Consider the following 57,671-nt stretch of genomic DNA (forward strand, 5'->3'; position numbering starts at 1 on the left):
CTTGTGAAATTCTAATCGATATTGGAGTCTCCAAGGTTTTTATTTTGTGTAAAAAAGAGGCTAATTTTTAAGAACAAGCATTGAAATTGATTTAAAATGTTTAAAAAAGCGAACGATAAATTTTGCTTACAAATCAATGTTCGTAAATCCATTGACTATTTTAGTAGCAAACGGTACAATGTATAGTGGAAAATGAAGGGGCTGTGAGAAAGTCATAGCTATCAAAGACCAATTAAATGAGGTGTTTAAATGTCTTCAGTTGTTGTAGTAGGAACACAGTGGGGCGATGAAGGAAAAGGGAAGATTACAGATTTTCTTTCCGAGAATGCAGAAGCGATTGCTAGATATCAAGGCGGAAACAATGCGGGTCATACCATTAAATTTGATGGCGAAACGTATAAATTACACTTAATTCCATCTGGTATTTTTTACAAAGAAAAAATTAGTGTGATTGGTAACGGTATGGTTGTTGATCCAAAGGCTTTAGTGGAGGAGTTAAAATATCTTCATGATAAAGGCGTGGATACTTCTAATTTGCGTATTTCTAACCGTGCGCATATTATTTTACCGTATCACATTCGCATTGATGAAGCTGATGAAGAACGCAAAGGCGCTAATAAAATCGGTACAACGAAAAAAGGAATCGGTCCAGCATATATGGATAAGGCAGCTCGTGTTGGGATTCGAATTATTGATTTATTAGATAAAGAAACTTTTAAAGAAAAATTAGAGCATAACCTTGGTGAAAAAAATCGTTTATTAGAACGTTTTTATGAACTAAAAGGCTTTAAATTAGAAGATATTTTGGAAGAGTACTACGAATATGGTCAACAATTTAAAGACTATGTTTGCGATACGTCTGTCGTTTTAAATGATGCACTTGATGATGGGAAACGTGTCTTATTTGAAGGTGCGCAAGGAGTTATGCTTGATATCGACCAAGGAACCTATCCATTTGTAACTTCAAGTAACCCAATCGCCGGTGGTGTTACAATTGGTAGTGGAGTAGGTCCATCGAAAATTAACCATGTAGTTGGTGTAGCAAAAGCTTATACAACTCGTGTTGGTGATGGTCCATTCCCAACTGAATTATTTGATGCGGTTGGTGATAATATTCGTGAAGTTGGTCGTGAATACGGAACAACTACTGGTCGTCCGCGTCGTGTTGGTTGGTTTGATAGTGTTGTTGTTCGTCACGCCCGTCGTGTGAGTGGCTTAACTGATTTATCACTGACACTATTAGATGTGCTTACAGGAATTGAAACACTTAAAATCTGTGTTGCATACAAATTAGACGGAAAAACAATAACAGAATTTCCAGCAAGCTTAAAAGATTTGGCTCGTTGTGAACCTGTTTATGAAGAATTACCAGGTTGGACAGAAGATATTACAGGTGTTAGCTCTTTGGATGAACTACCAGCGAACTGCCGCCATTATATGGAGCGTATTGCGCAACTTACTGGTGTACAAGTTTCAATGTTTTCTGTAGGTCCAGATCGCTCTCAAACACATGTTGTAAATAGCGTGTGGCGTTTAGCTTAAAATAGAATTAATAGAACTCCTTGGGGATATTCCTCAAGGAGTTTTTTGATAAGTTAACGGAAAAAAGTGCTATAAAAAACAGACTTTTAAAATATGTATTTTTTATCGTTTTATATAACAAAAAGATAAAAAACAAAGTATCGTAAATAAATATGTGAAAAAAACCTCTTTTTGATAAATGGAGCCCTATATAAATATACAGATTTACAAGGAAAATAAGGCGTTTTATTCATTTTATTGTCACATTTTAGATTGTGAATTTATGATATAATTTGATAGTGATATCTAATTCACAATAGATAATAGAGGAGATGAAGTGAATGTCAGGTCAAATTCGTATGAGTCCAAGCGAGCTACGTGATCGTGCTAAGACTTATGGTCAAAGTGGTAGAGACATTGAAGATATTTTAAGCCGTTTGAGCCAATTACAAGAGCAACTTCGAAGCGAATGGGAAGGTCAAGCTTTTGCTCGTTTTGATGAGCAGTTTGAACAATTAAGACCAAAAGTAACGGAATTTGCGAACCTAATGGATCAAATTAATGCTCAACTTGAGAAAACAGCTAATGCAGTTGAAGAGCATGATCAACAACTTTCTCAAAACTTTGGATTCTAAAATCAACAAGAGTAGAGCATACATACAAAATAGTTTGATGCTTTACGAAAAGCCATGCAGTTTTTTGCATGGCTTTTTCTAAAATAGAAAGCAGATACCTCCAATGGTATTTATATAAAAATAGCACAGCGGGAGTGGGACATGAATGAAGAAAGTAAAATGGAGTATTTTACTCTTTTTAGTCTTGGCGATTTTTTTATCGGCGGGGATTACCTATTTAGCCTTAAATCAAGGGACAAAAAAAGAGGCAGATGAAGATGGAGTAGAAAAAGCACATAAGATGACGATTGCCCTTGTGAATGAGGACCAAGGTGACAAGTTCCAAGGAAAACAAGTAGAATTTGGAAATCAATTTGTTAAAAGTATTGAAAAAGATGATCAACATGAATGGTACGTTGTAAGTCGCGGAGTTGCAGAAAGTGGCTTAAAACGAGATGTATACAATATGATGATTGTTATTCCAAGTGACTTTTCTGAAAAAGCATTATCAATGACGTCCGATAACCCAGAAAAAGTGACAATTAGCTACAAAGTAAATGATGTAGGGAATAGCGATTTGAAAGCAGAGGCTGAGAAAACAGCAGCTAATGTATTGGAAGATTTCAACAAACGTATAATTGATGTTTATTTTGCGAGCATTCTAACAACCTTACAAGAAGCGCAGGATAATATTGGTACGTTAGTTAAAGCAGAAAAAGAATATAATGGTGTTTATGATGAAGACGTAAATAACCCGCTATCGAATTATACAAAGCAATTTAAAACCGTACAGGACTACACTGGGACATCCAAAGAGAGCTTCCAAGGTTTCCAGGATATTATGAAAGAATTTGAAGAAAGCTTAAATAATTCTAAAAAAGAAAATGCAGAATATATGAAGAATATGGACGCTTTCGTAAAAACTCAAGAAGACAATGTTCCGTTTGCAGAAAGTTTTACAGAAGACTTGCACAAATTTGATGGTTCACTTTCGGCGGATGATATTAGAAATCAGACAGCAGCATTAGAACAAGCAAACGATCAAATGACAACGGAATTTCAAGTCTTAAATGATAGCAATACACTTTTGTCCCAAACACAAGGTTTACAAAACTATATTGCAGATGTAAATGCGAGAATTGATGCGCTGGATGCGGAAATTAACGGAACGCTAAATGACGATTTTCGAACAGCCGTTTATAATGACTTATTGCGGATTTTACAAACAAATGAGTACTCAGAAGAATTAAATGAAATAGATTTAAAAGATTTGACTGGAGAAGATATAAATGATGGTTTTAACAAACGACTTGTAAAAGCCATCAAAGCTTTACCAACCTATAACTCGCAGCAATTAGCGGAACTTGGATTAGATGAAGCGATGTACAAAAATGTAATAGAGCTATCTAAAGAATATTACTATGGCCATCGAAGCGCATTTGGTGAAGATTTCCAGTTTAAAACAGACGAAAAACCGCTACCGACAGACACGATTAAAAGTAACACAATCAATAATCTGAAAAATAACGGAATAGCATTAGAAAGTACAGCATACACTTTACCAGCGAGTGAGTATACATCGGAAATATTCCTTACTTTAGATGAGAGATTTTCATTTAGTAATGTTGTTTGTACGATAAGCGCAGAAGGACAATCGGAGTTAGTTACGCAGGAGCCGTATGGAGCTAATGGAATAAAATTAACTTTACCAGCCTCAACGAACCCGGTGGACATCAAAATAACTGGACTCGCGAAACTAAATGAGGGTCAAACAGTTCCTCTTTCTGGAGCTGTGAACTGGAATGCGACCTTACAACAATACGAAAAACAAGATTCGAATGAGCTTCCAGTAATTCCAACCGAAGATACTGAAACAGGTGATGGTACTAATCCAGACGACGGTACTAATCCAGATGATGGTACTGATCCGGATTCCGGGACTGAAACGCCAGATGAAGATACTAAAGTTAGAAAAGAAGTTGAGCCTATTAATGTAATTGAGCCAACATATCTTAGCGAAACTCAGTCATCAGTGAAAGCAATAGCTAATACGGTAAAAGATTACTACAAATTACAAGTACTGTTTGATTTGTTTTACGGAATAGATGCGAATAATTCAGAGAGAATGCCAGATTTCAGTCAATCAGGTGTTACGTTGGAAAATGTTGCTAAGACTACTTCCTATTACTACATTTTTAATAAAGAAGATATTATAGGTAGTTTTGTTAATCTAACAACAGATCGCTTTGTAGCAGATTACACGAAAGAGATAAAAGCTTTTGAACAGCGAATTACAGATTATAAATCAGTGATGGCCGAGGCGGCAAATAGATCAGAAGACGTTACTGCAAGGCTAACGGAGACAAGTCAGGAAGCTGTCAACTTAAATACAAACTTAGCGCTAACGCTTGAAAACCTTGAATCATGGAGAACCGCAAGCAATGAATTAATCGATCAAAATGATGTTGTTGTAGAGAAATCAAACGAAGAAGGAACGATTGCACTGCAACTAGACTCTGAGTTTGCTAGTTTGCTTGCAGAAAGTGAGTCGCTAGCAGGAACTTCGGAAGGTAATTTGAAATCTGCGGAAGTGGTTTATAAAACTTTTGATGCGATTGATAATGAGGCAAAGGGTATCCAAAAAAGTGGAGAAACGCTCGTATCAGAAGCAGCAAATTTATCAGATGACTTAGAAGAAAAACTAAAAGATGATCAAACTTTCCAAAAGAACTTTGCAAAAGTCATGGACAATAGTCGAGTTGGCGATAGACAGAACGAAAATCTATATAGTTTCTTAAGTAATCCAGTGGATAAAATGAATGCTGGGACTATTGTTGCGGGAGACAAATCAATACCATACTTTATTATCTTGATTTGTACTATCTTGGCAATTTTCACTAGTTATGTTATATCGCATCAAGAGAAGAAACGAGTGCAATTAAATGATTTTGAAAAAGAAATGTCCATTGTCTTTAAAAACATTCCAATTACATTCCTAACAGCCGGTGTAGCGCTTATTGAAGGATTAATTGTTGGCGCTGTTTCAGGATATATAATCGAAATTGGAAATATCGGTATGTTCTTATGGATAGGGTTATGTGTATTAATTATGTTGACACTAGTATTAGGATTTTCCTATCTTTTACGTCAATTGAATATGATCGGTATGTCGATTATCTTGTTGATTTTAAGTCTATATTTATTCTTAACAGATGCAGTTGGACTTAACATTGATAATGAGTCTGTTTTTGCGACATTTAGAAATTATTCCCCATTACAATATATGGAGCAGCTGCTGAATGGTGTTATAAGTATGGAGCAAGACTACATCGTAATTGTGTATAGTTTAATCGGTGCAGCTGTCTTGTTTACAGCACTTAACTTATTTGTATGGCATCGTTCTAAAAATGAAGAAGAGGAGGAGCAATCAGATGAAATTTAAAGTAGCAGTTTTACTTCTTTTAGTTTGTTTCGCATTTGCTCCAGGAGCGCTTGCAGCAGAATCGGATAGCTATCTCGAAAACAACGGAAAATTAGACATTAAAACCGATCGACTACAAAAAACAGCAGAAGAAAAAAAGAAAGAACTAAAAGATACACAAGAAACGGAGCTTGATAAAAGCGGGCTACCACTTTTTACAGATGAAATGGATAAGAAAATAAAGAAACAAAAAGCAACAGAAAAAGCGGAGTATGAAAAAATTAAGGACTCACTTTTTGAAGAAGAGCCTGCTGCTGGGAAAACTGTTCAAACAACAAAAGAAAAACTATTTACGGATAATTATTCAACCGCAGCAGATGAGACGGCTGATGTAAAAGTAATGAATTCAGCAGAAGAAACACAAAAAACAAAGCAGAAAACGGTTGGCGGAGCGATTGCAGGAACACTGATAGCATTAGCAGGTGGAATTTATGTGGCTGCGCGAAATGTGTTCGAATAGAAAGCGGGGAAATGAGAATGGCTAAAGATACACATATGAATGTAACAGTTGACTTTACGAATTGGGGCGCAGGTAAATATGACCTGCGAATCCCCGTCCATCAACCAATTAAAGCACTCATTATTAATTTGGCGGAAACACTAAAGATTGAGTATAAAGATGTATCGAAATGCACCATAAAAACGACAAACAAAGCAATACTACTAAGCGATGATGATAAACTAACTAATTTTCAAATTGCTGACGGCGATATTTTAGAAATTTTATAGAAAAAAAGGAGAATGAAATTGATGAATAAAACAACTGAAATGGACGGAACAACATACGATTTTACTTATGAGGATTTAGTTTGGAGCGTTACTTTTCCAATATCCAAAACACATGCCAAAGAAGTGGGACAACTGGAACTATTAGAAAAACCAGCTGCTCATTTCGTACCTGCCAAGATTACAAGTGATAGTGACTCTTACACCATTTCTTATGATATTGATAAGCATACATATGGGTTTGAGCAAATTAAAAAGATGGAACGGGAAGACAAATTACGCGCACTAAAAAATATTGCAGATTTAAGTGAGTTGCTAAATACGCGCTATACTTTCTTTTTGCACCCGGATAATATTATTTTTGATATAAATTTAGTCCCGAAGATAGTTCACAGAGGTATTAAAAATATTTTACCGCCGTACGAACTAAGTGAAGAAACACTCTTTAAACAGTATCAATGTTTTGTAATTGCCATGTTTTCTAAAAAATATAGCTTTGATAATTTGTATAATGGTTCGTTAAACAGTGCGCGTGGCTCTCATTTTGAAAAAAGTATTTTGGATGCGAAATCGATTCAAGATATTGCTGCGATTTTAGAAGAAGCTTATGTAAAAGAAAGTAAATCCGTTCAAAAAAATATGGCACGTGTACCAAAGAAAAAATACGGAACATTCAGAGGCTTGGCTGTTGGGTTTATTATTGTTGCTGTACTATTAGCAATTCCTGTAAGCTACTTTGCATTTGTTAAAGTACCCCTTCAAAATGATTTGCTTACAGCTAATGAGAATTTCCTGAAAACCGACTACGATAAAGTTATTACTGGCTTAGAAGATGTAGAACCAGATAAAATGCCACAATCTGTCCAGTACGAATTAGCATATTCCTACGTAAATGGCGAAAAAATGAGTGACAAAAAGAAAGAAAATATTATGCGTACAATTAGCTTGAAATCAGATGAAAAGAATTTACTTTACTGGATTTATAATGGTCGTGGTGAATTTAACCAATCACTAGATACTGCCAAACTTCTTGATGATCCGACACTTGCGATGTACAGCTTGACGAAACAAATCGAACAAGTGCAAAGTGATACAAAAATGAGTGGCGATGAAAAAGTTGATAAACTGAAAAAACTAGATGATAGTTTGAAAGAATATAGTGACCAACTGAACGAACAAGCAAGTGAAACAGACGCATCAACAAATACAGAAGCAAAATAAGGGAGAATGAATCATGAATAGAGAGGCTTTATTAATTGTTAGTAACGGGCAACAATGCCATAAACAACGCTTGTCCCCTGAAAAAATAGTAACAATCGGCAATACCATGGAACACGAAATTACTTATCCGGAACTAGCGGAATCTATCGAAGTTAAATATAATGAAGAATCTTGGAATGCCGGGTCGACTGCGCTCAAAGTGAATGAAGCAGTTAATGTAGATAAATTAGCATTTTACCTTTGCCAAGACTTGTCTACACAAGTTTATGATGTCGTATCTAATCTTTCTATCACATTTGGAGCGGGGACAGAGAATGATGTCACAATAGATGATACTAAATCAGATTTCTTACTACTACGTGATGAAAAGTCAGCGCTTTTTGAGTTACAAGTTTTGACGGGAGAAATTTATCATAATTTTGCATTGGTGACAGGGAAGTGCACATTAGAACCGGGTGATCAGCTTTATACGGACGGTGTGACGATTACCATTGGAAAAGACGATATTATTGTGTTGGCTGCAAAAAATCGCGTGACAAGCAAATTAGCGCCATTATTTGCTGCGGATAATTCATTTGGAGAAGACTATCCAGATTATCACCGCTCGCCGCGGATTATTTACCGTGCTCCGGAAGAAAAAATTAGCATGGCAAAACCGTCCAGCAAACCTTCCAAACCGACAGACGGCTTAATTAAAATTATTTTGCCACCGCTTATTATGGTTGCAATTACTGTTTTAATATCCATTTTCCAGCCTCGCGGATTATATATCATCATGACCATTGCGATGTCAGCAGTAACTATTACAATGGCAATTATCAACTATATAAAATCACGTAAAAAATATAAAGTCGACACTAAACAAAGAATTGAAAGCTATGACCTTTATTTAAAACGCAAAACAAAGGAACTCCATGAAACAAGTGAAAAACAACGTCATGCGCTAACTTACCATTATCCTGATGTAACAGAACTAGAAAAAATGGCATTGCGTGTTGATTCGCGAATTTATGAAAAAACCATGTTCCATCATGACTTCTTAACATTCCGTGTTGGTCGTGGCGGGGAATCAAGTAGTTTTCAAGTAGATTTTCAACAAGAAGAATTTAGTCAAGATAAAGACGAACTTATTGAAGAAGCTGTAAAAATTAAAGGACAATATTTATCTATTGACGATGTTCCTGTAGCGACAGACCTAATGCATGGTCCAGTCGGCTATATCGGGCCACGTCGTTTAGTGCTGGAACAACTACAAATGTTAGTGATGCAAACATCGCTTTTCCATAGTTATTATGATTTACAATTTATTACGATTTTTCCAGAAGAAGAAAAAGCAGATTGGGACTGGATGCGCTGGTTGCCACATGCCAACATGCGTGATGTGAATGTTCGTGGCTTTGTTTATCATGAGCGCTCTCGTGACCAAGTACTTAATTCCCTTTATCAAATTTTAAAAGAGCGTAAACAAGCGCTAGCAGAACAATCAAGTAAACAAGAACAATTATACTTTAGCCCGCATTATGTGGTGTTAATTACTGATGAAAAGTTAATTTTAGATCATACAGTCATGGAATTTTTCAATGAAGATCCAAGCGAATTAGGTGTTTCGTTAGTTTTCGTACAAGACGTCATGGAAAGCCTGCCAGAACACGTGAAAACTGTCGTGGATATTCGTGATGCCAAAAGCGGAAACATTATTTTGGAGCAAGGCGATTTAGTCAATCGTGCATTCGTACCAGACCATTTGCCTGCTGATTTTGACAAAGAAGTCATTAGCCGAGCTTTGGCGCCACTCAACCATTTACAAAACTTGAAAAACTCGATTCCAGAGTCCGTTACTTTCCTTGAAATGTACGGGGTAGAACGCGTGGAGGAATTAAATATTGCTGGACGCTGGGCAAAAAATGAAACTTATAAGAGCCTTGCTGTACCACTAGGTCTTCGCGGAAAAGACGATATCGTGCAGCTTAATTTACATGAAAAAGCACACGGACCGCATGGCTTGGTAGCTGGGACGACTGGTTCTGGTAAATCAGAAATTATTCAATCCTATATTATTTCACTTGGCGTCAATTTCCACCCCTATGAAGTCGCATTCCTGCTTATTGACTACAAAGGTGGCGGAATGGCGAACTTATTTAAAGATATGCCGCATTTACTTGGAACCATCACGAACTTAGACGGCGCGCAGTCCATGCGTGCACTTGCTTCCATCAAAGCCGAATTGCAGAAAAGGCAACGGTTATTTGGTGAGCACGATGTAAACCATATCAACCAATACCAAAAACTATACAAACAAGGCAAGGCGAGCGAGCCAATGCCACATTTATTCCTTATTTCTGATGAGTTTGCTGAATTAAAATCCGAACAACCAGAATTTATGAAAGAACTCGTTTCGACCGCACGTATTGGTCGTTCGCTTGGTATCCACTTAATCTTAGCAACCCAAAAACCAAGCGGCGTAGTAGATGATCAAATCTGGTCCAACTCGAAATTTAAACTCGCCTTGAAAGTACAAAATGCGAGCGACTCCAACGAAATCTTAAAAACACCAGATGCAGCAGAAATCACGTTGCCAGGACGTTCGTATTTACAAGTCGGTAATAACGAAATTTACGAGCTATTCCAAAGTGCGTGGAGTGGTGCGGATTATGTGCCGGATAAAGAAAGTACAGATTATATAGATACAACGATTTATGCGATCAATGATTTAGGTCAGTACGACATTTTGACAGAAGACTTGAGTGGATTGGATAAGAAAGATGATCTGACGAAACTACCGAGCGAGCTGGATGCGGTAATTGATCATATTCATGCGTATACGGAAGCTGCGGGAATTGAGGCATTGCCGAGACCTTGGTTGCCACCTTTGGAAGAACGGATACCTTTAGAAGATATTAGTTCTATTGACTTTGAAAAGAATTGGTTGAAAGAAGAGAAAGATTTAGAATTAGTTCTAGGGGTACTTGATCAACCTCAGCTACAAGCACAAAACACGCTTAAATGGAACTTGGAGAAGAATGGTCATTTAGCTGTATATGCTAGTCCTGGCTTCGGGAAATCTACTTTTATGCAAACAGTAATTTTTGATTTAGCTAGAAAAAATACGCCAGAAAATTTGCATACGTATTTACTAGATTTTGGTACTAACGGTTTACTTTCACTAAAAGGATTACCACATGTAGCGGATACATTCTCCATTGATGAGATGGAGAAAACATTAAAACTAGTGAGATTACTGAGCAGAGAAATTAAAGAGCGAAAACAATTATTAAGTAAATTTAGCGTGGCTAGTTTAAAAATGTATGAAGAGATTAGTAACGACAAAAAACCCATCATTCTACTAGTTATTGATAATTATGATGCAATAAGAGAAGTAGATGAATTCGTGGTACATCTCGAACCTGTGATTACACAGGTTGCGAGAGAAGGAGCTAGCTTAGGAATTCATTTGATGATTACAGCTAATAACCAAAATGCCATGCGATTACAATTACTTTCCAATATTAAAACACAAATCGCTTTACATTTGAATGATAAAAATGCGATAAGCAGTATTGTTGGTAGAAGTGACTACACAATTGAGGAAATCCCAGGTAGAGGATTAATCAAAGTGGAAGAGCCGACCTTATTCCAAATGGCACTTCCGAACACGGGGAAAGAAGCAATCGAGATAATCAAGAATAATCAGGATGAAGCCGAAAGAATGATGAAAGCTTGGACAGGAGTAGGACCACAAAGCATTCCGATGGTTCCAGAAACACTAAGCTTCACGCATTTTACCAATCATATAGAAACACAAAAAATGCTTGAAAAGAAAGCTATTCTTCCAATCGGACTAGAGTATGAATTTGCGAGTCCGGTAGGTGCTTCATTAGAACAACATAATTTAGCAGTGATCATGCCAACTAATGAGATGGTACATCAAATTATCGCAAATAGTAGTCAAATGCTTGTCAAAAAAGATTTAAGAGAATTAGTTGTTTTGGATACTCCATCTATGGATTTAATGAAGCTAAAAGAACTGTCGCTCACATATATTACCAATAGTGAACGAGTAGAAAGTAAAATCGGTTTGCTTTATGAATCATTTAAAGTTTCAGAACAAGCATACCTAGCTGAATTACGGTCCAATAATACACTAACAAAAGAAAAATATTTTGAAAATGTACCATCCACGGTTGTTATAATCTATGCGACCGTCCAGCTGTATAATCAATTATCGACAGACACGCAGAAACAACTACTAGAGCTGTTGAAAACAGATGGTAAAATGGGTATACAATTCATTATAGGAAATGACTTGGGAAGTATGGCAAAAGAATATAGCCCAATTGGTGATGCCATTCGTGGTTCAAAACAAGTACTACTAGGTGCGAGATTTGCAGATCAAGCAATTTACAGCCCAACAATTAGAATGACACAAGAAAAACCACTAGCACCACAAGAGCTATATATACTGTTAGAAGGAGCCGCAGAAAAACTCAAGATTCCAAAAGAATAAAAAAAGAAGCAGATGGGAGAACCGATGAAGAAAATACTGATAGGTTTGATAGGAAGTTTACTAATACTAGGAGGTTGTTTCAATATGAATGAGAAAACAGAGCAAGAAAAAGCACAAGAAGGAACCACACCCGTACAAGATTACGTGGGTCAAGGCTTTTCGTTTGTGGACGGAGACAAGTCAGCTGAACGAGTGAAAAAACATGAGGAAGAAATTAAACAAGAAGCAATCAATTATATGAAAACAACCTATAAAACAGATGTGAAAGTGAATAATGTGGTTCCAGCGAGAAATGCGGCAGTGGTGATGGTAGAGTGCGAGGAACCTATTCAATTCCATACTTCTGTAGTAGTGAGCCTAGTTCTTAATAAAGACGATGTTGGAAGCGCAAGAAGTGAAGAAGGAGAAGTAGAAAAAGCGATTGTAGGCGGATTATACGCAAAAGCATATGAGGCAGAATTTCAGCATTTGGATGCATTTGCTGAAAAAATAGCGAAGGAATATGATTTGCTGGGGATGAGAGATGAAGCTATCGATAAAACCGCATCCGAAGGTTATACAAGTAATTACTATTTTCTTTCAATATTCGCTTCAGATTACCCAACTGTTTATAATGCTTATTTAGAAAATCAAGATATTTCAGCAGAGGAATTAAAGATACTGTTTGCAAAGGATGATCCCACAAGCAAAAATATATTAATACCAATGAAGTTTTTTTCTAAAGAAAATAAACTTCCTAAACAAAAGGTAGCAGATAATTTGGCTAGAGAGACCAGAAAAGAAGAAGGATTGCCTAAAGGAAATTATGTAACTTCCATATTTAAGAATCATATTATAAATCGTGTGGGCTTATCGGATGGAAAGCATGTAGACGTAGAGGATATCATTAAATAAAAGGAAGTGCAGAAAACATATGATAAAAACACCAGATATAGATTTAATTGAAATGAGTGGAAAATGGGTATACAAACATCCAGATGTGAATACTTCTTTGAAGGTTAATGGTACAAGTTATAGAGTCAAAGAAGGCGAATACAACACCGCATCCGGTCTCGACTACATGGTCGTAGAAAATACACAAACGGGCGAGCTTAGCATGGTATTTGAAGGCACACAGGGAGGAAAAGACATCATCACGGACGGAACACTCCCTGGGTCCGTTCCAAGTGCCCAACTAAAAGCAGCAAACCAAGCATACAAAAAAGAAAGCCAAAAATACGATATTAAAAATGTCTCCGGTAATTCTTTAGGTGGTGGTTTAGCTAATTATGTAGCTTCTAACAATGATGATATAAGAAGTGTTACGTATAACCCTGCTATCCTACCTGAGGGAGACTACGATAAAAACAATCCTCGAATTACTAATTATTTAAGTGAGTATGACCCGTTAACTTTGGGCGAGCGAGGAATGGGTTATGGAGACCGTCTTCCAGGAGAATCTCGCATTCTTCAAAATAATGTACCATGGATGGATCAGATGATTTCTAATCATGTGGGTTATAGTGATAATACAATTACTGTTAATGGTAAAGAAATTACAATTGAAGCGGATGCCTATTTACCTGTGGGTGTTTGGAGTGGACAGATTCTGGCGGGTCAAAAAGGGCAGAAAATAGATATAAATCCAGAAAATGTCAATATTTTGGCGAATAGTTTACGAACAAATATGATAGAACAAATTCATACAGGTCAATTTTATTTAGATACTGCGGTTGACGAGGTGGAGACAGAAGGAGCGAATTTAGATAATCGGACAACCAGTTTACAAAAAACTTTTGATGATTTACTAGGAGAAGGGGAATTTGGTAAAATCATGACTTCCTTGTCTAATTATTCAGAACTCCGTGATCAACTTGAAAAAGCGAGTCCAGTGTGTTTTGCGGCACTAGATGTTGTCCAGAAAGTTAGAACTTCACCAATTTTAGGGGAAATATTAGATGTAGTTTCAGGTAGTTTCTTTAATATTGGAGGTTTCTTGTTAGATATACCGCTCCTAGTTTGGGATCTTGGAATAAGAATGGAAGAGGCTATGGATCAAGTATCGAAAATCAAACTTCAAGCAGTGCCAGAATTATTTGAAGGAATTGATAGTCAGTTTTTTAGCGATGCTATGGTAGCTGAGTTAAAAGAACATTATAAAGTATTGGATTCTAATAAAGATATTGTAGTTAAGCAAGTCTTGACTTTCAGCTCTCAAGTTTCCTATGTATCTGAGGAATTAAAAAAAGCAGATAAACTACTGACTGCAACGCAAAAAGTTCAAAGTGTAGGAGCTCCACCGGCAACGGAATCTTATGTTTTGGAGGAATCTAAAGCATTGAAAGATGGCATGGGGAAAAAACAAAAAATGTTGGATAAGAATTTTAAAGATTTTTCTACAAAAACAACACAATTATTAACCCCAGCCTTAGACTCTATTCACAGTGTAGCTAATCAATTGGTGGAAGTAATTAAATCAGCTATCAAATGCCTAAAAGATATTCAGGTTGGTTTTTCGTTAGTTCGTATCCCTTTCACGGATATAGATAATCAAGCACGAGAAGATCTTAAAGAAAGTATCAAAAACCTCCAAGAATTGAAAATCATGGTAAAAGGGGTGGGAAGTGCAGTTAATGATATGAAATCTAATGTACCAAATGTTTTAACGGCCTATCGTCCATATATTGATACAGCTCTATTTGATGGAACAAAATTTCAAAATGTTATTCTGTTAAATAAGGCAGCTTTTAATATATTTAATAGTGCAGAAATAATTTTTGGAGATATAAAGTATCAATTAAGTGGCAATAAGTCAGCTGCTATATCTACGCTAGATAAGTTAGCTATGAAAGTTGTAGAGAATATGAATGTTTTATTAGAGCAAATTAAACGAGGGAGCATAATTGTTTAATGGGTTTTATTAAAAAATAGTCAGTGGAATTTAGATATATTTTAGAAATAAGTAATTTGTAGGTTGATTAGTGAAATAATCAGCCTACGTTATAATAAGGAAGTAGTATAAGTGTTTTTAACATGAAGAACAGTAGGTATAGTGAGGTACAGGAGTATAAAATATATCCCTATCTCGTTTTTATCAAATAAGTGATACTGGTTTGAAAAAATTAGCTTATGGGCAAGCGAAATATCGAGATAAGTTTATCATGGCTAATGGGTTTTTCTATGATTTATTCCAAGGACAAGTGTTTGCAGCGTTTGACAATAACATAGCCAAGCAAATGGTGTTAACCTCTGATGGTGACGCTTATTTTACGGGACACCAAGACCTTAGTAATCCCAAGAAAAAACCTAACAAAGACAAACTTTATTTAACCAAAATAAACAAAAAATCGCTACCTGCGTTTATCAAAGAATTGAATGAAAAAAACAAGTAGTATTCCGTGCTCATAAATAATTTTGATACAGATATTCTTTTCGAAATAAAGCTGAAGAATATAAGGAGTATCAAAAAGTCCATAAAATTAGCTCTATGACAAAGCTGTAATGGGGCGTATAAAAAAACCAGATGAGCTCTATTTTCATATGAAACAATAGGAAAGATGGACAGTTGCAGATAGAAAATATGTTTTTGGGGAAAGTGGAAGATTAATTTATTCGTCAGCCAGACATAAAGAAATATGCTTTTAAACAGCAAGATAATGGCTCACAGTGATACTACTATAAAAATAGAAAGAGGCAGAGAAGATGAAAATTGGTGTAAAAAGAAATACGGGAGCAATGGGAGCAGCAAGTAAAATATCGTTAAAACTAGATAAACAAAAAGTAAAATCGTTAAAACACAAGGAAGAGATAGCACTAGAAATACAGGGGGATTCCGCTGAAATAAGTGCGAATCAGTGGTTTTTTGGAAGCAAGACAGTGAAAGTAAATGCTGGAGAAACCGTAGAAATCCAAACCAATCCTAAGTCTATCTTATCCTTTATTGGCGTAATCTTTTTACTAGTTTTATCATTCTTTTTAAATAATCCAATTGTGAGTGTTATAGCATTAGTAGGGATTTTAGGTGTGATTGTATATTTTATCCAAAATTACTATGTGATAAAACCAATTTCTACAAGTGGAAAAAATAGCACGACAAATTAAATGTCCTAAATATTAGAAGTATTAGCGAGCGCCATTTTCATTGAATGGTTCCATGTACTCGAGGGACTTTCAATGAAAATGGCATAAAATAGTTTTAAGAAGACCGAATGAAGAACAGAAGCTATACATAGAAAAATCTAGATAAGAGGAAATAATCTGAGGGGAAAGAATGACTCTCAGATTGTTTTTAGTGGATGGAAAAGTAGCTAAAATGAGTAAAATCTTCCTTGTTTTCATCCCAAAAAACATACCAACCTAATAATACTTTGAATGAAAAGAGTTTAGTATCATAATCCTCGCATAAAACCAAGCAACCTAAAAAATTCGTGCTAGGTTATTACTAAAGGTTAGAGAGGAAGTTAAAATGCCTCCTGAAGTAGATTATATAAATGACGAAACTTTGAAAGTGTATGAGCAAGATAATAAATATGATAATACAAATCAACTAATTTTAGATAACTCAGTCCCCTTACTACTGGGCGATTATTGATTTTATGATACTACATTAGATGAATTAGACTGTTCAAATGAAGAGAAGCGGATAAAAATCAATCCAGAAGATGTTGCTATTCATTTGAAAAATATTAAGTACACCATTGTAGAATAGGCAACAAAAGATGGGGGAAATTCAAAAAAGTAGAAAAAATGTAACGGAATATATTGACATGTGAAAAAAACAACAAAAAGATAGGAGAACCGATGAAAAAAATATTGATAGGCTCGTTCGCAATCTTATTGTTACTAGGAGGTTGTTTCAATAAAACGGCAGAAGAAAAAGCACAAGAAGGAACCACACCCGTACAAGATTACGTGGGGCAAGGGTTTTCATTTGTGGACGGAGACAAGTCAGCTGAACGAGTGAAAAAACATGAGGAAGAAATTAAACAAGAAGCGATCAATTATATGAAAACAACCTATAAAACAGATGTGAAAGTGAATAACGTGGTTCCAGCGAGAAATGCGGCAGTTGTGATGGTGGAGTGTGAGGAATCTATTCAATTTCATACCTCTGTAATAGTGAGCCTAGTTCTTAATAAAGACGATGTTGGAAGCGCAAGAAGTGAAGAAGGAGAAGTAGAAAAAGCGATTGTAGGCGGATTATACGCAAAAGCATATGAGGCAGAATTTCAGCATTTGGATGCATTTGCTGAAAACATAGCGAAGGAAAATGATTTGCTGGGGATGAGAGATGAGGCTATCGATAAAACCGCATCAGTGGGTTATGCAGAAGAATATTATTTTATTGCTATAGGCGCCTTGGATTATCCCAATGTTTATAATGCCTATATAGAAAATCCAGAAATTCCAGTAGATGAGCTGAAAAATTTATTTTTAAAGGATGACCCATTAAATGAAAAAATGGAAATTGCAATGGAATTTTATTCTAAAGAAAATAAACTACCTAAACAAAAGGTAGCAGATGATTTAGCTGAAGAAATCAGACAAGAGACAGGGTTGCCTAAAGGGAATTATGTGGTGACACTCTATAAGAATTTAATTGTGAATCGCGTCGGTTTACCCGATGGAGAAAACGTAGATGTGGAAGAAATTATTAAATAAAAGGGAGACCAGACTATGCAAGGAAAACTAAAAACACCAGATACAGACTTAATCGAGTTAAGTGGAAAATGGGTCTATACGCATCCTAAAAAGCGCAACAGTATAAAAGTAAATGGAACTATTTATAAAGTCAAAGAAGGCGAATACAACACCGCATCCGGTCTCGACTACATGGTCGTAGAAAATACACAAACAAGCGATCTTAGCATGGTATTTGAAGGTGCACAGAGAAGAGTGGAATAAGAAGCAAACGATGGTAACAAAAATTCGAAAATGTAGAAAAAAACGTAATGAAGCATATAAAAACACGAAAAAAATAAAAGATAGGAGAACCGATGAAAAAAATATTGATAGGCTTGTTCGCAATCTTATTGTTACTAGGAGGTTGTTTCAATAAAACGGCAGAAGAAAAAGCACAAGAAGGAACCACACCCGTACAAGATTATGTGGGTCAAGGGTTTTCATTTGTGGACGGAGACAAGTCAGCCGAACGAGTGAAAAAACATGAGGAAGAAATTAAACAAGAAGCGATCAATTATATGAAAACAACCTATAAAACAGATGTGAAAGTGAATAACGTGGTTCAAGCGAGAAATGCGGCAGTGGTGATGGTGGAGTGCGAGGAACCTATTCAATTCCATACTTCTGTAATAGTGAGCCTAGTTCTTAATAAAGACGATGTTGGAAGCGCAAGAAGTGAAGAAGGAGAAGTAGAAAAAGCGATTGTAGGCGGATTATACGCAAAAGCATATGAAACAGAATTTCAGCATTTGGATGCATTTGCTGAAAAAATAGCGAAGGAAAATGATTTGCTGGGGATGAGAGAGGAAGCAATTGATAAAACCGCATCTGAGGGTTATACAAGTAATTACTATTTTCTTTCAATATTCGCTTCAGATTACCCAACTGTTTATAATGCTTATTTAGAAAATCAAGATATTTCAGCAGAGGAATTAAAGAAACTGTTTGCAAAAGATGATTTTACGAGCAAAGATATGTCGATACCAATGGAGTTTTATTCTAAAAAGGGTAAATTACCTAACCAAGAAGTTGCAGACAATTTAGCAGAAAAAATTCAACAAGAAGAAGGAATCCCCAGTGGGATATATGCAGTTACAGTTTATAAAAATTTTATTGTTAATCGAGTGGGATTGCCAGATGGTGAAAATATAGATGTAGAAGAAATAAATAAGGAGGGTGCTTAAGTATATGACAACAAAGCTAAAAACTCCAGATACAGATTTAATTGAGCTGAGCAGAAAATGGGCTTATAAAACATCCAGAAAGAGGAAGAAATTTAACAATTAATAATACCATCATAGAATTAACCAGGAAGTGGATTTACTGGTAGGTTCATAAATCATATTAACTAGGAGTGAGTGTAAAAGATGAGTGAAAATGTAAAAAATAAACTCGGAAAACATATTACAGGTAGGTTATTATGGGAAGCATCGCCTTTCATGGCTTTGTTGGTAGTGGGAATAAGTGTATTTATTATGCTATTTTGTTTTTCAGAACAGCTGATAGAATTTTCGGCGGAGTACCCTACGATGTCAGATATAATGCTATATACCCCGATGCTGTTGTGCCTTTTGTTCAGTTGGATAATCAATGTGAAATGGCTGTGGAAAGATCGAAATGAAATAAAATTATTAGTGAAAACACCATATGATAACAAATTAGTGAATTTATATACAATTGCTTCTATTTTCTATGTATGTGTTGCATTTGTTCCGTTTGCGATTATTTTAAGAGGATCTTTGCGGCGTATCATACTAGATAAGATTAAGCCCAATACGTTGTCGGCATTTATAAATGAAAAATATTTAAAAGGGTGGGAGTAAAATGACCTTTTTACAAGAGAAATATTGGCTTGTTCTGTTACTTAACTTATTTGTGAACGCAGCCATTTTTTATACAGGGGTTCTAGGAGTAGGGACTATTTATTTGTTTATTATGGTGCTAACCGTTGTTTTTCAGGTGAAGGCAACTTTAAAGATTAATAATCCTAAATTAGCAGTCCATAAATCACAAAATAAACTGATGTATTTTGTGCTTAGTGCACTAGTGATTATTGTTTTTGGTACGACTGTATTTGTGTACCCATATATTAATCAATGGTTTAGTGGTTTGACAGGTTATGCCCATTTCCTATATACATACCGTTTCTTTCTAATTCCGTTGGGGACAATAATTTTTATATTGTCAGTTGTAGTAATAATCCTCAAAATAAACGCGGTCAACAAACTATATTTTAAAAAGGTAGGTAATCAAAAAAATGAATCATTTTAAAATAGAAAAAATACTAACTATCACAGGAGCTATTTTATTTATGTTGATGGGGCTAGGGATTTTATTAATTGGGAGCTTTACCCCTATCCAGTTTAATATTAATGGGGATTATTTTACAGCCACCTACTGGGAAGTAGCGAGTATTAGTATGGGTGGTTTCTGGCTTTGGACAGTCTTTTTTGGGGTCCCACTTATGATAGGAATAATGGGATTAGTTTGTTGGATTTTTATGAAAAAGCAACCTAAAAAAGGCTGGGGAATTGTACTAATTATTATGGGAGTTATTAGCTTTTTCTCTTTAGTAGGAGTTCTTTATTTAGTGGCAGGGATTATGCTTCTTAATAACAAATATTGGCGTGAGAGTAACCAACAGAATAAAAATGGGATGGAAAAATAAGGAGATACAAATGAAAAAAATAATAGTGATGATTTTGCTTATATCCGTAGGTCTTTTTGCTTGTGGAAATAATACAAAAACTAATGATTACAACGATGTTAATAAAGAGGCGGTAGAAAAAGAGAAAACATTTTTTCTGCAAATTCCCGAGTTCTATCAGGATGATGCTGATTTTGTGAAGAGCTCTGAGACAGCTTATGCAGATCTAAAAGCAAAAGGAGAGATAGAGAGGGTATTCGGGAAATCGAATTTAGAAGTAGAAGCAGTTCTACTGAATGGTCATTTTTTTAGAAAGGATCAAGTAATTGGAGTAGGTCTATTTGTGGCTAACAACAGTGGGAAAGATATTGATAGCTTTACTATGGATATGGAGCTACAAATAGATGGTTATCCGGAAGCCATAATCATGAGTAAAGATGTAGATTTTGAGCATAATATTCTTGGTACAATGAAGCCAAATAGTATTATCCCACTAAAAGTTCTACTGCCTTGCCAAAATTTCAATCCAAGCAAAGACGAATTCCCATCAAACGAGATGGATATGACAGTAAAAAATATAACAGTTAATTATCATTAAGTATTTAGTAAGACTAATCAAGGCGAATATAATCTGAGAGAAAAGAAAGCCTCTCAGATATTTTATCAGTCCCATGCAGAACTACAAAAACGGATAGATACTTGTAATTCAGAATCAACTACCATGTCAGTAATACGCCACTTTTCGGACCACTTGAAACGAATATGAACGAGCTTAATACTCATTTGCTAGAAGTGAAAAAATTAAAGCAGAAATTAAAATGGAGAACTTAAAGTCAACAGCGGAAACATTTAAAATGATAATAAGTATACAAACAATTCATCGGGAAAGCTAGATTATGTAGACATGTATAAACGATTCCAAGATGCAAAATCCCCCCGAAATGTTAGCCACTATATTACAGAAGGGAACAAGTAAAATGAAAAAAATAATTTTCTGCCTCATAGTAGCTAGTTGTCTTCTTGTTGGTTGTACACAAAAATCTCCTGAAGCACATCAACCGCACTCTTTCGAATATGGGAAGTCAGTAGAAATAGATGAAGATGGGTTCTTACAAATCATGGGAGGTGACAAGCTTTATCTAGTTTCAAGAATGTACTCCAAAGAAGGAATTGAACAACTGGCTCAAGTAAGCTTCACCAAGATTACTCCTGACTTAAAACCCAATCAGAGTCAAATACTATCAATAACAAATTTAGAGAGTCGTGATTTTACGACACCTCCATTCTCATACAATTCTAATCCATCCGGAGAACTCAGCATATTTAACGTAACAAAAGAAAGAGGGATTGTCGTAGGACCGGAAAAATATATTCCCATCTCATCGAATATAAACAAAGAAAAAGGGGACTATGTTGGAACAGGTACTTTTACCAATGGTGAAAATACGATACTGTTTTCTAAGAGAAATGACAAGGACTACACGCTAACTCGGTGGAGTAAAAATGGGAAAATAAACAAAGAAAAGCCTTTATCCGATATTATCAAAGATACAGCATTTTCTGCGAATCGAATGACGGTTTTTCAAGATACTATTTATATTTATTCTTATAAAAGTCAAAAAGTATATGTTATTTCCCAAGATTTAGATTTACTACATGCCTGGGATATAGGAGAAGAATTAAAAAAAGTCGCCCTTGAAGATTGGGGAAGTCCAGTCCGATTTGCCCAACAAAGGGAGCTGGGAGAACTATTTTTATATAATAGTCAAAAACCAGAACAAGGTTTTTATCAAATAAGTGATACTGGTTTGAAAAAATTAGCTTATGGGCAAGCGAAATATCAAGATAAGTTTATCTTGGCTGATGGGTCTTTCTGTGATTTATTTCAAGGACAAGTGTTTCTGGGATATGATGAAAACATAGCCGAAAAAATGGTATTAACATCTAATGGTGATGTCTATTTTACAGGACACAAAGATTTCAGTAATCCCGAGAAAAAAATTGACAAAGATAAACTTTATTTAACCAAAATAAACAAAAAATCGCTACCTGCATTTATCAAAGAATTGAATGAAAAAAACAAGTAGTATTCCGTTAACAAATTTAGAAAGGGATGATTTAAAGTTAGCCACTTTCTCGTCTTCTTGGTGTAGTAGGCCCTGCTAAGCGATATAGGAAAGGACCCTGACTGCGACGCATAAATCGATTACACGATAACTTAAACAGAAAAGATAGTGACTTTTCCACTACGCTTATTTTTCTAAAACTTATTTTACGAGGAGCTATAAAATGAAAATGACTCGAACGAAAAGACTCTGGTTAATGCTGTTACTACTGGTTTTAATGTATCTGTTCATGCACATGTTTCAAAACGATAATGAATCCAGTCATAACCACGATGCTACAAAGACCGTCACCAAATCCCAAACCACCACGACAGGAGATAACGGAACAGTAACCAAACAAACTATCACGAATGACGATTCGGAAGAGGAGGAAAAAATAGAACGTTCTTATTACGATACAATAGAGGATGCGGTGAAAGGCAGCGATTTTGCAATTGACGAAGAAGGGGTTTCTTACACCAACAAAAAAGTAATCAAAGAAAAAGTACTTTTCTTAGAAAGTGAAACCGACGCGCTATTATTTTTTATTGGTAATTTGTTGGAGGGGAAAGATTATAGCGATGCTTTAGTGGTATATAAATTCAAAGTCAAAAAAGAGGGAAATCAAATAAAATACTCCACACCAACAAATGCAACACAGATTGCAGCAGAAAACGAAAAGGACATTTATGAAGAAGAGGGGAGGAAGTTTGAGATTGAAATTAACTTAAACTTAAACAATGCCTATCAAAGCTTCAATCTCTACCCAGAAACCACCCAGCTCCAATGGGGCATGTCCTACGACAAAAATGCGCCTAATCTAACCGTCAATGGAAAACACCCCACAAAAGTGATTCCGATAGAACTAGACGGAGACGACTGTTATTTCTGGTACTATGAAGACCTAAAATATGATAGTTCCAAAAAAGCAAAAATCAGTTTTAAAAAGACAAGTGAAGAGTAAAAATAAGCAAACTTAAAAAAGTAGTCAAAATAAGCAAGATTTTCCTTAGTTTAACCCAAGTAAAGCATACCAATCTGATAATATTTTGAATGAAAAAGATTTATAGTACCAGAAGACTTATATAAAAACTAAAAAAGCAAAAAAATTCAAGCTAAGTTATTAAATGAAGAAGTTTGGAGCGACTATAAGGAAGGTTACGTTTTTGAAGGGAAGCGAAGTTGATGAAAAAATTAATTCTAATGATTATCTGTATGTTTTGTATTTTAGTTGCTTGTAGTGAGAAAGATATTGAAAAAGATACTCCATTCGGTTTAGAAAAGATAAAAGGTAATTTTGCCTATGGAGAAGTCTATAAAATAAATAAAAAGAAATCTGAAAGTGCGATTTTACGGATATCTGAAGATAAACTTTTGTTCGGGATTCAGGACAAAACTACACAAGATATTTCTTTCTACTGGATGGGGATGGATCAGAAAGTACAAAAAACAAAAAGTACAACAATTTCTGAAAAATCAGGAGAGAAAGATGCTAAATTAAAACTAGCGGTACAAGGTAGTAAAGAATTTGACCTAAGAAATGAAGATACAATTGATTCAGAAGGGATTTTTAATTTTTCTGGAGTATATTTTGATTTATACCAGAATGAGCTTTCTAAGTATACTGTAGTATCCGCTGAATTATCAGATGGCAATCAAGTAATGGGATTTAGAGATGATCACACAATAGAAAACAGACTATTAGCAACGTGGGATAAGGAAGGCAAAATAAAAAATAAGCTTTCGGTTACAGAGGTTCTTGAAAACTCACAAGCAAGTTGCGATAGTATAGGCACCTTTGGAGATTATATTTATGTTTTTTCCAAAGAAACAAAGACCATCTACCAATTAACTAATGAACTGCAAGTAGTAAAAAAATATGATTTAAGCGCCTATTTGTCGAAGGATAAACTAGGAGAATGGAATACTGGAGAATTTATCTATCAGAATGAACTAAAAAAATGTATATTTTATCTTAAAGAAGAAAATGGGGAAAGTCATTATTTTGATGTAACAACGGATAATATAACTCCATGGGATTTCTCGAATCCAGATTACAAAGATAAATACGCAATACATGGTCCAAATCTTATAAATCTAAATGATGAAAATGCAGATTATAATTTGAAAACAGCAAGGTTAAGTCGAGCTGCTGGAGAGGGTATTACTGCAAATGGAGATTATTACTTTCTATCTAGTAAAAATTTAACAGAAGAAAAACCAAAAGAAGAAGCTTTATACACAAGATATTTGATAAAAGTGGAAAAAGACAAGTTAAAAAGTTTTCTCGAAGAATATGGAAAGAAGAGAAATTAATTTACAAAGCATTTTAAAAAAATTGATTCTAACGTTTTCGTAAAAGGATTAGAACAAGAAAATAAGACAATATAAAGATTAATATCGAGATGACAAACGTCTAATGAACTTTTCAATTAAACATTATGGCAATGAATACAAGATTGCTTGTGATATGGGAGATGATGTAGTAAAAGATTTAAATGAAAAAATAGAGTCTAATAATGCTAATTGGGCTATTCCGATTGTAACTTTTGCGGTGGGCTCATTGCCCATAATAGGAATGCCGATATCAGTGATGACTACTGCTGGAGATGTAGGGGAGGCAGTCACGGAAGATGACAAAATTAAAGCAGAAATTAGACGGGAAAACTTAAAATCAACTGCTGCTACATTTAAAATGACATTAAGTATACAAACAATTCATCAGGAGAGCCCGCTGGACGATATCGTAACCATAGATATCCAGCCAACTGAGGAAACTAGAAATATTTTAGCAAGGTGGAAAAAAGAATCTAATAAAAAATTAGGAACAAAATTTGGAGAAGGTAGCTTTCCTGAAGCAGAAATCCACTCTGGAAAGCTAGACTATGTAGACCTGTATCTACGATTCCAAGATGCAGGATTTAAACAAATTAATAAAAATTCAATTACAGAAGGGAAAAAGTAAAATGAAAAAACTTATTTTCTACCTTTTAGTAGCCAGCTGTCTTCTCGTTGGTTGCACACAAAAATCTCCTGAAGCACATCAACCGCACTCTTTCGAATATGGGAAGTCAGTAGAAATAGATGAAGATGGGTTATTACAAATCATGGAAGATGATAAGCTCTACCTAGTTTCAGATATGTATTCTGAAGGTGCGAGCGACTTAGGAGATCAAGTAAGTTTTAAAAAGATTCCTTCCAATTTAAAATTAACTCAAAGTCAAATGCTCTCAATAACAAATTTAGAAAGTGATGATTTAAAGTTAGCTGCTTTCTCATCTAGTTCTAATCCATCTGGAGAAATGAGCGTATTTAACGTAACAAAAGAAAAAGGAATTGTCGTAGGACCGGAAAAATATATTCCCATTTCATCGAATATAAGAAAAGAAAAAGGGGATTATATTGGAACGGGCACTTTTACCAATAGCGAAAATGCGATACTGTTTTCTAAGAGAAATGGCAAGGACTACACGCTAACTCGGTGGAGCACAGAAGGGAAAATCAACAAAGAAAAGCCTTTAACCGATATTATCAAAGATACACCATTTTCGACAGATCAAATGACGGTTTTTCAAGATACTATTTATATTTATTCTTATAAAAGTCAAAAAGTATATGTTATTTCTCGAGATTTAGATTTACTACATGCATGGGATGTAGGGGAAGAATTAAAAAAAGTTCCCTTCGGAGATTGGAGTACTCCGGTCCAATTTGTCCAACAAAGGGAGCTGGGAGAATTATTTTTATACAACAGCGAAAAACCAGAACAAGGTTTTTATCAAATAAGTGATACTGGCGTGAAAAAATTAGCGCGTGGCCAAGCGAAATATCGAGATATGTTTATCGTGGTCAATGGTTCTATTTTTGATTTATTCCAAGGGAAAGAGTTTTCATCAGATTACAAAAATATAATCAATCAAATGGTATTAACATCTAATGGTGATGCCTATTTTACGGGACACCAAGACCTTAGTAATCCCAAGAAAAAACCTAACAAAGACAAACTCTATTTAACCAAAATAAACAAAAAATCGCTACCTGCATTTATAAAAGAAATGAATGAAAAAAACAAGTAGTATTCCGTGCTCATAAATAGTTTTGATACAGATATTCTTTTCGAAATAAAGCTGAAGAATATAAAGAGTATCAGAAAGTCCATAAAATTAGCCCCTATGACAAAGCTGTAATGGGGCTTATAAAAAACCAGATGAGCTCTATTTTTATATGAAACAATAGGAAAGATGATAGATGCAGAGTACATAAAAATTGGTGTAAAAAGAAATACGGGAGCAATGGGAGCAGCAAGTAAAATATCGTTAAAACTAGATAAACAAAAAGTAAAATCGTTAAAACACAAGGAAGAGGTAGCACTAGAAATACAGGGGGATTCCGCTGAAATAAGTGCGAATCAGTGGTTTTTTGGAAGCAAGACAGTGAAAGTAAATGCTGGAGAAACCGTAGAAATCCAAACCAATCCTAAGTCTATCTTATCCTTTATTGGCGTAATTTTTTTACTAGTTTTATCATTCTTTTTAAATAATCCAATTGTGAGTGTAATAGCATTAATACTTAGCCTGCTGAGCGAAATAGGAAGGGACTCTAATTGGGCCTTATAAATCGACTATACGGTAATTTAAAAAGAAAAAATAGTGACTTTTCAGATTCACTTATTTTTCTAAAACTTATGAAGAAATAGACAAAATGGCGGCGGATACAATTGGTAATGGTGTTTAATGAATAGAAGAGAGTGGGTTAAAAGATGCGCGGTTTAAGTTTAATGAAATTCATTGGTATGACAATGGTTGTATTGGCTTTAGTACTAGCTGGATGCGGAAATGAAGAAACTACAAAGACAGAAACAAAGAAACAACCAAAAAGTATTGAGAAACAGGAGAAAAAAGTAAAGATTGAAAGCAATGAAGGGAAACCGCAGCATGAACAACTTATTACGGTGAAATTGCCTCCTGAAGCAGATTATATAAATGAAGACACATTGAAACTATATAATCAAGCTAAAAAGAAGTATAACAATACAACTCAACTAATTATAGATAACTCAGTCACACTCTTACTGGGTGATTATTGTTTTTATGATACTACATTAGATGAATTAGAATGTTCGGCTGTAATAATAAACGGCACAAATGCTACCATTAAAGATATTAGTTTTGAAGTTAATTTAGAAATTAAGAATCAAAATGATATGATTTTTAAGGATAATGGGACTTATAGTTTTACAAAAAAAGATGTTGGAGAAGTTCAGTCAAATGAAGGGTTTTCCACGGGGGTAGCTTTTGCAACAGAGTCTTCAGAAGTAAATGAAGAGAAGCGGATAAAAATCAATCCAGAAGATGTTGTTATTCATTTGAAAAATATTAAGTATACCATTGTAGAATGGGCAACAAAAGATGGGGAAAATTCAAAAATGTAGAAAAAAACGTAATGAAGCATATAGAAACATGAAAAAAATAACAGATAGGAGAACCGATGAAAAAAATACTGATAGGCTTGTTCGCAATCTTATTGTTACTAGGAGGTTGTTTCAATAAAACGGCAGAAGAAAAAGCACAAGAAGGAACCACACCCGTACAAGATTATGTGGGTCAAGGGTTTTCGTTTGTGGACGGGAACAAGTCAGCTGAACGAGTAAAAAAACATGAGGAAGAAATTAAACAAGAAGCGATCAATTATATGAAAACAACCTATAAAACAGATGTGAAAGTGAATAACGTGGTTCCAGCGAGAAATGCGGCAGTAGTGATGGTGGAGTGCGAGGAACCTATTCAATTCCATACCTCTGTAATAGTGAGCCTAGTTCTTAATAAAGACGATGTTGGAAGCGCAAGAAGTGAAGAAGGAGAAGTAGAAAAAGCGATTGTAGGCGGATTATACGCAAAAGCATATGAGGCAGAATTTCAGCATTTGGATGCATTTGCTGAAAAAATAGCGAAGGAAAATGATTTGCTGGGGATGAGAGATGAGGCTATCGATAAAACCGCATCAGTGGGTTATGCAGAAAAATATTATTTTATTGCTATAGGCGCCTTGGATTATCCCAATGTTTATAATGCCTATATAGAAAATCCAGAAATTCCAGTAGATGAGCTGAAAAATTTATTTTTAAAGGATGACCCATTAAATGAAAAAATGGAAATTGCAATGAATTTTTTCTCTGCGGAGGAGAGTTTACCTAAGCAAGAATTGGTAGATAACTTAGCAAGTGAGATACTGCAAGAATCAAGATTGCCCAAAGGGACTTACGAGACTTCGGTGTATAAAAATCTTATTGTCAATAGGGTAGGTTTACCTGATGGAGAAAACATAGAGGCAGACGTAACAATTAATTGATAAAGATGTCGTTTTGGTTGCTGATGCAGCGGGATTTTTAGATAGAAGAGAGTGGGTTAAAAGATGCAAGGTAGAAATTTAATGAAAGTACTTAGTATGATAGTAATTGCAACTATTTTAGTACTAATGGGGTGCGACAATGAAGAAATGAAAAAAACAGATACAGAGAAACAAACTAAAACCGTTAAAAAACAGGATAAAAAAGTGACGATTGCAAGCAATGAAGGAAAACCACAACATGAACAACTTATTACGGTGAAATTGCCTCCTGAAGCAGATTATATAAATGATGAAACTTTGAAAGTATATGAGCAGGATTTAAAGAAATATAACAATACAAGGCAATTGATAGCGGATAACTCAATCACACTCTTGATAGGAGATTATTGTTATTATGACCCAGTATGGGATGCTCTAGAATGTTCTGTTGTAATTGTGAATGGAACAGATACAAGAATTGAAGATCTTAGTTTTCAAGTGAGTATTGAAAATAAAGCAATGTCGGAAATGAAATTTTTAGATAATGGGGTTCCGGAGCTTACAAAATCCCAAATTGGAAACTTCCAACCTAACACCGCCGTACCGATGGTTTTGGCTTTTGCAGAGGAGAATCCTAAGGACAAAGAAGAAAATGGTATAGAAATTGATACAAAAAATATAACGATTAAATTAAAGAATATCCAATACAAGATGGTAGAATAGGAGGACAAAAGATGGGAAAAGAAATTAAAATCAATCCAGATTTTTTTTAAAAAGCAGAAAAAATGTAACGGAGTATATTGACATGTGAAAAAAATAACAAAAAGATAGGAGAACCGATGAAAAAAATATTGATAGGCTTGTTCGCAATCTTATTGTTACTAGGAGGTTGTTTCAATAAAACGGCAGAAGAAAAAGCACAAGAAGGAACCACACCCGTACAAGATTATGTGGGGCAAGGGTTTTCGTTTGTGGACGGAGACAAGTCAGCTGAACGAGTAAAAAAACATGAGGAAGAAATTAAACAAGAAGCAATCAATTATATGAAAACAACCTATAAAACAGATGTGAAAGTGAATAACGTGGTTCCAGCGAGAAATGCGGCAGTGGTGATGGTAGAGTGCGAGGAACCTATTCAATTTCATACCTCTGTAATAGTGAGCCTAGTTCTTAATAAAGACGATGTTGGAAGCGCAAGAAGTGAAGAAGGAGAAGTAGAAAAAGCGATTGTAGGCGGATTATACGCAAAAGCATATGAGGCAGAATTTCAGCATTTGGATGCATTTGCTGAAAAAATAGCGAAGGAAAATGATTTGCTGGGGATGAGAGATGAGGCTATCGATAAAACCGCATCCGAAGGTTATACAAGTAATCATTATTTTATTGCTTCATCGTCTTTGAGTTTTCCTAGTGTGTATCAGGCATACTTAGAAAATCAGAAAATTACTGTAAGTGAATTAAAAATATTATTTGCAAAAGATGACCCAACGAATACAATTTTATCTATTCCAATGGAATTTTATTCTAAAGAAAATAAACTTCCTAAACAAAAGGTAGCAGATGACTTAGCAAAAGAGCTTCAACAAGAGGTAGGCTTGCCTAAAGGAAATTATATGGTTACGATTTATAAGAATTTTATTGTAAATCGTGTGGGTCTTCCTGACGGAGAAAACATATCTGTAGAAGATATAATTAAATAAGCATGGAGCGAAAATGTATGGTAACAAAGCTTAAAACACCAGATATGGATTTAAAAGAATTGAGTGATAAATGGGTCTATAAGTGTCCTAAAAGAGGTACTCCGTTAGATGTAAATAATACCACGTACCAAGTCAAAGCAGATGAATACAACACCGTATCTGGTCTCGACTACATGGTCGTAGAAAATACACAAACAAGCGAGTTTAGCATGGTATTTGAATGTACGCAGGGAAAAAGGTTAGAACAAGAGATGGCTTATTTGAAGTATTTGATAGAAAATCGAGATTTTACTGATAATGAAAAAGAAAGAAGTCAATTAACGGCATTTTATCATTTGTTTTTTCATTTGCAAGTTAGTAAAAGCAAAGTAAGTGGTGTAATTAATGAAGAAAATTTTCAAGTAAACCAGATTGAAGTTGTTAAAATTGATCGTTTCTATACAGAATTAAATGTTTCTTGCCAATTTATGGATGTAACAGAATTCGAAAGCTACTATTGATTAAGTTTGTACCCTAGAAATTAATTGGTTTTTGATGGGAGACCTAATGGATTTCGCGATACCAAAACGAACAGGACTTTGATAATTCAAGGTTCCTTGAAAGCGAATATGATTCCACCTACTGACGTAATCAAAAATAATAAACACATTTCTATAAAAATGCCCACATAAAAACGGAGGATTTTCATTGAAAATAGACCTAGAACAAGTATATACACTAAACTTCACGATGAGATTAAGGGCAGATCCCTTGGAAAATAAGAGGTTTTTAAAATGGAGTTTCTTAATAATTTTCTTTTTGAATTTAGGACAACAAGTCTTATTGGAAGATGTATCAGGTAATTTTGGTTCGCCTAAAATAACTTCTAGCATGCTTGCTGTTGCGATAGCATCATATTTTCTGCTATCTCCAAAGAATTTGACCGTAAAATACCAAGCAACTCAGTATTTACTAACTGCTTTTTGTTTACAAGGGGTCATATTTATATTGGCAAAACTCTTCTATACGTCATTCTTTTATGTACTTCAAAATGAAATAACCCTTGATATGAGAATTCTGTATTTTGCCAACGTTATTTTTTTAACGATATGGCTGATAATTTTTATACTTTCTTGCTTTTATTTTAAGAAGAGATTACTACGAGGAGATTTTCGGGAAGGCTCAATGACACAAAAGAAACGTAGTAATAATGACGGACTGAATTTAAGTATAAAGAGTTTAATATTTATAATTGTTATTTCCTGTTTACTACTTGTAATGCGTATAGTTGGGGAAGATATAAATAATATATTGTTGGCGGTAATACTTCTTATCATGATGTTTATCACCTTAGGAGGAATAACGCTATTTCCAGAATACTTACTAACTGCTTACTGTAAATATAAATTCCCAGAGTTTTTTGTAGAAGTTTATGGGAAAATAGAGGAAGAAGGATTATACTTTGAACATTGTTTGACATACCAAACCAGAAGTAAATTAGACGATTGGCATTTTCCGCTTGAGGATTTAGAAGAAATAGTTATTAAAAATAATATCAATCAAACTGGGCCAGTGTTCTTTTTCATAAAAAAACCATTTAAGAAAAAAACCTATTATGAATTTAAATATTATTTACCAACAAATCAAAAAGTAGAATTAAATAATGATTTATTTGGGTATGAATCCATCGAAGTCGCAGATGCTCTTAAAACACGTGATACGAACAATGTGGATTTAAAGTATATGCGAAAGCGAATGAAGCGCTACGCTAGAGAAAGAAAATGGAAAATAAAAGCGGATGAATTATATGGGGTTATTTTAAATAATTCAGATGAAGTCATATTTGATTTTTATATTCCATTGATAAAAACGATTAACCAACGTAAAAAGTTTTAAGAAAAATCAAGTTTGTCAGCAGACTTGATTTTTTACATTGGTGTTAATTTTACTGGTATACTTCGATCAAAATTCCATTATAGTAAGTCTATCTTAACAAATGGAGTTGAAAACAATGATAAAAAACGAAGAAAAATTAAAAATGCTACACCAAAAAAAGGAACCGCTAATTTTATATAATTGTTGGGATGTTTCTTCTGCTCGAGCGATACAAGCAGGCGGGGCAAAAGCCATGGCAACAAGCAGTTACGCAATCGCAGAAAATCTTGGAGTGGCAGACGGAGAGCGACTAACTTTTGACGAAATGTTCCAAGTTCTATCACGAATTGCGGCAAATACACCACTCCCGCTAACTGTAGACATCGAGAGTGGTTATGCTGAAAATCTTAATAAACTTGCCAAAAACACTGAACGCCTACTTGAAATTGGAATAGCTGGTATAAATATAGAAGATCAACTCATGGGTGCTACCAATCCCGCATTATGCAGCACGGAGGAATATTGTGATAAAATCAAGGCAATAAAACAAACGGTAGCTAAAAGAAATGCGAATATATTTATAAATGCACGAACGGACATCTTTTTCCAGGGACGAAAAGAGACAGAAGCGCTAGTAAATGAAGCAATCAAACGAACAAAAGCATATGCCAAAGCAGGTGCAGATTCGATTTTTATTCCAGGGTTACTATCGCCGCAATTAATCCGTACTTTTGTCCAGAAATCTCCATTACCAGTCAATGTTATGCTAATGGACGGAATGGTTTCCACCGCTGAACTAACAGAAATCGGCGTAAAAAGAATAAGTTACGGGCCAAATAGTTATTTTCAGGCTAATTTAGCGATTCAACAAGCAGCGGAAAAGATTTTCGGAGGAGTTGAAAATGTATGATTACTAACTCGCGAGATATTGATAAATATTATGAAATGTTAGTAGAGAAAAACTCGAATTACGAAGGAGTATTTTTTGTTGGGGTGAAGACAACCGGGATACTTTGTAGACCAACTTGTCCGGCGAAAAAGCCACTAAAAGCAAATTGTGAATTTTTTAGTACAGCTAAAGAAGCACTTTTGGCATCTTATCGACCTTGTAAACGTTGTGAACCACTTTCAAATCCAACAAAAATGTCGCCAGCTGTGAAGTTGCTTGTTGATGCTATTGAAAAAAATCCGGAGAAGAAGTGGACGGATAAAGATTTTGATGATTTGTCAATTAGTGCAAATACGGCACGACGCCAGTTTCAGAAGCGATTTGGAATGACATTTATTGAATATGCTCGGTCGCGTCGCTTGGGGCTTGCCTTTAAACACATTCGAAATGGTGAATCAATCATCAATGCGCAGATGGATAGTGGTTATGAGTCAGGAAATGGATTTCGCGATGCTTTTTCAAAAACGATGGGAGATGTTCCTCATAAATCAAAGGACATCACCATTTTATACTCCGCCTGGCTTGAGACGAAACTTGGCTCGATGTTGGCAATTTCAGATGAGGACCACTTGCTACTTTTAGAATTTGTTGATCGAAAAGGTTTGGAAACAGAAATAAAAAAATTGCGCACACGATTAAAAGCAGGAATTTCACCTGAAAAAACAGATGTTATCAAGCAAGTGGAAGCAGAATTGGCGCTATATTTCGATGGGAAGATTGTGGACTTTAAAACACCAATTCGCTACATTGGTTCCGCTTTTCAGCAAAGTGTTTGGAACGAATTGAGGCGGATTCCAATTGGTGAGACGATTTCGTATAAAGCACTTGCGGAGAAGCTTGGAAAACCTACTGCAAGTCGCGCTGTCGCAAGAGCAAATGGGGCGAATCAACTATCGCTAATTGTTCCGTGTCATCGAGTAATCAATAGTAATGGTGCATTAGGAGGCTATGGTGGCGGACTTGCTCGGAAAGAATGGCTTATCAATCATGAAAAGATGGTTCCGGAATGAAAGGGAGCCATCTTTTTTATCATTTTATGTGAATTCCAAATAGTGGCATTAAAGCCGGGGCATGAGAATAACTAATGTTTACCCCTTTTAAATCTTGTGGTAGGGCAGTGATAGACTCAAAAATGCAAGAGCTAATATCAATTCCACTCAGCGTACAATTTAAAAACTGTGCTTTATTTAAATCAAGACCTTCTAAATATGTATCAACTAATTGCGCACCACTAAAATCACTATTTGTATAAGCGCCAGATTCAAACAAAACCCATTTTAAATTAGCATAGCGAAAGGCGATATAATCCGCATAACAATCATCAAAAACACAATTTCTAAGTGTCGCATCGCTGAAATTCACCCCAATTAATTTGCAATTTTCAAATCGAACGCGGTGGATGACAGCTCCCATCAAATCTAAATTCGACAAGTCGCAATTTCTAAAAATCACATCTGTTAAATTCGCACTTACAAGAGAGACGGAATCAAACACACAGCCTTCAAAGATAATTGTTTCTAATTGAAAATGTTCGAAAATTTCTCCTGTAAGCAAAGTTCTTTTAAAGATTTTCTCACTCACTTCCCCAATATCTTCAAGCACGTATGTATCGTCTGGATAGACCGTCAAATCTCCATCCGGAATCCGCGGCGCAGTAATTTTTTTCATTTTTCTTACCTCACTTTCACTTCTATTATAGCTTATATTGTTTGGAATTGGGCTGAAAAATCATTTACCTTTCCTAAAAAACGGCTTACAATGAGTTTAGATGAAAAATGGGATTGGAGGATTGAACGAAATGACTGCAAGCGTATTAGTAACGGGAAAATTACTACCAGAAACAATGAAAGCACTAGAAAAATGGAAAATTGAAACACTTTTAGGCGATGATTTAACAGAAACTGAACTAATCAAAAAGGTGGCGGAGGTAGATGCAATTATTTGCCCGCTTTCCACACAAATAACCGCAAAAGTTTTAGAAGCCGCAAAAAATCTTAAAATCGTTGCGAATATTGGTGCAGGATTTGATAATATTGCTGTGAATAAGGCGAAAGAATTAGGGGTTGTGGTAACTAATACCCCGGATGTATCAACAGAAGCAACTGCTGAATTAACATTGGGGCTTATTTTGGACGTAGCCCGGAGAATTTCTGAAGGAGACCGTCTATGTCGTGAAGCACCTGAGAAATTTACAGGCTGGGCACCGACGTTCTTTTTAGGCACGGAATTAAGTGGAAAAACCCTTGGAATTATTGGCTTAGGTAGGATAGGACAGGCAGTTGCAAAACGAGCAGCCGCTTTTGGAATGAAAATTATTTATTCTGGGCATAATCCGAAAGACTACAACGCCGAATTTGTTAGCCAAACCGAATTGTTAAAACAGAGTGATGTAGTAACAATTCACGCGGCCTACAATCCTGATTTAAAGCATTTAATCAATGAAAAAACGCTCCAAATGATGAAACCCAGCGCATTTTTGATCAATGCAGCTCGTGGGCCGGTTGTCGAGGAAGTTGCACTCGTAAATGCATTGAAAAGTGGAGAGATAGCTGGGACGGCGCTAGATGTTTTTGAATTTGAACCTAAAATTGGCGCAGCGTTACGAGCCTTAGATAATGTAGTTTTGACCCCGCATATTGGTAATGCAACTGTCGAAACTCGCACAGAAATGGGACGAATGGCGATTTCAAATGTCGAAGCTGTATTAGCCGGAAAAGCTCCCATTCATCCGGTTTATTAGAACAGTAAAAATAGCCGTGGTTAGACGCTGCGGCTATGTAATTTTGCTAAATTATGATATAATATTTTTTGTCGGAATACGACGGGTTGTTAGCTCAGTTGGTAGAGCAGCTGACTCTTAATCAGCGGGTCGTGGGTTCGAACCCCTCACAACCCATCATGGAAAACCGTTTAGGCTGTTGAGCTTAGGCGGTTTTTTTATCTGAATTAGTTTACATTAAAATTGATGCTAATGAATGGATAGAAGGATATAAGTGGTATGAAGCTATAATAATCAATTAGAGTGTTTTGATATTAATAAAATCAGTCAAACCTTAATGAAAGATAAATTAGAAGAAGTAGTAAAAAAGATTATTTCATTTTTGAAAAATAATTGTTTAAACAAAATTTATATTGAGTATGAATAACAAAACAAGTATGAAGATGAAATAAAAGAAGCAGAAAATCAATAAAAAGAAAACTTAAAGTTGGATTATTTCTGTTAACTTAGGAAAAAACCTGCTACAATTGTGTTGTGAATACACACACATAGATACAAAGATGAGGTGCAGAAATGAGTGAAATAAAAGTACGAGAAGCAAGTTTGCAAAAATATGCCACGAAACTGGGAGAGAAAGGAAATGAAGTCGACTATTTACCTATGAAAGATGGCAATATGGCCTATAGTCGAGCGAATTCCATTAACCATTTTAGAACGGCGATGTTTGATTTGGTAGAAGCGGTTGATGTTTTTCGGGGTGTGGTAGAGACGGATGCTACCAGATTAAAACAATTAGGCTTATCCTTCACCAATAAAGACCGGGAACTAGAACGAACCATGGGCTTAGAGGTGAAGTAAGTGGACACAAACAGCTACGAATTAGAACAACAGTTACAGGTACTCCAAAAACAACAACGAGCGGCAGAAGACACGCTACTACTGCTCAAACGGGAACAAAATGAGCAGGAATGGTTGGAAGAAGATTTTGCGCGTCATTGTCAATTAGAAATGGAAACGATGGCGTCGTTACGAGAGTTTTGGCAAGGGGATGAAGCTCGGAATTTTGCGTATTATTTAGAAGATATTCATGAAGAGGAAAAGAAAAACTGGCGTAAAAACATGGTATCCAAAAGAGAAAAACAGCAAGAAAAAATAAATAGTTGTCAAAAAAATTTGTATCAAATAGAGAGAGAGCAGCAAAGTATACAAAAGGAGCTAACAAGATGAGCAGAATCGATATCGGAGAAGTACAAACATTCTTAACAAAACTCCGAACCTCGAATGAAGATGGGGAAAAAGCTATTCAAAGTATTCAAAAAGTCGTGATACAATATACAGATGATGATAGCTTAAAAGGAAAAGCCATTGATGCATCCAAACAATACTATCAAACAACCTATATTGCCCTTTGCGATGCGATTAAAGAAGCTATGTCTGAAAGTGAAGACCGTTTATCTCAGTATATCCAAGATTTTCATGCGCAAGTGGACAGCTCAGCTAACGCAAAAATAGACGCAGCAGGCTTATACGAATTAGAACTAAAGATTGATAAAATCGAACGAAATAAAGAAGATCTTGCACAACGAATGAATTCTGGAACAGAAGGGCAAATGCAAAATTATCGTTCGCAATTAAGTGCTGCCTATAAAAAGGAAAATATTTTAGAAAAATATTTATCATTTGAACAAAGCCATGAAAATTTTTTTGAAAATTTAACGGTTTTAGTCCAGAGTATTCAGCAGACAGTGCGCGAATTACAAAATAATATTCAGTTTAACAGTCAAACAGGTACCTATGATATGAGTAAACTAGACATCCAACCGCTAGAATGAATGCGGAAAGCCTTAGATAAAGCCAAAAGCAATGAAGTGACCATTAACTTTGACGACTACCAAAAAGATTACCGAGGTGGCAAGTGGATCTTACAAAAAGATGGTAAAGTAGATGTAGAAGCCACGAATGCATACAATGAAGCCGTTTTAAATGGAACCTTACCAAAAAAAGCCAATGCAGCAACCCAAGAGGCAGAACTATTAAAAGGCATTCTGGCATCGCTAAAAAACAAGAAAGATCCTATTACTGGGGCAGATATAAGCAGTGTGCAAGTATTATCTATCCTTAGCGGGCTCGCTTTCTCCTATAGAGCAGGAAGATATCGAGGAAAGAAACTGACGATTCCAAACCCTGACAAGAGAAAGAGGAAAGAGAAGAAAAAGAAGAAGGAAACCAATGGAACTGATTTTGAAGATATTATTAAAAAAGGCGAAAAAATGCCCGATCATGAAGTTGTGGAAAAGGGAAGTTTACCAAAGGCTGGAAAACCAAATTCTTCAGCAGATATTCTTAATGCTGATGGAAGTGTAAAACAAAGAAGGTATTACGATGAAAAAGGAAGAGCAAAAGAAGATATAGATTTTAATCATTCAGATGATGGAACACATGAATTTCCGCATAGGCACAAATGGGATTGGACAAATCCTGAAAAACCAAAAAGATTGAAGTGAGGAGAGATAATTAATGGAATGGGAAAAAATAGAAACTCAAGCAGATATTGATAACTTGATGCATTTGATTAATAATTTTCATGATAGTTGTATAAACGGTTTGACATATTCAAGTGGCACCTATGTTGATGAGGAATATTCGATGATAATGAATACAGAGCCAGTAGTGAATTTATTGATACAAAGACAATCGGAGTTTATGACAAATATAGAATTATGTTTAAGTGGAGTCAGTAAATTTCATATAAACAACGATTTAGGTTTGACTTTAGATATATTAGGTGCACATTTTATTAAACAAGAAGAAGATTTTTATTGGTATAGTAGTGAAGATATTGAAGATGACACTGTAACAAGGTTTGTATGTAAAGAAATTAAATGGAGAAGCATATCTTCATAATTAAGACTGAATTAGAGACAGTGCAAAATCATCCACTTCACTTAATTAAGGCGGAGCAGTCAGCTTTGAAAGTGTAGATTGTTGAACCGTATCAAAGGAAACCATACTTATAAATTTTCACTTTATTTTTGTTTAGCACATGTTTTGATAATAAGTGGGGAAATACTCTTATAGAGCCGTTTAACATGCTAGCTATTCTTAGTTTATTAGTAGTGTGGAATACTCTTGATCAGCGGGTCGTGGGTTCGAACCCCTCACAACCCATCTTAGAGTGTTAGAGTTTTCGCTATATGCGGAGGCTCTTTTTTGTTTGTGAAACTACAAAAAAGCTAGAATAGATTATTTATTATTAGATTGGCACTTTTATTTACATTTAATTTTTGTGATTATATTAAGAAGTAATAAAAAATGAGATAAATCAAAACTTAGAGGAAGGTTCAATCATTCCGATTTATGAAAATGAAGGATATGACGATCAAACTAATACGACCTATCACATAGCTGGTTATGAAAAAATGGAAGACGATGAAACTTATATGTTGTTTCTGTCTTATGATCCAGAAGATGCCTATTATGTTCCTTTAGGCGTTAACTATGGAAAAATAAATATTGACAGTGACAAAGAAACAGAATTATATGGTCAAGACAATATTGAAATAGAAAAAGAAATCAATGAAGTTCAATCGGAAGCGTTAGATGCATATGAAGATGAAATAAAAGAAGCAGAAAATCAATAAAAAGAAAATACAATATATAGCAATATTTATTATCGCTATTATCTTTTGGAGTGACTCGTAATCAGCGGATTGTGGCTCACAACCCATACCGAAAAACTGTCTAGGCTGTCGAGCTTAAACAGTTTTTATTTATAGAAACTTTAAAAAATCTAGCATAACGCAAAAAAACCAAGTGAATGATCACTTGGTTTTTTCTCCATTATGTGTAAATACGCTCGATCATGTAATTCCCTTCACGTTGTCTCGTTCTTCTCTGTAACTCTATATCAAATTGTATAGAGTTTTTCTATTATATTTTTCTCTGTAATTAATGGCTTATTCCCGAAATGAAACCATTTTTAAACCCACCAATGACCGAAAAGTAAGGCTAATGAACTTGTGACATAGCTAAACATCGCATTCAACCCCCAACTAATTTTATTATATTACCATTAGGTTATCATGGTATACTAAAGAAAAAGTCAAATTGGGTATTATATTACTCAAAAATAGAAAAGAGGCCTTTGCAACATGAATAAAACTATAGGGGATACAGTTAAATTTATTAGAAAAGCCAAAAATATTAATCAAAAAAAGGTGTGTCTAAATAATATATCTAGAAGCACACTTGTGAAAATTGAAGGTAATCAAACAAATCCGACAGTAGATACGTTTGAACATATTTTAAAGCAATTAGGTGTAAGATATGATGAATTTTCTCTTATACTTAATAATTTTCAGCTTAGTGAAAGGCAAAAATTATTAGAAAAATTCAATAATATCAATACGAGTATTCGGCTTAAACAGTGGTCAGCTTTAGAAAAAGAAATGAGGCAATATCTTCTCACGGAGCCAGATCCAATTATTCAAGAATATTTACTTATAGTAAGAGCGCTAATCATCATTGAAAGTGAGGATGATTATGCAAAAGCCGCACAATGCGTATTACCAATTTGGGAGCGTATTTCTAAAAATGATGTCTGGTTTATGGACGATATACAGCTGTTAACATGCATATTTTTTATGTTTGATAGTCAAGTTGCTCTAACCATTAGTCAGCGTTTAATTAAACAAACAGAGAAATATCAACATGTAACTAATATTAAACGTATTCGAACTAATACACTAATGAATATTAGTACCTTACTTTTAAATCAACAAGATTATTCCAATGCTTTGGATTATATAAATCTAACCATTCAGAATGCAAAAGAAAATGAATACTACACCCTGTGGCTTTTCAGTAAAGGTACAAAAGGCATTTTACTATGTCTTCTTCATCAACGTTCTGAAGGCATCCCTCTAATTGAAGAATCGATTAAACTTTTGAATGGGCTAGAGCAGAATGATATAGCAGAAGCATTAAAAAAGGATGTAAAAAATTATATTAATATCTAAAATCGCCCCCAAAGCAAGTTTTTTCCAGCTTTGGGGGTGTTTTTATTGGTCAAGGTAAGTTTATCAAAGTTAGCAAGCATTTACCTGAGGATTTATTAGTAATGTAGGCGGATTATTGGCGTTAAAACTTATTTAAGGAAGTAGCTTCGGATGTTGAAGTATACCAAATTGGTACCTTTAAGGGAAACTTTTTCTCAGATACACTACTTTTTTAGCTTGAAATTTCTGTATTAATCGCTGATACACTAACTATATCGTTAAATATCCAATTTTTATAAACGTTGGTATTAAGGCGTTTTTAGGACAAAACACTAGACTTGGCACAAATCTTGCTTTATATAAAGCGGGTAGCAAAATAAATGAATTATTATAGGAGGGAAAAAGATGGTAGGAATTATCCTCGCAACTCACGGTGAATTCGCTGAAGGCATTTTGCAATCTGGAACAATGATTTTCGGAGAGCAAGAAAATGTTAAAGCAATCACTTTGATGCCAAGCGAAGGTCCTGAAGATATCAAAGCTAAAATGGAAGCTGCAATTGCATCATTTGATAGCCAAGATGAAGTTTTATTCTTAGTGGATCTTTGGGGAGGCACACCATTTAACCAAGCAAATGGCCTTTATGAATTACATAAAGATAAGTGGGCAATCGTAGCAGGGCTTAATTTGCCAATGTTAATCGAAGCTTTCTCATCACGTTTTACAATGGAAACTGCGCATGAAATCGCAGCTAATATCCTTGCGCCAGCTAAAGAAGGCGTTCGTGTCAAACCAGAAGAACTAGAGCCACAAGAAGCGACTACTGAACAACCACAAGCAGAAATTGCAGCTGTTGGCGATGGCAAAATTGAATTTGTTTTAGCTCGTGTTGATTCTCGTTTGCTGCATGGTCAAGTAGCCACTGCATGGACAAAAGCAACACATCCAACAAGAATCATTGTTGTATCAGATGCTGTTGCTAAAGATGATCTTCGTAAAAAATTAATCGAACAAGCTGCACCACCAGGAGTAAAAGCTAATGTTATCCCAGTCAGCAAAATGATTGAGATTGCAAAAGATCCACGTTTCGGCAATACAAAAGCACTTTTATTATTTGAAAATCCTCAAGATGTTTTACGCGCAATTGACGGCGGCGTAGAAATCACTCAAGTAAATGTTGGATCAATGGCTCACTCAGTAGGTAAAGTGGTAGTTAGCAAGGTGCTTTCCATGGGTCAAGACGATGTGGAAGCTTTCGAAGAGTTAAAATCAAAAGGGGTAAAATTCGATGTTCGTAAAGTTCCAAATGACTCAAGTGCGAACATGGAAGAAATTCTTAAAAAAGCAAAAAATGAATTAAAGGCACAATAAAAAATTAAAATAGGAGGTTTATTATGTCTGTCATATCAATAATTTTAGTAGTACTTATTGCATTTTTAGCAGGTATTGAAGGGATTTTAGATGAATTTCAATTCCACCAGCCGCTAATCGCATGTACATTAATTGGACTCGTAACAGGTAACTTAACAGCATGTATCATCCTTGGTGGGACGCTTCAAATGATCGCACTTGGATGGGCAAATATTGGAGCAGCAGTAGCACCGGATGCCGCGCTTGCCTCAGTAGCTTCAGCAATTATCTTAGTTTTAGGTGGTCAAGGAGTAGCAGGTATTCCATCCGCAATCGCTATTGCAATTCCACTAGCAGTAGCAGGACTTTTCTTAACAATGATCGTTCGTACATTAGCAGTTCCAATCGTTCACTTGATGGACCGGGCAGCTGAAAAGGGGAATATACGGAGCGTAGAGTGGTTACATATTTCCGCGATTTGTATGCAAGGTATTCGTATCGCGATTCCAGCAGCAGCGCTTTTATTCATTCCAGCAGACAGCGTTCAAAATTTCTTAGAAGCAATGCCAGCTTGGTTAACAGATGGTATGGCAATTGGCGGAGGAATGGTAGTAGCAGTTGGTTATGCACTAGTAATCAACATGATGGCTACAAAAGAAGTATGGCCATTCTTCGTTATCGGTTTCGTAGTAGCTGCGATTTCTGAACTAACACTTATCGCAATTGGTGCTCTAGGTGTTGCACTTGCTCTTATTTACCTAAACCTATCTAAAATGGGTGGCGGTAATTCAAATGGTGGCGGAGGCGGAAACTCCAAAGATCCGCTCGGCGACATATTAAATGATTATTAATTAAAAAAGGAGGAGAAAAGCATGGCAGAAAAAATCGAATTAACAAAACGAGATCGCTTAAGTGTCGCATGGCGCTCTACGTTCATTCAAGGCTCTTGGAACTATGAACGTATGCAAAATGGTGGCTGGGCTTTCTCAATGATTCCCGCTATTAAAAAATTATATAAATCAAAAGAAGATCGTTCAGCGGCGTTAAAACGTCATTTAGAATTCTTTAATACACATCCTTACATTGCATCGCCAATTCTTGGTGTAACACTTGCTCTAGAAGAAGAACGTGCAAATGGAGCAGAAGTGGATGATGTAGCAATTCAAGGTGTTAAAGTAGGTATGATGGGACCACTAGCAGGTGTTGGGGACCCAGTATTCTGGTTTACAATTCGTCCGATGTTGGGAGCATTAGGTGCTTCTCTAGCTTTAAGTGGAAACATTCTTGGACCAATTTTATTCTTTGTTGCATGGAACGTCATTCGTTGGGGCTTTATGTGGTATACACAAGAATTTGGCTATAAAGCAGGTTCGAAAATTACTGATGACCTTTCTGGTGGATTACTACAAGATATTACAAAAGGTGCCTCGATACTCGGGATGTTTGTGCTCGCCGCCTTGGTACAAAGGTGGGTAAATATTCAGTTTGCGCCGATAATCTCAAAAGTTAAACTGGATGAAGGTGCGTATATTGATTGGAGTCACCTTCCACAAGGCGCTCAAGGTATCAAAACGGCCTTAGAACAACAACAAGCAGGTTTAGCTCTTTCTGAAATTAAAGTAACAACCTTGCAAAATAACTTGGATAACTTAATCCCAGGACTTGCAGCAGTAGCACTTACTTTCTTATGTATGTGGTTACTTAAGAAAAAAATCAGCCCAATTATTATCATCTTAGGACTATTTGTAGTTGGTATAGTTGGACATGTAATCGGGCTTCTATAAAAATGTTGAGCAAAAAGAGGCTGGCGCAATAACAACTAGCCTCTTTTTGTTTTAAGTGTATGACACAAGTAAACGAATGCGTTATAATAAACAAAACAAGCGAAAAGAAATGGAGCGAATATAGTTGGTTCAATCGATTAATACAAAGGTAGATTTAACAATAGATGCCACCGCTTATACAGGGCTCACAGACTATGGGAAAATTATGATTGGCGATAAAGGTTTTGAATTTTTTAATTCACGTGATGTGCGGAAATTTGTCCAAATCCCGTGGGAAGAAATTGACCAAGTGATTGTTTCTGTTATGTTAAAAGGCAAGTGGATTCCACGCTATGCTATTAAAACCAAGCGTAACGGAACTTACACATTTGCTTCTAAAAAACCTAAAGATGTTTTGCGTGCGATAAGAGTATATGTCGATCCAGCTAATATGGTGAGTTCGCTAAGTTTCTTTGATGTTATGAAGCGCTCGTTTAGATCGATATTTAACAAGAAGAAAAACAAGCAAGCTAAATAATTTATATCAAAAGTTTTAGTAGGCGAATTCGTCTGTTAAAACTTTTTTTTTGAACTAATATTATAGTTTGTTACAATAGAAAATAGAAAGCATCATTATACGAATCAAAGGAGGAATCATAACATGAAGAAACCTAGAATTTACACAATGTCATTCGCAAGCATTTACCCCAATTATATCCAAAAAGCTGAGAAAAAAGATCGAACCAAAGAAGAAGTTGATGAAATAATTTTTTGGTTAACAGGATATGATGAAGTATCGCTACAACAAACGATTGATCAAAAAATCGATTTAGAAACTTTCTTTGAACAAGCTCCTCAAATGAATCCCAATGCTTCTTTAATCACTGGAGTTATTTGTGGTTACCGAGTGGAAGACATTGAAGAGAAAGTAATGCAACAAATTCGCTATTTAGACAAATTGATAGATGAGCTAGCTAAAGGTAAAAAAATGGAGAAAATACTTAGAAAATAATAATGATTAAAAGTCTATTCTTAAAATGGAATAGGCTTTTTTATTTGTGTTTTTTAGGAAAGAAGATTAAACAAACTAGCTTTAAGAGGGAGATTTTATAGATATATCCTTTTTCCTGAATCTGAACCAAGAAATGCTAGACTTAAAGTTGTTAACAAGTTATTAATCATTTTTACAATAAAACTTTTACAGAAGGAGCAAAAAAATGTTTAAAAAATTATTTGGAAAAAAAGTAGTACCGGCAGTTCAGGAAGAGGTTAAGGTTGTTATTCAACCAAAGAAAACAGGAGAAGCACTAGAGATAGAGGAGCTTGGAAAAGCAGTAAGAGCAAATACAACAGATGAAAAAACAGAAATTCCGTATTTTAATCGTGAGCAAGTCGAGAGGTTTGAAAAGATTTTAGGTGAGAGAGTTGTAGCATATTTTGATTTTGAGATAGACGAGGAAGAAGACAAGATTGAAACCGAAGAAGAGTTAATTTCGCTTAAACAAGATCTTGGTCAACGTCTGCTAAATGAAATTTTACCTGAATTAACAGAAGCAGAACAAGAATATTTTGCAGTAGAGTATTCCGCCAAGTTACGAGGAGCAAAAACTTATCGTACAGTAACAGAAGATATTGACTATGAAAGCATTCATGGAATTGATATTAAGGCTTTTGCTGAAGGATCATTCCGCATGGCAGCTGGAGAAGATGGAGATGAGGTCATTGCATCTTATGGCGTTAGCAACGATCAGTGGGGCGAATTATCAATTGCTTGGACAGAGCGAATGAAACAAGATAGTAATTTAGCCATATTATATAGTCAATATATGGCGCCAAGTGAAGCAGCAATAAGTAATTTTTCGGAAGCAGGCAAGCGGTTAGTAGAAGATCGTCGCTATTTTCAAGATGTGTATGCTTATTATCAAGCAGCTTATGAGGCTGATCTAGATGGCACAGTCCTAACGGAAGAAAAATTTGGTCATACTAATTTTGACTTACAACAAGCCAACCAATTTTGGGCAAAAGATGATGCTACTAATTATGAATATAGCGTGTTTTTTGACCCGTATTTCGAGGAACGAAGAAATGCCTATGAACGTGAAATGATAAAAATGGCAGATCCTTCAGATGGAATTAAGTTTGATTTGCAAGATTTTGGACAACAAGCTAAATTGATGGATTTACAAGCGTGTATCGCACAACTAGGGTCGAATCATCCAGCGCTAAAATTCCTAGATGCAAAAGATGAAGAAGAACTTGAAGAAATAGGAAAAGTGTTGCTTTATCAAGGTGATGCCAATGTTGTAGGTGGTTTTTCTACGTATCCAGATGATATTTTTGCTGGTGATGAAGAGCTTTCAGAAGAAGAGATTGGGCTTGTAATTATTCTAGGAAATCTTACTGTATCAAAAGACGCGCATATTAATACACATTTTTATGTAGAAGGAAATATAGTGGCAAAAAGTATGGACATTTTAATTGATGATGAAGAACAAAATGTAAATATTATCGGAAATTGTACAGTAGAAACAGGATTCTTTATTAGTAATTCTATTATCAATTTAACTGTTACGGGGGAAGTGAAAACTCCATGTATTCTTACAGCAGTCCGAGAAGGTAAACTAAAAATAAATAAAATCAATAAAGATGCTATTGGAATTAATGGCTATGTGGACGATGAGGAGCTAGGTACAGACACGTTAGTAAAAAGTTTAGGTTTAATAAGAGTAACTTCCGCTGATGATTTGGCTAAAGTATCTAATTTTGATGAGGACGCGACTATGACGGAAGATATTATTAAAGACATTATTGATGGAGATATTAAGTTCAACTAAGAGGAGGCATACAGTGTGTTTGGTTCTAAAGGTAAAAAGAAGTTTGAAGAAGGTGTACATTATTTAGTTAACAATAGACCGCATAAAGCTTTGGAGTTGTTTAATGAAGTCCCAAAAAGTTCGAAAATTTACAATGAAACATTAGCTAATATAACATGCGCACTAAATAATATGGGGGATTACGAAGCTTCAAAAGAAGTTTTTCTTGAAATAAAAGAAGTCTATCCAGAGTACTATATTGCAGCAACCAACCAGCTTCAAGCACTTTTAGAAACAGGGTGTGCGGGTGAAGCAGTACAACTTTTTCGCCGTTTAAAACAAAAAGAAGCCATCGAAGACAATGTTATCCTATTTTGGAACGCCGCAGTAGCCGCATTTCGCTCTGAGGAAAATGAGTTATTAATTGATTTATGTGATACACTAGATCAATTATCATCCAACCATGTGTATTTTGATGTATGGCGAGGTGTTGCATACTACAATCTCGGGCAAAATGAAAAAGCAGAAAAATTGTTATTACGATTCGTTAATTATACTGGGGTGGAATATCGCACGCAAATAAGCGATGACAGATGGATGCAAAAAGCTTTATACACACTGATGCTTCTTTATAATCGGACCAGCAATGTCTTACTCGCAAAAGAATTTGAGGCAGAATATAACGCGCAAAATGAGTACGAAATCGCAATAAAACACATGCAACAACGTGATTCAGCTAAAGCGATAATTAATTTAGAACAAGTTCCTACTGATGTTGCTATTTCCCAAAATGCCATTATTGATAGAATGATGTGTCATGTTAATTTAAAACAATATGATAAGGCTGAGACGCTTTTTAAACAAGTAAATAAAGGAACTAATGTTTACTATTTTGGGGTTATTAACTATTTGGCGGCTTTAAACGGGCTGAATAAATACGAAGAAATGTTAGCAATGCAAAGTGCTGTACCAAAAACATTTAAAGCATATAATATTTTTCTATACAATTTAGTAAATGCAGCAGAAGGTATTAAAGATTACAGTATGGCAATTCAATTTTGTGAACAAATCTTGGAGATTGATGATAATGAAAAGTATCGCTATAAAAAAGGGCTCTTTCAGTTTTATTTAAAACAATATGATTTGGCTATTAAAACATTAAACGACATCAATAGTTGGAACTATCAAGATGATTATGTTGATGTTGTGTACCTCTTTGGTTGTTGCTACGAAAAATTAGGAGACAAAGCAAAAGCAGAAGAATTTTTTGATGAGGCTTATTCACTGGAACATTCTAGTGTCTCTGCTATAGTTACACAAGAAAATGGAGAAAGACAGCAATTGTATGCAGGCGGTCGTGCCCCGTTTAAGCCCGAAATGGACTAGGTTTTATGGAGGAGGAATAATAATCATTTTTTCGAATTTATGGAAAGAGTTTACTGAGTTCCAAAAAGAACAATTAGACATTCATGGTTATGAAGAAGGTTTGTTTTCTGAGTCGTTCCAATGTGTAGCATATGGGGATGATGACAAAGACTGGTTGCGAAGTTATTTGGGAGCTGTGGGTGCGACTAATGAAACTTTGAATACGCTAGTTGAGAGCCTTTATTATATTGGACTTGCAACAGGAGACGGGAGCGGTTATGCTTTTTTAAAAATTAATGAAGGGCCAATCGATGAAAACCCAGTTCTTTTATGCAGTACAGATGGATATATAAACTTAGTAGCAAGTAATTTTACAGAACTATTAACGCTTTTAACGGTTGATGCTGAGCCGATGACAGGTGTTGACGATGAATTAGCGGCCTATTATAAAGATGATTGGGAGGAACATTCTCGTGCATACGGAGAGTTCGTTGCCTGGTTGGAAGCACGTAATATTCTTGTTATTCACGGAGAAGACGAGGCAGAAGTCGAAAGCGAAGAAATAATTAATAACGCAAATGATAAATATGGGAAAAATTTGCTAGCGTTTATGAATAGTTTATGATAGTAACAAGCTACAATGAGATTGATAAGTAAGATGAGAGCTCTAAATAAAATATATTCAAAAAAGCTCCAACAGGCGGTTTCGTCTATTGGAGCTTTTTGAAGTGGGTTAGTAATAAAAAGAATCTATTTTTCTGGACGAATAGTTTGTTTATTTCTATATTCAGCTGGTGTTATTCCATATTTTATTTGGAACTTTTTGTAAAACTGAGTAATATTAGACATTCCAACGAGATTGGCAATTTCCGATATCGCTTGCTCAGAAAATTCTAGGTATTGAGCAGCATTTCTTAGGCGTTGATCTGTCTGAATTTCTTTAAATGACTTTCCAAAAGTGCGTTTGATTAATTGAGATAGATACTTTGGATGGTAATTAAATATTTGAGCAGTTTCCTCTAATGTACATACCTCTGAATGTTTTTCTATATATTCAATAATTTTTAATAGATTGTTCGCATTACTGGAACTGATATGGACGATTTGTTTATCTTCATTTTCTTGATAATTACGTATTAATTGAATGAAAATCAAAGAAAAAAGTGCTTCAATAGAGTGTCGGCTGAATGAATCGTTTTTAAAGTATTCAGTAATAAGTTGACTAAAATAACTTTCAATGGTTGCATCACTGTTTCTGAAAAATAAATAACCATCATGATGATTATTTTGCGTAATTGCAGAAAATAAAAAAATAGTTAAAACACTTGCTTCTCCTAACCCCATAATAAATTCACGCGAAAAGAAATCATTACTTAAACTAATATTTATCACAATGTCATTTTCTGTTAGTTTTTCTTTTGAACGAATTACGTTGCGATCAACAATGCAAATATCACCTTTCGTTAATAGAATTTTTTCGTCATTAACAGTGTAGTTGCAAGTGCCAGAATAAACATAGTTAATATTTATATTACTATGTATATACGCAGGAACAGCAGTGAAGCGTGAGTCTCTACGGATTTCAATAATATTCTTTTTTAAGTTAGGAAGTTCAAATTTATATACACTAGTCCCATCAATAGAAACCCGAGACATTTTTTGGTAAACGGGACTGTGAAATAAAGGATTAGCTATATAATTTTTTTCGCTTTTTGTTAAATCAAAAATAGTATCTAAATAATTGTTGTTCACAAAATCACCTTACCTTTTGTTAGTTATAAACTAGAAAAGAATTATTGAAAACGGTTAATAAAAATATATACTTGTATTATAGCTAGCAAGAAATATTTGCGCAAGTATTGGTCTAATAAATCATTTAGGAGGACTTAGGATGAATACGAAAGTTTTGAGCGAAAAAATCCTAGATAATATTGGTGGAAGCCAAAATGTGAAAAATGCTACTCATTGTGCAACACGTTTACGAATCACTGTAAAAGATGAAACGCAAATTAACAAAGAAACAATAGATGAATTAGATGGTGTTCTTGGTAGTGTTAATACTGGAGGCCAATATCAAGTTATTATAGGGCAGAATGTAGGAAGGGTTTACGAAGAGTTTTCCAACCAATTACAAGATACAGCTAATGCAGGAGCTACTGAAGAGGAAGCAATTAGCGAAGAAAGTTCGAAAAAGTCTGTTTTCTCGAACATATTAGACACAATTAGTGGGATTTTCACGCCTTTATTACCAGCTATTACAGCGGCAGCGATGATAAAAACACTTTTAGTTATTTTAGATTTATTCCATCTCATTGATCAATCTGGAGGAACATATAAGGTTTTAACTTTTGCAGGAGATACCGCTTTTTATTTTATGCCTGTTTTAGTAGCGTTCTCAGCTTCAATGAAATTCAAGTTAAATCCATATTTAGGAGCTTTAATGGGTTTGTTGTTAATTCACCCAAGTTTTGTAACAATAGTGGCGGATAAAAATCCAATAAACTTATTCGGTTTTTTACCAGTAACATTAGCTAATTATAGTTCGACGGTTATTCCAATTATGCTAATTATCTGGATTGCCTCCTATGTTGATCGCTACGCTGATAAATTTTGTCCAGAAGCAGTGAAATTCTTTATTCGCCCATTAGCGACTTTCTTGGTGATGATTCCACTAGCTTTAGTAGTGATTGGACCATTGGGATACTTGGTTGGTATAGGATTAGAAAACGTAATTGATGCAATACAAGCGCATGCTATTTGGGTGTTGCCTCTAATTTTTGGAGCCTTATCACCAATATTTATTATGACAGGTATGCACTATGCAATTACAATCCCGCTAGTTTTACAGTCTATCTCGTCAAATGGATTTGATATGTTAGGAATTGGCTTTTTAGTAGCAAATATTGCACAAGGAGGCGCTGCTTTTGCTGTTGGACGCTATGCCAAAGCGACACAAGTTAAAAGTTTAGCATACTCATCTGGCTTTACGGCACTTCTTGGTATAACTGAACCAGCATTATATGGAGTTAATTTAAAGTATAAAAAACCATTTTTAGCGGTAATGATTGCTGGTGGAATTAGTGGACTGCTAGCCGGAATATTAAGTGTCAAACGAATGACATTTGCGCCAACTGGATTAACAACCTTACCAATTTTTATAGACCCAGCTAATCCTTGGAATTTGATTTTTGCAATCTTGGCTTCGGTGTTAAGTTTTATTCTAGCGTTTATTTTAACTACAGCATTTATTTATAAGGATAATCATTTACAAAAAGAACTAGGGGGAAAATGAAATGAATAAACAATTTCCAGATAATTTTTTATGGGGAGGAGCAATTTCTTCGGCACAAGCAGAAGGAGGCTACCTAGAAGATGGAAAAGGAATAGATACGCAGTCAATGCGCTATTTTAATCCAGAATGGGACCGAAAGAAACGAGACGAAAATCGTAATATTAATATGACTTCTGAACGTTTTCAAGCAGCTTTAGAAACACAAGACGAAGTGACTTACCCATTTCGTCATGGGATTGATTTTTATCATCGGTATAAGGAAGATTTAGCGCTTTTAGAGGAAATGGGTATGCGGGTGTTTCGGACATCCATCGATTGGTCGCGAATTTATCCAAATGGGGATGATGAAGCGCCGAATGAAGCAGGTATTCAATTTTATATTGACCTATTTACAACATGCCGTGCTAAAGGAATGAAAGTATTTGCGACTATGCTGCATTATGGAATGCCAATTAATTTGGTTACTAAATATGGCGGTTGGAAAAATCGTAAAACTATTTTCTTTTTTGAAAAATATGCTCGTACTTTATATGAGAGACTTGGAGATTTAGTTGATTACTGGTTGCCTTTTAATGAAATCAACTGCAATAGATTTAATCCTTATAATGGATGTGCGGTTATCAAAGATCAAGAGGAGAACTATAATCAAACTATTTTCCAAGCAGCGCATCATCAATTTCTAGCCAATGCGCTTGCAGTTAAGGCGGGTTTTGAATTATTGGAACAGCCGATGATTGGTGGTATGATTGCTCGATTTACTACTTATCCAGCAACTTGTAAACCAGAAGATGTAATGCAAGCAATTTTAGATGAAAATTATAAAAACTATTTTTACACAGATGTACTAGCTCGAGGGAAATATCCTAGTTACACAAACCGCATGTTGGAAGAACTTAATGTACAATTAGAAATGGAAGAGGGAGATTTAGAACTACTACAAGAAAATACAGTTAATTTTATGTCATTTTCTTATTATATGTCTATGATAGCAAGTGTAGACCCTGATTATGAAATCACAAGCGGAAATTTACTTAGTGGAATGAAGAATCCATATTTAGAAACTAGTGATTGGGGCTGGCAAATTGACCCAATTGGTTTACGAGTTTCACTAAATGAAATGTATGACCGTTATCAACTACCAATTTTTATCGCGGAGAATGGTTTAGGTGCGTATGATACAGTAGGAGAAGATGGTAGTATTCATGACGATTATCGTATCGACTATTTAGCAAAACATGTGGAACAGATGGCAGAAGCAATTCATGATGGAGTAGACCTAATCGGCTACACAATGTGGGGCATTATTGATATTGTAAGTTGTGGAACTATTGAGATGTCAAAACGATATGGTGTCATTTATGTTGATTTAGATGATGCAGGTAAAGGAAGTTATGAACGTAAGAAAAAAGACTCTTTTGCATGGTATAAAAAAGTAATTGAAACAAATGGAGTCTCACTAAATTAAAATAATAAAACAAGCAGCAACCAATCTTAGTCATTGGTTGCTGCTTGTTTTTCGATAAAGAAATCGCCAATTTGGTTGACGAGTTCTTCATTTACAGAATAAATATGTGTGGTACCTTCCTTTCGTAAATGAATAAGTTTAGCTTCTTTTAGCAGTTTAATATGATGGGATAATGTGGATTTTGAGACATTGTAAGTTGTTCCGGAAAAGCGTTTCTCCTTGTTTTTGATGAGGCATAGAAAAATATCAAGGCGGATTGGATCGCTTAATGCTTGGAATATTAATAATAATTCGGGTTTGGATAATTCATTCGTCTTTTTCATATAAACTATCATATCATAATTTGCTTTTTAATTGCATGGAAGTTGCAGCTATGTTATATTGTTATAGTTCGAAAAAAATCGAACTATAAACTTGGAAAGAAGATGTTTTGAAATGTTGCATATTGAAGCGCAAATCACGATAAAAGCCGAACAAACCGAAGCTTTTTTACAAGCAGTCAAAGAAGTTATTGCAGCAACCAGAGCCGAAGCAGGAAATCATGGCTATGAATTAGTGCAATCTACTGAAAACGAGACAGTATATTATATGCTAGAAAAATGGACAGATATGGACGCGATTACAAGACATAACGAGAGCGAACATTTTAAAAACTTCCAAAAACAAGCAGCTAATTTTGTTGCAAAACCACTAGAAGTTGCCGTTTTAACACCAATAGAATTTTAAGGAGGAAAAAAGATGACTTATTTAAATAATGATTTTGAAGACTTAATGAAAAACCGCCGTTCAATTAGAGAATACGACGAAACGGTGAAAATTAGCCAAGAAGAAATGCAAAACATCCTAACAGATGCAGTAACAGCTCCTTCTTCCGTAAATATGCAACCATGGCGTTTTGTTGTAGTGGAAAGCGATGCAGGAAAAGAAAAACTAAAACCGCTAATTCGTTTTAATACCCTACAAAATGACACTTCCTCAGCGATGATTTTGCTTTTTGGAGATTTAAATAACTTCGAAAATGGCGAAAAAATTTATGGCGGTGCAGTAGAACGTGGTCTTATGCCAGCTGATGTAAAAGAACAACAAATGGCGAAACTGAGCCAATATTTTGAAGCAATCCCGCGTTCCGAGTCTGAACGAGTTGTTTTAATTGATGGTGGAATTGTTGCAATGCAGCTAATGCTTGTTGCTCGTGCTCATGGCTATGATACAAATCCGATTGGTGGATTTGAACGTACAGAAGTTGCCAAAGCTTTTGACATGGATCCAGAGCGCTATGTACCAGTAATGATTTTATCGATTGGTAAAGCTAAAAGTGACGGATACCAGTCTTACCGTTTACCAATTACTGATGTTACGACATTTGCATAAAATGAACCGAAATAATGCAAGGGGATTACGTATCTCCTTGTTTTTTTATGTTTCTTCGTTATATAATTAATTTACATAAACGAAGGAGGCCAAGCAATTATGACTATTAAAATCACTCGCAAGGCTGGTACTTTAGGCGGTATATCACCAACAAAAATTAAGATAGAGAATGAAGGAAATGTGGAATTGAATGACGGGGAATCCTATTTCTTTATGCCAAAAAAAGAGAAAACAAAAGTGAAAGTTAATCAGTGGCTTTCGGGAAGTCAAGAAGTAGAGCTAGATAATAATAGTAAAGTCTTGCTTATACTTAATACCAAAGCAATCGTCCTATATTATGCGATGTATCCGTTTTTAATAGTTGGTTTTTTGATGACTAGTATTGTTTCAACAGTAATCGCTTTAACACTATGTATTGCGTCCTTTTTTTACGCTAGAAAAAACTGGTTTAAAATTGTGAAAACAGAAAATTAATTTTAGGAAAGATAGCACTGACAAATGGCTAAAGCTGCTTAAAAGGTAATTCGTGGTAAAAAAAAGAAAATTTTGGAGCAATCGTAGTATAAAGATTTAAAATGTAAGGATTTTTAAATTAGTTTGATTAGCATGTGCAAACAGTGACAGCCTTTTATATGATTTGTTTAAAACCACGAAGCGTGCAGGCTTATACGTGGTTTTTATTTTTTGTTGTTTATGATTGTTGCGGTTAGGGCGATAAAAGCAATCATAAGCGCAAGACTCTCGAAAAAAGTCACATGTTTATCCTTTCTAGATAACGCCTCAAAATAATATCACCATAAACTTGCTCACCATTTTAGTATGATTACAAAAATATACATGTAACTGGATAATATTATTTAATTAATTCTTTTTTCGCGAAAAATACAAACAAGACAACACGATTATTCTTATTTTAAAACTATTTGGTTTATCCCACTGTTTTTCCATCTAAAATAGTACAATCTAACGAGAAAAAGCCATTAAATAGAAGACAAGATGCCAGTAGCGTATTACAATGAAGAAAAGAATAATGAAGAGGTGCAGAGGATGTATTTTGTATATGATATTGGCGGGACTTTTATAAAATTTGCTTTAATGGAAAATAATGGTGTTATAAAAATGAAAGATAAATTTCCTACTACAGCCAAAAGTGCCGAAGAATTAGTAGCGCAAATGATAGAGAAATTTTTACCTTATAAAGATAGTGTGAAGGGTATTGCAGTAAGTTGTCCGGGTGTGGTGGATACAGAAAAAGGCGTAATTTATCAAGGTGGTTCACTTTTATTTATGCATGAAAAAAACTTGGCTGAAATGCTTGCTCGGGAATGTCATGTGCCAGTTATTATTCAAAATGATGCGAAAAGTGCAGCGCTTGCGGAACTTTGGTTAGGTGTGGCGAAAGAGGCGGATAGTGCAGTAATTTTAACATTAGGAAGTGGAGTTGGTGGCGGTATTATTATGAATGGTAAGCTGCAATCAGGGTACCATTTAATGGCTGGAGAAGTAAGTTTTATACAAACAGACTTTAATACAAAGAAAATGCGCGGTAACTTTTTTGGTCGAAGTGGGTCGGCTGTGGAACTGATTAGACGAATAGCGACAAAGAAAAATTTAATTGATAAAAAAGATGGCGAGCAAGTTTTTGAGTTGATTACACAAGGCGACGAGGAAGCAAATACTATTTTTAACGACTATATATACGAACTGGCGATTCAAATTTTAAATATCCAATATTTAATTGATCCAGAAATTATTGCTATAGGAGGCGGAATTAGCGCACAACCAATTGTTGTCAAACGTCTAAATGAAGTGGTATCAGAAATCAAAGCTGCTAATCCTTTCCATTCAGCAAAACCAAGTATCATCACCTGTCGTTTCCAAAATGATGCTAATTTGTATGGAGCTCTTTATAACTTTTTCTTGCAATATAAATAAAAAAAAGGAAACTAATCTTGTAAGCCCTCTATAGTAAACTTAAAATTTAACGATAGATGGAATGCAATTTAGTTTCCTTTTTGTTTTAAAGTGCTTGAAGCATATCAAACTGAGACTGATATAAATTATAATAGTAACCGTGTTGGGCCATTAATTCATCATGACTACCCGCTTCCTGTATTCGCCCATTATCAATATAAAATATTCGCGAACTGTTTTTAATAGTTGAAAGTCGATGCGCGATAATAAAGGATGTGCGCCCTTCAAGAAGTTTTTCCAGTCCCTCTTGAAGTAAAATTTCTGTCTGTGTATCAATACTCGAAGTTGCTTCATCAAGAATAAGGATTTTCGGGTCAGCGAGTAATGCTCGAGCAAAAGAAATGAGCTGCCGTTGACCAGCGGAAAGAGTGCTACCACGTTCTTTCACTTCTGTATAGTAACCATCTTTTAAATCAGCTATAAAATCGTGAGCACGCACAACTTTGGCAGCGGCAATAACTTCTTCTTCCGTAGCATCTAATTTTCCATAGCGAATGTTTTCGATAATTGTTCCAGAGAAAATAAATGTATCTTGGAGCATAACCCCCATTTGTTCTCGAAGTGATTGTAATGTGACTCCCTGAATATTCTCGTCATCAATTAAAATTTCACCAGAATTAATATTATAAAAACGGCTTAGTAAATTAATAATCGTCGTTTTTCCCGCGCCAGTAGGACCAACTAAGGCAATGGATTCACCTGCATCCACATGGAAATTAATGCCTTTTAATATATCATGACCTTCTTCATAACGAAAATAAACATCTTTAAAGTCAACATTTCCAACGATTTGTGGCATTTTCTTTGCATTTGGTAAATCTTTAATATCGGGTTCCACATCCATCGTTTCAAAAATCCGTTCTAAATAAGTAGTAGCAGTAATTAGCGAGTTATAAAAGTTTCCGATATTAATTACTGGATTCCAAAAGTTCCCAACATAGCCAATAAAGGCGATAAGTGTCCCGGTGGAAACATCTACACCATAACCTCTAATCCCAACAAAGTAAATAAGGCAGGTTGTCATAACGGCAATATTTTGCACTCCAGGCCAAAGCAAAAATTGAATTTTTACGGCTTTCATCCAAGACGTCCGATAATCGTTACTTACTTCTGTAAAAATCTCAAAATTTTGCTCTTCGCGTGAAAAACTCTGGGTTACTTTTATACCTGCAATACTTTCATGGATATAGGCGTTCATATTAGATTGTTTATTGCTTAAAACCTGATAAGCTTTTCGTTGCGCAGTTTTAAT

54 protein-coding genes, 1 tRNA gene and 4 pseudogenes (1 of these 59 running past the window's edge) are annotated in these 57,671 nt (G+C 35.1%); 55 read left to right on the forward strand and 4 right to left on the reverse strand.

Annotated elements, in window-relative coordinates:
- Window positions 1-249 precede the first annotated feature (249 nt).
- The 32 genes and pseudogenes from HCJ45_RS05880 (at window position 250) to HCJ45_RS06035 (ending at window position 34,320) form a co-directional block, all read left to right on the forward strand.
- Window positions 250-1,542 (forward strand): adenylosuccinate synthase, encoded by a 1,293-nt coding sequence (locus tag HCJ45_RS05880; RefSeq protein ID WP_185344367.1) that lies wholly within the window; start codon window positions 250-252, stop codon window positions 1,540-1,542.
- Between the two features lie 320 nt (window positions 1,543-1,862).
- Window positions 1,863-2,156, forward strand: a complete 294-nt coding sequence (locus tag HCJ45_RS05885) for a WXG100 family type VII secretion target (protein ID WP_003718138.1) — start codon at window positions 1,863-1,865, stop codon at window positions 2,154-2,156.
- A gap of 145 nt (window positions 2,157-2,301) precedes the next feature.
- Entirely contained in the window at window positions 2,302-5,577 is a 3,276-nt protein-coding gene (gene esaA, locus HCJ45_RS05890) for a type VII secretion protein EsaA (RefSeq protein WP_185380442.1), read from the forward strand.
- Entirely contained in the window at window positions 5,567-6,076 is a 510-nt protein-coding gene (gene essA / locus HCJ45_RS05895; protein WP_185344373.1) for a type VII secretion protein EssA, read from the forward strand. Before esaA ends, essA begins: the two co-directional genes overlap by 11 nt.
- A gap of 17 nt (window positions 6,077-6,093) precedes the next feature.
- Window positions 6,094-6,345: an EsaB/YukD family protein gene (locus HCJ45_RS05900; RefSeq protein ID WP_003718141.1), complete on the forward strand. Its 252-nt coding sequence runs from the start codon at window positions 6,094-6,096 to the stop codon at window positions 6,343-6,345.
- Window positions 6,346-6,366: 21 nt separating this feature from the next.
- The gene (gene essB, locus HCJ45_RS05905) at window positions 6,367-7,563 is read left to right on the forward strand and encodes a type VII secretion protein EssB (RefSeq protein ID WP_185380443.1); all 1,197 of its coding nucleotides are present in this window, start codon (window positions 6,367-6,369) and stop codon (window positions 7,561-7,563) included.
- A gap of 13 nt (window positions 7,564-7,576) precedes the next feature.
- Entirely contained in the window at window positions 7,577-12,067 is a 4,491-nt protein-coding gene (essC, locus tag HCJ45_RS05910; protein ID WP_185380444.1) for a type VII secretion protein EssC, read from the forward strand.
- Window positions 12,068-12,091: 24 nt separating this feature from the next.
- Complete coding sequence (locus tag HCJ45_RS05915) at window positions 12,092-12,961, forward strand: DUF1672 family protein (RefSeq protein WP_185380445.1); 870 nt, start codon at window positions 12,092-12,094, stop codon at window positions 12,959-12,961.
- A gap of 19 nt (window positions 12,962-12,980) precedes the next feature.
- On the forward strand, window positions 12,981-14,957 hold the full coding sequence (locus HCJ45_RS05920) for an SA1320 family protein (RefSeq protein ID WP_187124225.1): 1,977 nt from the start codon (window positions 12,981-12,983) through the stop codon (window positions 14,955-14,957).
- A gap of 202 nt (window positions 14,958-15,159) precedes the next feature.
- Entirely contained in the window at window positions 15,160-15,438 is a 279-nt protein-coding gene (locus tag HCJ45_RS05925) for a hypothetical protein (protein ID WP_187124226.1), read from the forward strand.
- 310 nt (window positions 15,439-15,748) lie between these two features.
- Window positions 15,749-16,147, forward strand: a complete 399-nt coding sequence (locus tag HCJ45_RS05930) for a hypothetical protein (protein WP_187124227.1) — start codon at window positions 15,749-15,751, stop codon at window positions 16,145-16,147.
- Window positions 16,148-16,846: 699 nt separating this feature from the next.
- Window positions 16,847-17,707, forward strand: coding sequence for a DUF1672 family protein (locus tag HCJ45_RS05935; RefSeq protein ID WP_187124228.1), 861 nt, complete (start codon window positions 16,847-16,849; stop codon window positions 17,705-17,707).
- A gap of 15 nt (window positions 17,708-17,722) precedes the next feature.
- Window positions 17,723-17,935: pseudogene (locus HCJ45_RS05940) on the forward strand (SA1320 family protein); the annotation flags it as partial.
- 107 nt (window positions 17,936-18,042) lie between these two features.
- Complete coding sequence (locus HCJ45_RS05945) at window positions 18,043-18,912, forward strand: DUF1672 family protein (RefSeq protein ID WP_187124229.1); 870 nt, start codon at window positions 18,043-18,045, stop codon at window positions 18,910-18,912.
- Between the two features lie 183 nt (window positions 18,913-19,095).
- Window positions 19,096-19,551: a hypothetical protein gene (locus HCJ45_RS05950; RefSeq protein WP_187124230.1), complete on the forward strand. Its 456-nt coding sequence runs from the start codon at window positions 19,096-19,098 to the stop codon at window positions 19,549-19,551.
- Between the two features lies 1 nt (window position 19,552).
- Window positions 19,553-19,999 carry a hypothetical protein gene (locus tag HCJ45_RS05955; protein WP_187124231.1) on the forward strand — a complete coding sequence of 149 codons (447 nt, stop codon included), beginning with the start codon at window positions 19,553-19,555 and terminating at the stop codon, window positions 19,997-19,999.
- Window positions 19,986-20,396: a DUF4064 domain-containing protein gene (locus HCJ45_RS05960; protein WP_187124232.1), complete on the forward strand. Its 411-nt coding sequence runs from the start codon at window positions 19,986-19,988 to the stop codon at window positions 20,394-20,396. Before HCJ45_RS05955 ends, HCJ45_RS05960 begins: the two co-directional genes overlap by 14 nt.
- Window positions 20,397-20,406: 10 nt before the next feature.
- Entirely contained in the window at window positions 20,407-20,973 is a 567-nt protein-coding gene (locus HCJ45_RS05965) for a hypothetical protein (RefSeq protein WP_187124233.1), read from the forward strand.
- Window positions 20,974-21,352: 379 nt separating this feature from the next.
- Window positions 21,353-22,462: a hypothetical protein gene (locus HCJ45_RS05970; RefSeq protein ID WP_187124234.1), complete on the forward strand. Its 1,110-nt coding sequence runs from the start codon at window positions 21,353-21,355 to the stop codon at window positions 22,460-22,462.
- A gap of 202 nt (window positions 22,463-22,664) precedes the next feature.
- Window positions 22,665-23,444 (forward strand): hypothetical protein, encoded by a 780-nt coding sequence (locus tag HCJ45_RS05975; RefSeq protein ID WP_187124235.1) that lies wholly within the window; start codon window positions 22,665-22,667, stop codon window positions 23,442-23,444.
- A gap of 221 nt (window positions 23,445-23,665) precedes the next feature.
- A complete protein-coding gene (locus tag HCJ45_RS05980; protein ID WP_187124236.1) occupies window positions 23,666-24,796 on the forward strand; it encodes a hypothetical protein in 1,131 nt (376 codons plus the stop codon).
- A 103-nt stretch (window positions 24,797-24,899) separates the two neighbouring features.
- A complete protein-coding gene (locus tag HCJ45_RS05985; protein ID WP_187124237.1) occupies window positions 24,900-25,445 on the forward strand; it encodes a hypothetical protein in 546 nt (181 codons plus the stop codon).
- Between the two features lies 1 nt (window position 25,446).
- A complete protein-coding gene (locus HCJ45_RS05990) occupies window positions 25,447-26,556 on the forward strand; it encodes a hypothetical protein (protein WP_187124238.1) in 1,110 nt (369 codons plus the stop codon).
- 165 nt (window positions 26,557-26,721) lie between these two features.
- The gene (locus tag HCJ45_RS05995; RefSeq protein ID WP_222717898.1) at window positions 26,722-27,096 is read left to right on the forward strand and encodes a hypothetical protein; all 375 of its coding nucleotides are present in this window, start codon (window positions 26,722-26,724) and stop codon (window positions 27,094-27,096) included.
- A 143-nt stretch (window positions 27,097-27,239) separates the two neighbouring features.
- Entirely contained in the window at window positions 27,240-27,911 is a 672-nt protein-coding gene (locus tag HCJ45_RS06000; RefSeq protein ID WP_187124239.1) for a hypothetical protein, read from the forward strand.
- A gap of 56 nt (window positions 27,912-27,967) precedes the next feature.
- Window positions 27,968-28,828, forward strand: a complete 861-nt coding sequence (locus HCJ45_RS06005; protein WP_187124240.1) for a DUF1672 family protein — start codon at window positions 27,968-27,970, stop codon at window positions 28,826-28,828.
- Between the two features lie 63 nt (window positions 28,829-28,891).
- A complete protein-coding gene (locus tag HCJ45_RS06010) occupies window positions 28,892-29,530 on the forward strand; it encodes a hypothetical protein (RefSeq protein WP_187124241.1) in 639 nt (212 codons plus the stop codon).
- Between the two features lie 116 nt (window positions 29,531-29,646).
- Window positions 29,647-30,507 carry a DUF1672 family protein gene (locus HCJ45_RS06015; RefSeq protein WP_187124242.1) on the forward strand — a complete coding sequence of 287 codons (861 nt, stop codon included), beginning with the start codon at window positions 29,647-29,649 and terminating at the stop codon, window positions 30,505-30,507.
- A 17-nt stretch (window positions 30,508-30,524) separates the two neighbouring features.
- Window positions 30,525-30,740: pseudogene (locus tag HCJ45_RS15150) on the forward strand (SA1320 family protein); the annotation flags it as partial.
- 454 nt (window positions 30,741-31,194) lie between these two features.
- The gene (locus tag HCJ45_RS14965; protein ID WP_246456499.1) at window positions 31,195-32,382 is read left to right on the forward strand and encodes a hypothetical protein; all 1,188 of its coding nucleotides are present in this window, start codon (window positions 31,195-31,197) and stop codon (window positions 32,380-32,382) included.
- Window positions 32,383-32,497: 115 nt separating this feature from the next.
- A complete protein-coding gene (locus HCJ45_RS06030) occupies window positions 32,498-33,271 on the forward strand; it encodes an isocitrate lyase/PEP mutase family protein (protein WP_185395696.1) in 774 nt (257 codons plus the stop codon).
- Window positions 33,268-34,320, forward strand: a complete 1,053-nt coding sequence (locus HCJ45_RS06035; protein ID WP_185395695.1) for a bifunctional transcriptional activator/DNA repair enzyme AdaA — start codon at window positions 33,268-33,270, stop codon at window positions 34,318-34,320. The genes HCJ45_RS06030 and HCJ45_RS06035 overlap by 4 nt, the downstream gene beginning before the upstream one ends.
- Before the next feature lie 19 nt (window positions 34,321-34,339).
- Here the strand turns inward: HCJ45_RS06035 and HCJ45_RS06040 are convergent, their stop codons facing one another.
- A complete protein-coding gene (locus tag HCJ45_RS06040) occupies window positions 34,340-34,978 on the reverse strand; it encodes a pentapeptide repeat-containing protein (RefSeq protein ID WP_185395694.1) in 639 nt (212 codons plus the stop codon).
- 130 nt (window positions 34,979-35,108) lie between these two features.
- On the opposite strand from HCJ45_RS06040, the gene HCJ45_RS06045 reads away from it, so the two are divergent.
- The 17 genes and pseudogenes from HCJ45_RS06045 (at window position 35,109) to HCJ45_RS06120 (ending at window position 48,942) form a co-directional block, all read left to right on the forward strand.
- The gene (locus HCJ45_RS06045; RefSeq protein ID WP_185395693.1) at window positions 35,109-36,050 is read left to right on the forward strand and encodes an NAD(P)-dependent oxidoreductase; all 942 of its coding nucleotides are present in this window, start codon (window positions 35,109-35,111) and stop codon (window positions 36,048-36,050) included.
- Between the two features lie 83 nt (window positions 36,051-36,133).
- Window positions 36,134-36,206: transfer RNA gene (locus tag HCJ45_RS06050), tRNA-Lys, on the forward strand.
- A 118-nt stretch (window positions 36,207-36,324) separates the two neighbouring features.
- Window positions 36,325-36,456, forward strand: a pseudogene (locus tag HCJ45_RS14970) (hypothetical protein); the annotation flags it as partial.
- A gap of 146 nt (window positions 36,457-36,602) precedes the next feature.
- Window positions 36,603-36,887 (forward strand): DUF3130 domain-containing protein, encoded by a 285-nt coding sequence (locus tag HCJ45_RS06055; protein ID WP_185395726.1) that lies wholly within the window; start codon window positions 36,603-36,605, stop codon window positions 36,885-36,887.
- Window positions 36,888-37,256, forward strand: coding sequence for a DNA double-strand break repair Rad50 ATPase (locus HCJ45_RS06060; protein ID WP_185395725.1), 369 nt, complete (start codon window positions 36,888-36,890; stop codon window positions 37,254-37,256). It begins immediately after the preceding gene.
- Window positions 37,253-38,533: pseudogene (locus tag HCJ45_RS15155) on the forward strand (T7SS effector LXG polymorphic toxin). The gene HCJ45_RS06060 and the pseudogene HCJ45_RS15155 overlap by 4 nt, the downstream one beginning before the upstream one ends.
- A gap of 13 nt (window positions 38,534-38,546) precedes the next feature.
- Complete coding sequence (locus HCJ45_RS06070; RefSeq protein ID WP_185395724.1) at window positions 38,547-38,933, forward strand: hypothetical protein; 387 nt, start codon at window positions 38,547-38,549, stop codon at window positions 38,931-38,933.
- Window positions 38,934-39,448: 515 nt separating this feature from the next.
- Window positions 39,449-39,670 (forward strand): hypothetical protein, encoded by a 222-nt coding sequence (locus tag HCJ45_RS14985; protein WP_246456503.1) that lies wholly within the window; start codon window positions 39,449-39,451, stop codon window positions 39,668-39,670.
- 510 nt (window positions 39,671-40,180) lie between these two features.
- The gene (locus HCJ45_RS06080) at window positions 40,181-41,047 is read left to right on the forward strand and encodes a helix-turn-helix domain-containing protein (RefSeq protein WP_185344436.1); all 867 of its coding nucleotides are present in this window, start codon (window positions 40,181-40,183) and stop codon (window positions 41,045-41,047) included.
- A 384-nt stretch (window positions 41,048-41,431) separates the two neighbouring features.
- Window positions 41,432-42,397 carry a mannose/fructose/sorbose PTS transporter subunit IIA gene (locus HCJ45_RS06085; protein WP_185395723.1) on the forward strand — a complete coding sequence of 322 codons (966 nt, stop codon included), beginning with the start codon at window positions 41,432-41,434 and terminating at the stop codon, window positions 42,395-42,397.
- A 23-nt stretch (window positions 42,398-42,420) separates the two neighbouring features.
- The gene (locus tag HCJ45_RS06090) at window positions 42,421-43,227 is read left to right on the forward strand and encodes a PTS mannose/fructose/sorbose transporter subunit IIC (RefSeq protein ID WP_185344440.1); all 807 of its coding nucleotides are present in this window, start codon (window positions 42,421-42,423) and stop codon (window positions 43,225-43,227) included.
- A gap of 21 nt (window positions 43,228-43,248) precedes the next feature.
- On the forward strand, window positions 43,249-44,160 hold the full coding sequence (locus HCJ45_RS06095; protein WP_185344442.1) for a PTS system mannose/fructose/sorbose family transporter subunit IID: 912 nt from the start codon (window positions 43,249-43,251) through the stop codon (window positions 44,158-44,160).
- A 124-nt stretch (window positions 44,161-44,284) separates the two neighbouring features.
- Complete coding sequence (locus HCJ45_RS06100) at window positions 44,285-44,677, forward strand: DUF956 family protein (protein ID WP_185344444.1); 393 nt, start codon at window positions 44,285-44,287, stop codon at window positions 44,675-44,677.
- Between the two features lie 123 nt (window positions 44,678-44,800).
- Window positions 44,801-45,151 (forward strand): DUF2200 domain-containing protein, encoded by a 351-nt coding sequence (locus HCJ45_RS06105; protein WP_185344446.1) that lies wholly within the window; start codon window positions 44,801-44,803, stop codon window positions 45,149-45,151.
- 205 nt (window positions 45,152-45,356) lie between these two features.
- Complete coding sequence (locus HCJ45_RS06110) at window positions 45,357-46,973, forward strand: hypothetical protein (RefSeq protein ID WP_185395722.1); 1,617 nt, start codon at window positions 45,357-45,359, stop codon at window positions 46,971-46,973.
- A 15-nt stretch (window positions 46,974-46,988) separates the two neighbouring features.
- Window positions 46,989-48,338 (forward strand): tetratricopeptide repeat protein, encoded by a 1,350-nt coding sequence (locus tag HCJ45_RS15090; RefSeq protein WP_185395721.1) that lies wholly within the window; start codon window positions 46,989-46,991, stop codon window positions 48,336-48,338.
- On the forward strand, window positions 48,310-48,942 hold the full coding sequence (locus HCJ45_RS06120; RefSeq protein WP_185398487.1) for a hypothetical protein: 633 nt from the start codon (window positions 48,310-48,312) through the stop codon (window positions 48,940-48,942). Before HCJ45_RS15090 ends, HCJ45_RS06120 begins: the two co-directional genes overlap by 29 nt.
- Before the next feature lie 125 nt (window positions 48,943-49,067).
- Here HCJ45_RS06120 and HCJ45_RS06125 read toward each other — a convergent pair whose 3' ends face one another.
- Window positions 49,068-50,069, reverse strand: a complete 1,002-nt coding sequence (locus HCJ45_RS06125; protein WP_185395719.1) for an AraC family transcriptional regulator — start codon at window positions 50,067-50,069, stop codon at window positions 49,068-49,070.
- 139 nt (window positions 50,070-50,208) lie between these two features.
- Between HCJ45_RS06125 and HCJ45_RS06130 the strand changes: the two genes are divergently transcribed.
- Window positions 50,209-51,609 carry a PTS transporter subunit EIIC gene (locus tag HCJ45_RS06130; RefSeq protein ID WP_185395718.1) on the forward strand — a complete coding sequence of 467 codons (1,401 nt, stop codon included), beginning with the start codon at window positions 50,209-50,211 and terminating at the stop codon, window positions 51,607-51,609.
- Window position 51,610: 1 nt separating this feature from the next.
- Entirely contained in the window at window positions 51,611-53,074 is a 1,464-nt protein-coding gene (locus HCJ45_RS06135; RefSeq protein WP_185344452.1) for a glycoside hydrolase family 1 protein, read from the forward strand.
- Between the two features lie 26 nt (window positions 53,075-53,100).
- On the opposite strand, the gene HCJ45_RS06140 is transcribed toward HCJ45_RS06135, so the two are convergent.
- The gene (locus HCJ45_RS06140; protein ID WP_185344454.1) at window positions 53,101-53,397 is read right to left on the reverse strand and encodes an ArsR/SmtB family transcription factor; all 297 of its coding nucleotides are present in this window, start codon (window positions 53,395-53,397) and stop codon (window positions 53,101-53,103) included.
- A 112-nt stretch (window positions 53,398-53,509) separates the two neighbouring features.
- Here HCJ45_RS06140 and HCJ45_RS06145 point away from each other — a divergent pair, with 112 nt between their 5' ends.
- The 4 genes from HCJ45_RS06145 (at window position 53,510) to HCJ45_RS06160 (ending at window position 56,380) form a co-directional block, all read left to right on the forward strand.
- On the forward strand, window positions 53,510-53,800 hold the full coding sequence (locus HCJ45_RS06145) for a putative quinol monooxygenase (RefSeq protein WP_185344456.1): 291 nt from the start codon (window positions 53,510-53,512) through the stop codon (window positions 53,798-53,800).
- Between the two features lie 12 nt (window positions 53,801-53,812).
- Window positions 53,813-54,445 carry a nitroreductase family protein gene (locus HCJ45_RS06150; RefSeq protein WP_185395717.1) on the forward strand — a complete coding sequence of 211 codons (633 nt, stop codon included), beginning with the start codon at window positions 53,813-53,815 and terminating at the stop codon, window positions 54,443-54,445.
- A gap of 99 nt (window positions 54,446-54,544) precedes the next feature.
- Window positions 54,545-54,919: a hypothetical protein gene (locus HCJ45_RS06155; protein ID WP_185395716.1), complete on the forward strand. Its 375-nt coding sequence runs from the start codon at window positions 54,545-54,547 to the stop codon at window positions 54,917-54,919.
- A gap of 573 nt (window positions 54,920-55,492) precedes the next feature.
- Window positions 55,493-56,380, forward strand: coding sequence for an ROK family protein (locus HCJ45_RS06160; protein ID WP_185395715.1), 888 nt, complete (start codon window positions 55,493-55,495; stop codon window positions 56,378-56,380).
- Window positions 56,381-56,465: 85 nt separating this feature from the next.
- Here HCJ45_RS06160 and HCJ45_RS06165 read toward each other — a convergent pair whose 3' ends face one another.
- Window positions 56,466-57,671, reverse strand: the 3' portion of a protein-coding gene (locus HCJ45_RS06165) for an ABC transporter ATP-binding protein (RefSeq protein WP_185344464.1). It continues 576 nt past the right edge of the window; the window shows 1,206 of its 1,782 coding nt (coding positions 577-1,782); its start codon lies beyond the right edge, outside the window; it ends in the stop codon at window positions 56,466-56,468.

The sequence above is a fragment of the Listeria immobilis genome (assembly GCF_014322845.1).
Lineage (GTDB): Bacteria > Bacillota > Bacilli > Lactobacillales > Listeriaceae > Listeria > Listeria immobilis.

Coding starts and splice junctions, on each gene's coding strand:
- HCJ45_RS05880 (WP_185344367.1), top strand. CDS start 250: ATGTCTTCAGTTGTTGTAGTAGGAACACAGTGGGGCGATGAAGGAAAA.
- HCJ45_RS05975 (WP_187124235.1), top strand. CDS start 22,665: ATGAAAATGACTCGAACGAAAAGACTCTGGTTAATGCTGTTACTACTG.
- HCJ45_RS06000 (WP_187124239.1), top strand. CDS start 27,240: ATGCGCGGTTTAAGTTTAATGAAATTCATTGGTATGACAATGGTTGTA.
- HCJ45_RS05930 (WP_187124227.1), top strand. CDS start 15,749: ATGAAAATTGGTGTAAAAAGAAATACGGGAGCAATGGGAGCAGCAAGT.
- esaA (WP_185380442.1), top strand. CDS start 2,302: ATGAAGAAAGTAAAATGGAGTATTTTACTCTTTTTAGTCTTGGCGATT.
- HCJ45_RS05915 (WP_185380445.1), top strand. CDS start 12,092: ATGAAGAAAATACTGATAGGTTTGATAGGAAGTTTACTAATACTAGGA.
- HCJ45_RS05920 (WP_187124225.1), top strand. CDS start 12,981: ATGATAAAAACACCAGATATAGATTTAATTGAAATGAGTGGAAAATGG.
- HCJ45_RS06095 (WP_185344442.1), top strand. CDS start 43,249: ATGGCAGAAAAAATCGAATTAACAAAACGAGATCGCTTAAGTGTCGCA.
- HCJ45_RS05965 (WP_187124233.1), top strand. CDS start 20,407: ATGAAAAAAATAATAGTGATGATTTTGCTTATATCCGTAGGTCTTTTT.
- HCJ45_RS06140 (WP_185344454.1), bottom strand. CDS start 53,397: ATGAAAAAGACGAATGAATTATCCAAACCCGAATTATTATTAATATTC.
- HCJ45_RS06040 (WP_185395694.1), bottom strand. CDS start 34,978: ATGAAAAAAATTACTGCGCCGCGGATTCCGGATGGAGATTTGACGGTC.
- HCJ45_RS06135 (WP_185344452.1), top strand. CDS start 51,611: ATGAATAAACAATTTCCAGATAATTTTTTATGGGGAGGAGCAATTTCT.
- essA (WP_185344373.1), top strand. CDS start 5,567: ATGAAATTTAAAGTAGCAGTTTTACTTCTTTTAGTTTGTTTCGCATTT.
- HCJ45_RS05935 (WP_187124228.1), top strand. CDS start 16,847: ATGAAAAAAATATTGATAGGCTCGTTCGCAATCTTATTGTTACTAGGA.
- HCJ45_RS06110 (WP_185395722.1), top strand. CDS start 45,357: ATGTTTAAAAAATTATTTGGAAAAAAAGTAGTACCGGCAGTTCAGGAA.
- HCJ45_RS06160 (WP_185395715.1), top strand. CDS start 55,493: ATGTATTTTGTATATGATATTGGCGGGACTTTTATAAAATTTGCTTTA.
- HCJ45_RS05960 (WP_187124232.1), top strand. CDS start 19,986: ATGAATCATTTTAAAATAGAAAAAATACTAACTATCACAGGAGCTATT.
- HCJ45_RS06130 (WP_185395718.1), top strand. CDS start 50,209: ATGAATACGAAAGTTTTGAGCGAAAAAATCCTAGATAATATTGGTGGA.
- HCJ45_RS05945 (WP_187124229.1), top strand. CDS start 18,043: ATGAAAAAAATATTGATAGGCTTGTTCGCAATCTTATTGTTACTAGGA.
- HCJ45_RS06085 (WP_185395723.1), top strand. CDS start 41,432: ATGGTAGGAATTATCCTCGCAACTCACGGTGAATTCGCTGAAGGCATT.
- HCJ45_RS06145 (WP_185344456.1), top strand. CDS start 53,510: ATGTTGCATATTGAAGCGCAAATCACGATAAAAGCCGAACAAACCGAA.
- HCJ45_RS06030 (WP_185395696.1), top strand. CDS start 32,498: ATGATAAAAAACGAAGAAAAATTAAAAATGCTACACCAAAAAAAGGAA.
- HCJ45_RS05990 (WP_187124238.1), top strand. CDS start 25,447: ATGAAAAAACTTATTTTCTACCTTTTAGTAGCCAGCTGTCTTCTCGTT.
- HCJ45_RS06045 (WP_185395693.1), top strand. CDS start 35,109: ATGACTGCAAGCGTATTAGTAACGGGAAAATTACTACCAGAAACAATG.
- HCJ45_RS06015 (WP_187124242.1), top strand. CDS start 29,647: ATGAAAAAAATATTGATAGGCTTGTTCGCAATCTTATTGTTACTAGGA.
- HCJ45_RS06150 (WP_185395717.1), top strand. CDS start 53,813: ATGACTTATTTAAATAATGATTTTGAAGACTTAATGAAAAACCGCCGT.
- HCJ45_RS05980 (WP_187124236.1), top strand. CDS start 23,666: ATGAAAAAATTAATTCTAATGATTATCTGTATGTTTTGTATTTTAGTT.
- HCJ45_RS06070 (WP_185395724.1), top strand. CDS start 38,547: ATGGAATGGGAAAAAATAGAAACTCAAGCAGATATTGATAACTTGATG.
- HCJ45_RS06105 (WP_185344446.1), top strand. CDS start 44,801: ATGAAGAAACCTAGAATTTACACAATGTCATTCGCAAGCATTTACCCC.
- HCJ45_RS06035 (WP_185395695.1), top strand. CDS start 33,268: ATGATTACTAACTCGCGAGATATTGATAAATATTATGAAATGTTAGTA.
- essB (WP_185380443.1), top strand. CDS start 6,367: ATGAATAAAACAACTGAAATGGACGGAACAACATACGATTTTACTTAT.
- HCJ45_RS05955 (WP_187124231.1), top strand. CDS start 19,553: ATGACCTTTTTACAAGAGAAATATTGGCTTGTTCTGTTACTTAACTTA.
- HCJ45_RS05970 (WP_187124234.1), top strand. CDS start 21,353: ATGAAAAAAATAATTTTCTGCCTCATAGTAGCTAGTTGTCTTCTTGTT.
- HCJ45_RS05900 (WP_003718141.1), top strand. CDS start 6,094: ATGGCTAAAGATACACATATGAATGTAACAGTTGACTTTACGAATTGG.
- HCJ45_RS05995 (WP_222717898.1), top strand. CDS start 26,722: ATGATAGATGCAGAGTACATAAAAATTGGTGTAAAAAGAAATACGGGA.
- HCJ45_RS06005 (WP_187124240.1), top strand. CDS start 27,968: ATGAAAAAAATACTGATAGGCTTGTTCGCAATCTTATTGTTACTAGGA.
- HCJ45_RS06090 (WP_185344440.1), top strand. CDS start 42,421: ATGTCTGTCATATCAATAATTTTAGTAGTACTTATTGCATTTTTAGCA.
- HCJ45_RS05950 (WP_187124230.1), top strand. CDS start 19,096: ATGAGTGAAAATGTAAAAAATAAACTCGGAAAACATATTACAGGTAGG.
- HCJ45_RS06080 (WP_185344436.1), top strand. CDS start 40,181: ATGAATAAAACTATAGGGGATACAGTTAAATTTATTAGAAAAGCCAAA.
- HCJ45_RS14985 (WP_246456503.1), top strand. CDS start 39,449: ATGGAAGACGATGAAACTTATATGTTGTTTCTGTCTTATGATCCAGAA.
- HCJ45_RS06155 (WP_185395716.1), top strand. CDS start 54,545: ATGACTATTAAAATCACTCGCAAGGCTGGTACTTTAGGCGGTATATCA.
- HCJ45_RS05985 (WP_187124237.1), top strand. CDS start 24,900: ATGAACTTTTCAATTAAACATTATGGCAATGAATACAAGATTGCTTGT.
- HCJ45_RS05885 (WP_003718138.1), top strand. CDS start 1,863: ATGTCAGGTCAAATTCGTATGAGTCCAAGCGAGCTACGTGATCGTGCT.
- HCJ45_RS06055 (WP_185395726.1), top strand. CDS start 36,603: ATGAGTGAAATAAAAGTACGAGAAGCAAGTTTGCAAAAATATGCCACG.
- HCJ45_RS06010 (WP_187124241.1), top strand. CDS start 28,892: ATGCAAGGTAGAAATTTAATGAAAGTACTTAGTATGATAGTAATTGCA.
- essC (WP_185380444.1), top strand. CDS start 7,577: ATGAATAGAGAGGCTTTATTAATTGTTAGTAACGGGCAACAATGCCAT.